The sequence below is a fragment of the Spirosoma validum genome, assembly GCF_014699035.1.
GTDB classification, from domain to species: domain Bacteria; phylum Bacteroidota; class Bacteroidia; order Cytophagales; family Spirosomataceae; genus Spirosoma; species Spirosoma validum.
In genome coordinates this window covers 1-45129 of record NZ_JACXAA010000027.1, presented here as the reverse complement: position 1 = coordinate 45129, position 45129 = coordinate 1, and the positions used below count along the sequence as shown (strand labels likewise).

At 49.6% G+C, this 45129-nt stretch carries 36 protein-coding genes; 15 read left to right on the top strand and 21 right to left on the bottom strand.

Annotation, left to right across the window (positions count from 1 at the left end; translation table 11 throughout):
- A partial coding sequence (locus IC230_RS32700; RefSeq protein ID WP_191043300.1) for a phosphoribosylanthranilate isomerase occupies positions 1-467 on the bottom strand: 467 nt, incomplete at its 3' end.
- Positions 468-526: 59 nt separating this feature from the next.
- On the opposite strand from IC230_RS32700, the gene IC230_RS32695 reads away from it, so the two are divergent.
- Positions 527-1777 (top strand): MFS transporter, encoded by a 1251-nt coding sequence (locus IC230_RS32695; protein WP_191043299.1) that lies wholly within the window; start codon positions 527-529, stop codon positions 1775-1777.
- 84 nt (positions 1778-1861) lie between these two features.
- Here the strand turns inward: IC230_RS32695 and IC230_RS32690 are convergent, their stop codons facing one another.
- Positions 1862-2071, bottom strand: a complete 210-nt coding sequence (locus tag IC230_RS32690; protein ID WP_191043298.1) for a hypothetical protein — start codon at positions 2069-2071, stop codon at positions 1862-1864.
- Positions 2072-2264: 193 nt separating this feature from the next.
- On the opposite strand from IC230_RS32690, the gene IC230_RS32685 reads away from it, so the two are divergent.
- On the top strand, positions 2265-3131 hold the full coding sequence (locus IC230_RS32685; RefSeq protein ID WP_191043297.1) for an SMP-30/gluconolactonase/LRE family protein: 867 nt from the start codon (positions 2265-2267) through the stop codon (positions 3129-3131).
- 55 nt (positions 3132-3186) lie between these two features.
- Here the strand turns inward: IC230_RS32685 and IC230_RS32680 are convergent, their stop codons facing one another.
- The 5 genes from IC230_RS32680 to IC230_RS32660 all read right to left on the bottom strand — a co-directional run bounded on the left by IC230_RS32680 (position 3187) and on the right by IC230_RS32660 (position 7816).
- Positions 3187-3792, bottom strand: coding sequence for a Uma2 family endonuclease (locus IC230_RS32680; RefSeq protein ID WP_191043296.1), 606 nt, complete (start codon positions 3790-3792; stop codon positions 3187-3189).
- A 36-nt stretch (positions 3793-3828) separates the two neighbouring features.
- The gene (argH, locus tag IC230_RS32675; protein ID WP_191043295.1) at positions 3829-5163 is read right to left on the bottom strand and encodes an argininosuccinate lyase; all 1335 of its coding nucleotides are present in this window, start codon (positions 5161-5163) and stop codon (positions 3829-3831) included.
- Between the two features lie 148 nt (positions 5164-5311).
- Positions 5312-6616, bottom strand: coding sequence for an MFS transporter (locus IC230_RS32670; RefSeq protein ID WP_191043301.1), 1305 nt, complete (start codon positions 6614-6616; stop codon positions 5312-5314).
- 84 nt (positions 6617-6700) lie between these two features.
- Positions 6701-7315 (bottom strand): hypothetical protein, encoded by a 615-nt coding sequence (locus IC230_RS32665; protein WP_191043294.1) that lies wholly within the window; start codon positions 7313-7315, stop codon positions 6701-6703.
- A 57-nt stretch (positions 7316-7372) separates the two neighbouring features.
- Positions 7373-7816, bottom strand: coding sequence for a DMT family transporter (locus IC230_RS32660; protein ID WP_191043293.1), 444 nt, complete (start codon positions 7814-7816; stop codon positions 7373-7375).
- A gap of 105 nt (positions 7817-7921) precedes the next feature.
- Here IC230_RS32660 and IC230_RS32655 point away from each other — a divergent pair, with 105 nt between their 5' ends.
- Entirely contained in the window at positions 7922-8914 is a 993-nt protein-coding gene (locus tag IC230_RS32655; RefSeq protein ID WP_191043292.1) for a multidrug DMT transporter permease, read from the top strand.
- Positions 8915-9103: 189 nt separating this feature from the next.
- Positions 9104-10969 (top strand): outer membrane protein assembly factor BamB family protein, encoded by a 1866-nt coding sequence (locus tag IC230_RS32650; protein ID WP_191043291.1) that lies wholly within the window; start codon positions 9104-9106, stop codon positions 10967-10969.
- 70 nt (positions 10970-11039) lie between these two features.
- Here the strand turns inward: IC230_RS32650 and IC230_RS32645 are convergent, their stop codons facing one another.
- Positions 11040-13157: an alpha-amylase family protein gene (locus tag IC230_RS32645; protein ID WP_191043290.1), complete on the bottom strand. Its 2118-nt coding sequence runs from the start codon at positions 13155-13157 to the stop codon at positions 11040-11042.
- A gap of 190 nt (positions 13158-13347) precedes the next feature.
- Here IC230_RS32645 and IC230_RS32640 point away from each other — a divergent pair, with 190 nt between their 5' ends.
- Positions 13348-13962, top strand: a complete 615-nt coding sequence (locus IC230_RS32640) for an outer membrane beta-barrel protein (protein WP_191043289.1) — start codon at positions 13348-13350, stop codon at positions 13960-13962.
- 94 nt (positions 13963-14056) lie between these two features.
- Here IC230_RS32640 and IC230_RS32635 read toward each other — a convergent pair whose 3' ends face one another.
- The 3 genes from IC230_RS32635 to rbsK form a co-directional block, all read right to left on the bottom strand.
- Positions 14057-15247 (bottom strand): hypothetical protein, encoded by a 1191-nt coding sequence (locus IC230_RS32635; protein ID WP_191043288.1) that lies wholly within the window; start codon positions 15245-15247, stop codon positions 14057-14059.
- 106 nt (positions 15248-15353) lie between these two features.
- On the bottom strand, positions 15354-16937 hold the full coding sequence (locus IC230_RS32630; RefSeq protein ID WP_191043287.1) for an ADP-ribosylglycohydrolase family protein: 1584 nt from the start codon (positions 16935-16937) through the stop codon (positions 15354-15356).
- 54 nt (positions 16938-16991) lie between these two features.
- Positions 16992-17894, bottom strand: coding sequence for a ribokinase (rbsK, locus tag IC230_RS32625; protein ID WP_191043286.1), 903 nt, complete (start codon positions 17892-17894; stop codon positions 16992-16994).
- 256 nt (positions 17895-18150) lie between these two features.
- On the opposite strand from rbsK, the gene IC230_RS32620 reads away from it, so the two are divergent.
- The 4 genes from IC230_RS32620 to IC230_RS32605 all read left to right on the top strand — a co-directional run bounded on the left by IC230_RS32620 (position 18151) and on the right by IC230_RS32605 (position 22310).
- Positions 18151-18867, top strand: a complete 717-nt coding sequence (locus IC230_RS32620) for a hypothetical protein (RefSeq protein WP_191043285.1) — start codon at positions 18151-18153, stop codon at positions 18865-18867.
- Positions 18868-19045: 178 nt separating this feature from the next.
- Positions 19046-21283 (top strand): ATP-binding protein, encoded by a 2238-nt coding sequence (locus IC230_RS32615; RefSeq protein ID WP_191043284.1) that lies wholly within the window; start codon positions 19046-19048, stop codon positions 21281-21283.
- A gap of 11 nt (positions 21284-21294) precedes the next feature.
- On the top strand, positions 21295-21726 hold the full coding sequence (locus tag IC230_RS32610) for a response regulator (RefSeq protein ID WP_191043283.1): 432 nt from the start codon (positions 21295-21297) through the stop codon (positions 21724-21726).
- Positions 21723-22310, top strand: a complete 588-nt coding sequence (locus tag IC230_RS32605; protein WP_191043282.1) for a biliverdin-producing heme oxygenase — start codon at positions 21723-21725, stop codon at positions 22308-22310. The genes IC230_RS32610 and IC230_RS32605 overlap by 4 nt, the downstream gene beginning before the upstream one ends.
- Before the next feature lie 16 nt (positions 22311-22326).
- On the opposite strand, the gene IC230_RS32600 is transcribed toward IC230_RS32605, so the two are convergent.
- The 4 genes from IC230_RS32600 to IC230_RS32585 form a co-directional block, all read right to left on the bottom strand.
- Complete coding sequence (locus IC230_RS32600; protein WP_191043281.1) at positions 22327-24351, bottom strand: PAS domain-containing sensor histidine kinase; 2025 nt, start codon at positions 24349-24351, stop codon at positions 22327-22329.
- 178 nt (positions 24352-24529) lie between these two features.
- Entirely contained in the window at positions 24530-25087 is a 558-nt protein-coding gene (locus IC230_RS32595; protein ID WP_191043280.1) for a low affinity iron permease family protein, read from the bottom strand.
- Positions 25088-25249: 162 nt separating this feature from the next.
- A complete protein-coding gene (locus tag IC230_RS32590) occupies positions 25250-26638 on the bottom strand; it encodes a thioredoxin family protein (RefSeq protein WP_191043279.1) in 1389 nt (462 codons plus the stop codon).
- A gap of 96 nt (positions 26639-26734) precedes the next feature.
- A complete protein-coding gene (locus tag IC230_RS32585; protein ID WP_191043278.1) occupies positions 26735-27259 on the bottom strand; it encodes a thioredoxin family protein in 525 nt (174 codons plus the stop codon).
- Between the two features lie 247 nt (positions 27260-27506).
- On the opposite strand from IC230_RS32585, the gene IC230_RS32580 reads away from it, so the two are divergent.
- From IC230_RS32580 to IC230_RS32555, 6 genes are all read left to right on the top strand, one after another.
- On the top strand, positions 27507-28631 hold the full coding sequence (locus IC230_RS32580) for an ATP-binding protein (protein ID WP_191043277.1): 1125 nt from the start codon (positions 27507-27509) through the stop codon (positions 28629-28631).
- 165 nt (positions 28632-28796) lie between these two features.
- Positions 28797-30650, top strand: coding sequence for an ABC transporter ATP-binding protein (locus tag IC230_RS32575; RefSeq protein ID WP_191043276.1), 1854 nt, complete (start codon positions 28797-28799; stop codon positions 30648-30650).
- Between the two features lie 47 nt (positions 30651-30697).
- Positions 30698-30952, top strand: a complete 255-nt coding sequence (locus IC230_RS32570; RefSeq protein WP_191043275.1) for a type II toxin-antitoxin system Phd/YefM family antitoxin — start codon at positions 30698-30700, stop codon at positions 30950-30952.
- A gap of 2 nt (positions 30953-30954) precedes the next feature.
- Positions 30955-31209 carry a Txe/YoeB family addiction module toxin gene (locus tag IC230_RS32565; protein WP_191043274.1) on the top strand — a complete coding sequence of 85 codons (255 nt, stop codon included), beginning with the start codon at positions 30955-30957 and terminating at the stop codon, positions 31207-31209.
- Between the two features lie 126 nt (positions 31210-31335).
- The gene (locus IC230_RS32560) at positions 31336-33204 is read left to right on the top strand and encodes a patatin-like phospholipase family protein (protein ID WP_191043273.1); all 1869 of its coding nucleotides are present in this window, start codon (positions 31336-31338) and stop codon (positions 33202-33204) included.
- Positions 33205-33293: 89 nt separating this feature from the next.
- Positions 33294-34094: a GntR family transcriptional regulator gene (locus IC230_RS32555; RefSeq protein WP_191043272.1), complete on the top strand. Its 801-nt coding sequence runs from the start codon at positions 33294-33296 to the stop codon at positions 34092-34094.
- On the opposite strand, the gene IC230_RS32550 is transcribed toward IC230_RS32555, so the two are convergent.
- The 6 genes from IC230_RS32550 to IC230_RS32525 form a co-directional block, all read right to left on the bottom strand.
- Positions 34084-34785 (bottom strand): SGNH/GDSL hydrolase family protein, encoded by a 702-nt coding sequence (locus IC230_RS32550; protein WP_191043271.1) that lies wholly within the window; start codon positions 34783-34785, stop codon positions 34084-34086. The two genes, IC230_RS32555 and IC230_RS32550, sit on opposite strands and share 11 nt — an antisense overlap.
- 93 nt (positions 34786-34878) lie before the next feature.
- Complete coding sequence (locus IC230_RS32545; RefSeq protein ID WP_191043270.1) at positions 34879-35841, bottom strand: alpha/beta hydrolase; 963 nt, start codon at positions 35839-35841, stop codon at positions 34879-34881.
- Positions 35842-35877: 36 nt separating this feature from the next.
- A complete protein-coding gene (locus tag IC230_RS32540) occupies positions 35878-38427 on the bottom strand; it encodes a hypothetical protein (protein ID WP_191043269.1) in 2550 nt (849 codons plus the stop codon).
- A gap of 170 nt (positions 38428-38597) precedes the next feature.
- Positions 38598-40061: a RagB/SusD family nutrient uptake outer membrane protein gene (locus tag IC230_RS32535; RefSeq protein ID WP_191043268.1), complete on the bottom strand. Its 1464-nt coding sequence runs from the start codon at positions 40059-40061 to the stop codon at positions 38598-38600.
- Positions 40062-40177: 116 nt separating this feature from the next.
- Positions 40178-43378: a SusC/RagA family TonB-linked outer membrane protein gene (locus IC230_RS32530; RefSeq protein WP_191043267.1), complete on the bottom strand. Its 3201-nt coding sequence runs from the start codon at positions 43376-43378 to the stop codon at positions 40178-40180.
- Positions 43379-43413: 35 nt separating this feature from the next.
- Positions 43414-44907: an L-fucose/L-arabinose isomerase family protein gene (locus IC230_RS32525; protein WP_191043266.1), complete on the bottom strand. Its 1494-nt coding sequence runs from the start codon at positions 44905-44907 to the stop codon at positions 43414-43416.
- Positions 44908-45129 lie beyond the last annotated feature (222 nt).

The following is a 45129-nucleotide window of genomic DNA, read 5'->3' as shown; positions in this document are numbered from 1 at the left end:
TGCACACGCCCCGTACCACCGAGTTCTTTTACGGCCAGCGTGGGATTCCCCGAATCGAGTAGGAGAGCGTCGGCTCCATCCTGAACGGCCTTTAGGGCTTCGTCAATATTTCGTTCGTCAATGATGTGAATGACCTGCACCAGTTTAACCGTCGGTAAAGCTTTATGAAGCTCTGCGTAGGTTTTCGGTAAAACGGCGTCTACTAACTGGATGGTGTTGGCACCGACGCGCTGCTGATGAGCCAAAATATCTTCTGTGCTGAGTTCGCTGGTGAGCATGAACGTAGCGATGGGCGGGGGCGTTACCCGAACGATCCGCGCAGCCAACTCATCGCCGACCACACCGGGACCGCTCGGCATTCGACCGACCAGCCCGAGTGCATCGGCACCAAACCGAATCGCCAGTTGTGCTTCGCCGATACTGCTGATGCAGCAAATTTTAACCCGGGTTCTGAACTGAGATTCCATTGTTTATGGTTGACTAAGTGAATAGCAAGGCGACAAAGTTACGATCCGCCGTTAAGAATATGGTTCAACAATATACCGACGACTCCTACGCATCCCTCCGCATTCCTGAATTCCGTTACTTCGTCATGAATAGTTTCCTGATCACCGTTACGTTGTTGATTCAGGAAGTTATTCTGGGTTATGAGCTTTACAAGATGACGCACGACCCACTAATGCTGGGGCTTGTAGGTCTGGCCGAAGCCATTCCATTCATTGCCTTATCGCTGTTCGGAGGGCACCTGGCCGACCGACGCGACAAGAAAAGTATTTTGCAGTGTAGTCTGCTGGTGATTATTCTCAGCTCTGTAATTCTTTATCTGGTCTTTCAACCTTCGATTGTTTCGGGTTTGTCCCGAACGGCACAACTGGCTACGATCTACGGCGTATTGATGTTAATTGGCACGGCCAAAGGCTTTTATTCACCGGCCAGTTCATCGCTGAAACCCTTTCTGGTTCCTCGCGAATTATACGCCAACTCCGCTACGTGGTATAGCTCATTCTGGCAGGCTGGCGCTATTGTCGGTCCGGGCGTTGCGGGTTTCTTGTACAACTGGGTTGGTTTTGATCATTCCCTGATTGTCGTGATCGGCTTTTTAGGGATTTGTTTTTTGCTGATTTCACTGATTAGCCGCAAGCCCGTACCCGTTACCAATGAACCTGCGTTGGGTCTTCGCGAGAGTTTAAAAGAAGGATTTCGATTTGTCTTTAAAACCCGAATCGTACTGTATGCCATTTCGCTCGATTTGTTCTCCGTGTTGTTCGGGGGTGTCGTAGCGATTCTGCCGGTTTTTGCCGAAGATATTCTGCGCGTTGGGGCGCAGGGATTGGGCTTTCTACGGGCTGCTCCGTCCATTGGTGCTTTGCTGACGATGGCTTATATGACGAAACATCCACCAACCCACAACGCCTGGCGAAATATGTTGCTGGCCGTAGCTGGATTCGGGGTAACCACCATCATTTTTTCCTTATCGACAAATTTCTATCTGTCGATTCTTATGCTGGCCTTAACGGGTGCTTTTGATAGTGTAAGCGTTATTATCCGACAAACGATTCTGCAAATTTTTCCGCCCGACCACATGCGGGGGCGTGTGGCAGCAGTGAATGGCATCTTTGTGAGTTCCTCGAACGAGATCGGCGCGTTTGAATCCGGGCTACTGGCCCGCTTGTTGGGCACAGTACCATCCGTAGTGCTGGGTGGCGTTGTTACGTTACTGGTGGTGAGCTACGTCTACACAAAGTCGAAAGAGTTATTTTCCGTACGGTTAAGCTAAAATAACATCATCGGTTTAGAGTCTGGCGCAATCGGTATAGTACATTGCGCTAGATTCAAGACCGATGATGTATGAACATTTCGGTTACGCACGGGCAACCGGAATGTTTAAATCATTCAGGAAGGCATCGACATCAAGGTGTTCATTAAGGAGAACACGCGCGTTAAAAATTTCCCAGAACATCTCATCCGAAATTTGGTAATCCCGTTGCAGTCGAATCATATCGCGAATGCTTTCTTTGAGCTGTCCAACGGGTGCCTGCACTGGATAATCTCGAAGCTGAATAGTTTCCATGAGCGTTGTTTTTTAGGATGCGTGTTTTTAAACACACTCATTTTAAGATTGTTTTACAATCAAAGACCTTCAGTAACATAGTCGTTAGAATAGTTATATTATGGCTTTTGTTATTACGCCAAAACGTGAAATGGTCCCGGCATCCTACAACTAAATTTTTTTGTATTTTTTATAATTGATTACTAATCAGACTATGAAGCATCCTCTTCTCTTGGCAACTGTAGTGTTTACAGGTATCAGCCTGCTCGCATTGACTCCTCCGTCAGATGCTCCGAAGCCTATTAAACTGGTAAAAGCCTGGGAAACGGATACTACCCTTCGTACGCCCGAATCAGTGCTTTACGATGGAAACAATACGCTGTACGTAGCGAACATCGATGGTAAATCCGATTCGCTCGACGGAAGCGGCTTCATCTCGAAGGTCTCACTGGACGGTAAAATCGAAAACCTGCGCTGGACATCGGGCCTGAATGCGCCAAAGGGTATGGGCTTGTATAAAGATAAGTTGTACGTAACCGATGTGTATCGTCTGGTATGTATCAACATCGCAAACGGTCAGGCCGAAAAAACCTGGGATGCCGTCGGCAAAAATGCGTTCCTGAACGACGTAACAGTCGCGAAAGACGGGACGGTGTACGTGTCCGATAGTCGGTTTGATAAAATTTATCAGCTAAAAGACGGCAAATGGGAGGTACTGATGGAAGGGGAGCAATTGAATAAGCCCAATGGCGTTCTGTCTGTCGGAAAGGACAAACTCATGATCGGCAGCACAAAAATTGGCGCTCTGCGCGAAGTGGATTTAAAAACAAAAGCCATGAAAACCCTGGCCGATGGGATGGCCAATACCGATGGAATTGTACCGCAAGGAAAAGGCAATTACTTTGTTTCAGACTGGAATGGGCAAATCTTTCACATCAGTGCCAACGGGACAAAAGAGCAACTGTTGGATACCCGTGGCGAAAAAATTAACTCAGCTGATATTGAATACATTGAGAAGAAAAAGCTACTAATTGTGCCGACTTTTTTCAAGAACAAACTGGTGGCCTATCGGGTAGAATAATTGCCCCGTGTCCTGCAAAACCAAACTGCCCGATCAAGATGGTCGGGCAGTTTGGTTAGTAAGAAATCTCTTCTTCTTCCAGTAGTTTCTTGATGTTGAGAACACAGCCTTCCATAACTGTAATGTCATTGCTCCAGTCGGTAAAAATCCAGTCCTGATTAGGCACAGCAATCATTACTCGACGATGCTTGCTCAAGACCCACAGTACTCGCTCAACCCCAAAATCGAATAGACGCTGATTTTTTTCGGCTACGTAATTAAATTCGATTCCATCGAAGTCGGCTAAGTCGATTTTAACGTCTACTTCAACAACAATTTTAGGTGCAACGTCGAAGTACTTCGTTGTAACAGCAAACGTTCCTTTTTCGAAAATTGCTACGTCGCAGGAAAGGTTATCGGTCAGGGCCATATGGACACCTGCTTCATTCGTGACGGGAATGTACTTTTTCTTGTCACGATTATTCAAAACATGGCCATAAATCAGCGATACTAGAATTGACTGTAAGGCACTGCTGCCCATAATACTTTCGGGGTTAAGATTTTTCTCCAGCACTTCTTTGTACCCCCGATAATAGAGCGGACGACCATTGAGCACTTCATATACTAAATATGACGGTATAGCCGGGATGGCTGTCTGTGTGGATTCCTGGGTTACTACCATCTCTACGTTGATTGTTTACAGCAATATAACGAATTTTCAGGAAAGTAGATGGGATATGGCAGACTGGGCTTTTTCATGCCCGAAACCTTTTACCGTCTGGTCCATCGATTTCACAATCAGATCATTCCCTAAGTTGCCAATGCTGCCTTCGTGCGTATGATGCAGTTCACGAGGGGGAACGTACGTATGCTCGGCGATTTCCTTGCCAACGGTTCGGTACGCTTCGCGGAACGGCACACCCTGCAACACCAATTCATTGACACGCTCGACGCTGAATAACAGATCATATTTGGCATCATCCAGCAGATTGGGCTTAACCTGCAGGTGTTCGAGCATGAAATCCGTAATGTCGAGGCAGTCCAGAATTTCGTCGAACGCAGGCATCAGGATTTCTTTCAGCAGTTGCATGTCGCGGTGGTAGCCCGACGGTAAATTGCTCATCACCAGCGTTACTTCCATGGGCAGCGCTTTCAATCGGTTCGTTTTTGCGCGCAGTAATTCTGCTACGTCGGGGTTTTTCTTGTGCGGCATGATACTGCTACCCGTTGTGAGCGCGTCGGGCAGAATCAGAAACCCAAAGTTCTGGCTGTTGTACAGACAGATGTCCATGGCCATCCGTGAAATGGTTGCCGCAACCGCTGCCAGGGCCGTCAGGGCCGTTTGTTCGGTTTTGCCCCGGCTCATCTGCGCGTACACTACGTTGACGTGCATGCCCTCAAACCCTAGCAACTCAGTCGTAAGGGTCCGGTTGAGCGGAAATGATGATCCATAGCCTGCCCCTGAACCCAATGGATTTCGATTGGCAAGACGATACGCTGTTTGTAAGGTCAGCATGTCGTCAGCCAGGGCTTCAGCGTAAGCGCCAAACCATAGGCCAAACGACGAGGGCATGGCAATTTGCAAATGGGTGTAACCCGGTAATAAATCATCTCTGTGTTGCTCCGATCGACCAATGAGTCTGTAGAATACACGTTGAACCGCTTCAGCCACGCGCCAGATTCGATCCCGCGTAAAGAGTTTCAAATCGACGAGCACCTGATCGTTACGTGACCGGCCAGAATGAATTTTCTTACCCACGTCGCCTAATACGCGCGTGAGCATAAGCTCTACCTGCGAGTGTACATCTTCAACCCCTTCTTCAATCTCAAACTGTCCTTGATGAATCTTCTGATAAATAGCTTTCAATTCATCAGTCATCATGCCTAATTCATCAGAAGAAATCAGGCCGATGGTTTCGAGCATTTGCGCATGGGCGAGATTGCCCAGTACGTCGAACGGAGCCAGATAGAGGTCCATTTCACGGTCGCGTCCGACGGTGAAGCGGTCAATTTTGTCGGCTGTAGTAACGCCTTCTTTTTGCCAGAGTTTCAAAATACAATGAGTGATTACGTGAATGAACGGTCCGTCATATCAGTGATTGACCGGGCTGGCGTTCCAGCGAATAAGCCGAACGCTCTGCACTTTCTACAAAGGTCGCAAAGAAAGTTGGGCAGGCAAGTTCAGAAAATCGTTGATGGATTTACGGTTCAGCAAAGACCATTGGCTCGGCGCTACGTTCCAGCCGCTTGCCCAGCCACCAGAATCCACTAGCTGTCATTATGCTAATTCCGGCTAGTACCAGCCAGTGCGTTGAAAAACCAACGCGGGCGATCATAAACGAACCAAAAGCGGGAGCCGCCGTTTGGGCCAGAGCACCCCCCATTGCATATAGGGCCAAGTATTGCCCCCGCGTGGCCGGGCTTGATCGCTCGACGGTAAACGACTGGAGAAAGGGCATCACCAGCATTTCGCTAAACGTAGCGAACAGAATATATAATAGTGCAATGCCTAGTCCGGGAAGCATTACTCCGACCGTATCAAGTCCCAACTGGGCTGGCCAGCTTGGTATCGTCAGCAGAATAAAGGCGACGGCGACCAACGTAACTCCTCGTGTAATCAGGCTTATTTTTGATCGATTCTGTTGTTCGAGACTATAGACCAGCGCCATTTCGACTGCGACGATCAAAAGACCGTTAAGCGACATCAATCCACCGATCAGGCGTTCGTTTAGTTGTAAAACTTTTTTGAAAAAGAGCGGTACGATGGTGAAAAAATGCATGAACACCATAAAATACAGGGCCGAACAGATCACAAAACCAACGAATAACGTATCCCGATAAGGTGATGTACCCGTCAAGTCCGGGTTTATGGGAGCATTTATAGACGACTGCGCTACGTTAGTTGATCGCTTACTTCTTTCGGGGACGGGTAAAAAGAACCAGAGTACGATACCCGCTACAATGCAGGTCAGCCCATCTGTCCAGAAAATGAGGCTGTAGTTGATGCTGGCTAACCAGCCACCTAAGCCGCCCCCAATGGCCCAGCCTAAATTGATCGCAAGCCGGTTAAGAGAAAACGCACGGGTTCGTGTTTCAGGATCGGAATAATGAGCAATGGCAACCTGATTCGCAGGCCGAAAAGCATCGCCAAACAGCGTAAAAATGAAGACGCTGCCACAGAGGGCGTAGAAATTGACAACGAGCTGTAGCGTAAGCAATGCTATTCCGCCAAACAAAAGGCTTAGTAGCTGAACGTAGTAGAAACTAAACCGGTCAACTAACCGACCGCCGAGAAACGTACCGACAAAAGCCCCCGCTCCAAAAGTGGCCATGACGATGCCGGTATCCGTAACGGAATAATGCAAATGTTGAGTGAGATAGAGCGTCATGAACGGCAAAACCATCGTACCGCAGCGGTTGATGAGCATAACACCCGCCAATAGCCATACCGATGGCGATAAGCCCCGGTAAGCCCGCTGATAGAGATGAAGTGTTTGCTGGATCATGCCCGTAAGGTACGACGAATGCCGCTCCGCTCGCGTTTGTAATTGAGCCAACGGAACGATAAGTTTACAGAAACAACAGGTGAGTTATGAAAGCGGTTGCCTGCGGGCATCAGCCTCTTCGCCGGGCGCCACAAAAATCTTTTTATCCGTAATTAACGGGCGGTGTTCTTCCAGAAATGCCTTCAACAAACGGATATCCTCCAACTGCCGGTCAATCGGGTGGGTTAGCGCGTAACTCTCTACATAGACTTCGCTGAAGTCAGTGATGACATATTCCATCAGCTTAATGCCTTTCTGTTTCAGCGCGTGGAGGTACAGATTCTGGTGATTATGGACGTAACGGCCGGGTTGGTAAGACCCGGTTGTCTTTAGGTCGACGGCTTTGAATTTGCCAATCAGATCCACGTACCCATAAAATAATACGTCGTCAATTTGCCACTGACAATAAACCTGCGTATCGACAATCGGGCGGGGGAGGAGCTTTCTGACTTTTTTAACGATCTCCGGGTCAAATCGGGCTTCGTCGGTGCCCTTCACGATGGCTTCTTCAAACGAAATGCCGCGTTCCTGAGCGGCTGTGGTTGGCGTCGGCACGCGATTAATCGAGTCGAGCAACTCCTGCGCGGAAAGATTACCTCCACGTACGTAGCGCGAAAAAACGTTCAGCAGTGAGGGATAGAAGCGGTAGTTGATGGACATGCGTTTGTCAGTTTCGGTCTGTATGGTCTTCTCCCTACGAACAACGAACTACTGCCCTTAGTTTTTCACCACCAGCAATACTCCGGCCATGATCAATACGCTGCCCAGCAATCGCCAACCGTTAGCCGGATGGATCGAAAAGCCCATAAATCCGTAATGGTCCAGGACAATGGCCGCCAGCAGTTGACCCGCTACACTCAGGCTCACTAAGTTAGCGGTTCCGATCTTCGGGACACTGACGATAACCGTTATCATATACACGGCGCCCATAACGCCACCCATCCACTTCCACCAGCTCACCTGCCGGATCGCATCGGTTGAAGGCGTTGATCCACCCGAAGCCAGAAAAAGCAGCACCAGTACGATAAAGCCTGACCCGAAGGAAATAGCTGCGGCCAGAATTGGGCTAGTCATTGCCTGACGGAGGTTAGCATTTACACCTGCCTGAACGGTAATCGCCAGGCCAACCAAAAAAGCAAGCAGAAGGTAGATATAATTCATAGTGACAAAGGTAGGAAACAGTAAGTTGCCGGTTTTAGCTTTCAAGCGTCTTTTCTGTCCATCAGAGACGTAAGATTTTCATCCACCTAATCACATCCTTCCGCCATGTTCACCATCTCAAATTACCCATTCGCGGTTGTTGTCTGCTTTCTTACGATGCTGTGCTGGGGCTCCTGGGCAAACACGCAAAAATTAATCACCCAATCGGTGCCGACAACCATTTTCTATCGGGATTATACGTACGGTATTCTGTTGTTAAGTTTGTTGCTGGCCTTCACGTTGGGTAGTTTCGGAAGCTCGGGCCGGTCATTTCTGGCTGATTTCGGTCAGGCTAATCGCCAGAACATGCTCTATGCGATGATTGGCGGGTTTGTCTTCAACATTGCGAATATCCTGATCGTCGTCGGTATCGAACTGGCAGGTTTGTCGGTCGCTATGCCGGTTGGGATCGGACTAGCCTTGATCCTGGGCGTGGTGGTGAACTACATTCTGTCGCCAGTGGGAGCGGCCGGACTGTTAGCAGCGGGTGTTTTTAGTATTTTTCTGGCCGTTGTGTTCAGTGCCCTGGCTTATCGGGCCAAAGCGAGCATCGACCAGTCGGTTAGCACACGCGGCCTTGTCATTTCGCTGTTGGGTGGGTTCCTGATGAGTTTCTTCTTCTATTTCGTAGCCAAAGCAATGGCCACCGATTTCGCCAATCCAGCCCCCGGCTTACTGACACCGTATACTGCCCTGGTGCTGTTCGGGTTAGGCGTAGTCGTGAGCACACCGCTATTCCTGCCGATTCTGCGTCGGTTTACAGGTAAGCCTGCCGATGACGAAATTACTTATGGCGACGTAAGCGGACGTAGCCACCGAATCGGAATGCTGGGCGGAATGATCTGGTGCCTGGGTATGGCGTCGAGCCTATTGGCATCAGGTGCGGCTGGCTATGCCATCAGTTATGGTTTGGGGCAGGGGGCCACCATTATTGCTGTGCTATGGGGTGTGTTTATCTGGCACGAATTTCGGAATGCCCCGGCCATATCCAGTCGGTACCTCATCATCATGGGTATTTGCTACGTACTGGGATTGGTTTTGATTATTTCGGCAAAGTGACAGACTGTCGCATTAATGGTTTGCTAAGCCCGCATCAGGACATAGCCATTCTAATTCATCCGATAAAAAGAGGGTTTTAGCTTTGGTAATCAGCCGTTTATCTGAAAATGTGTTGGTGCGAAACGCAATGTGTCGATCTTTAACCACGTCGATAGGATACGTTTCCTAAGCTAAACCAGTCAGTGTCTTATGAAAAGCTATTGTCAAGTTTATCGATCCGAGGTATTTAGCCGCTCTACGTGGCTCACCAGCCTCATTCTCTTTCTGACAGTTCGTTTGTTCGCCCAGCAACCGGATGCGGTTGCTCTGGCAGAAGGGCAAAAAGTATATATGGCTACCTGCAATACCTGTCATAAAGCGGATGCAGGTGTTGGTGCGCCGGCGCACTTGGTACTCGCGCAGATGCCTCCCCGCGCTATTCTCGCAGCCTTGGAAACGGGTAAAATGCGTGTACAGGCCAACGGGTTAACGTCAGAGCAGCGGAAAGCTGTGGCTCAATGGTTGACGGGAAAAGTAATAACAGAAACCGCAATTCCCAAAGAAGCCTACGCTATATTTAAACTTACCGCCAGTGAGAAGCCGACGGTGCATCATTCCGGATGGGGTGGTGATCTGGAAGGAACGGGCTATCGGTCGGCGCAACAGGCAGGTATGTCGGCCGAGAATGTTGGTAAACTTAAACTGAAATGGGCCTTTGCCTTTCCCGAAGCCAATCAGGTACGTAGTAAACCGGCTATCGTCGGCGATTGGCTCATTGTGGGAAGTCAGTTTGGGGAAGTGTATTGCCTTAACAAACAGACGGGTAAAATTGGCTGGCGTTTTCTGGCGAAGTCGGCGATCCGGGGGGCGATTTCAGTGGTTCAGACGGGTAAGACTATTCATGCCTTCTTTGCTGATAATAATACCAATGTCTACGCGCTGGACGTAACGACAGGCAAGTTGCTCTGGGAAAATAAAACGGGCAAGCACCCGCAATCGGGCAATACGGGCTCGGTAGCGGTGCACGACAACAGGATTTACGTACCGTTAACCTCTATCGAAGTAGCTTCCGTCTTAGACCCGGCCTATCCCTGTTGCTCATCGTCGGGCGAGATTGTCGCTTTAGATGCTCGTTCAGGTACGGAAATCTGGCGGCATCGGGTCATTACCGACGAAGCTAAAGAAGTCGGAAAAAAGAAAAACGGCTCGCCATTTTACGGTCCGTCAGGAGCTATCATCTGGAGCAGCCCGACAGTCGATACGAAACGGGGTTTGCTTTACTACGGAACGGGTGAGAACTACACGACTCCAGCCACAACGACCAGCGACGCCATTCAGGCAGTAGACCTCAAAACCGGAAAACTGGCCTGGTCGTTTCAGGCGACTAAAGACGATACGTGGAATCTGGCATGTCCGGGTAATCCGAATTGTCCCGAAAAAGTAGGGCCTGATTACGATTTTGGCATGGCGCCTATTTTAGCGAAGCAGCCCAATGGGTATGATTTATTGGTAGTGGGACAAAAAGCAGGAATCGTTTACGGCTTATCGCCTGATGATGGTAACGTGATCTGGCAAACTCGTATTGGTCACGGCGGGGCGCTGGGTGGAATCCACTGGGGCATGGCAACCGATGGAAAACTGGTCTATGCCGCCAATGCCGATAACAAATACGGCATTAATCCTAAAGTTGATTCCTTGATTAAACCCGCTCCTGGCCTGTTTGCGATCGACATAATGACGGGTAACGTAGTATGGAACACGCCCGCACCATCCTGCGAAGGAAAGAAAGGCTGTATTGAAGCCAATTCAGCCGCGCCAACCGTTATTCCGGGCGTCGTTTTTGCCGGAACACTGGATGGGCATTTGCGGGCTTACTCAACCAAAGACGGCAAAATTCTGTGGGATTATGATACCGACAAACCGTATCAGACTGTCAATGGTATTGAGGGAAAAGGCGGATCAATCGATGGTCCATCGCCCGTGGTGTCAGACGGTATGCTGTTCGTCAATTCGGGTTATGGCATGTTTGGGGAAATACCCGGTAACGTACTGCTGGCGTTCGAACTGGAGAAATAAACAATCTCTTTGTGCAAAATTGACTTTTTAAGAACGTCACTTCTGCTACCTTCCGGAACAGCTTGATTGCTTATCGAATTTTCTGTTCGGAGCGCTCAGGCGATTGCTTATTGATCTGATAAATTCTTGCATCAGGTTCGTCAAAAGTTATCTTCATAGAATCCTGGGCGGCCAACGTAGTGTTGCTGTATAGTTCTTTCGCTACGTAACGTCCAGCCCGCAAACCGATTCGAGAGAAATCGATGCTTACTGTTTTATTGTCTTCGTAGTTAAAAACCGCCAGATAAACGTAACGGTCCGTTTCGCGGACGAACAAATTAGTCGCTGACTCGCCGGTATTACCCTCAACGGGACGAAAAGCAATGCCGGCTCTAGCAATGGCCAGAAGCGCCGGGTTTTGCAACAGGCTTTGTGCTCGACTTAGCCACTGCCCCGACGTAGCGTAGTTATCGCCAGTAATGAGCGTACCCGTTACAAGGGCCGACGCCAGCCGGGCGCGGTTCACGCCTTCTGATTCTGTACCAAAAACGGTATGATCGGCGTCAATGAAGTCGTACAGATGCGTTTGCCACCAGCCGTAATTCGTACTGTTGAGCGTATAACGCGTGTCGGCCATTGAGTGAAAGGCATCGCAGGCAATCCGGCGCATGTGAGCGTAACGACCCGTTGCTAAACTGGGCGAGATGGCTACGTAGATCAGCATCTTATCCGCGAGTTGATCATTCAAAAATTCCATGCCCTTTCGGAACGCCTGCATCCCCGTCGTTACCGTTGAATCGTAGAAATGATCAGCTTCAATAGCGGCATGACCGATAAAGTCAATCTTGATCATTTCGAAACCGCAGTCCTTAAACTTGTTGATGACATACGCCAACCGTTGCTGCGTGCCCGGATGAGTTGGGTCCAACGCGCGGGCACCATCCAGTTCATGGTATTTCCCATTCACTTTGGTCCATATTTCGCTGTATGGATACGTACTGCCCTCAACCGTTCGGTCGCGTTTGCGCCAGTCGACAAAGGGTGCCCAGTAAATTCCTGGCTTCAGATGCTGTGCTTTGCAATAGTCGGCAAACTGCTTCAGCTGACTAAAATCACCGGTCAACCCGCCCGACGACAGATTATCCCAGTAAGAATCCAGGTCGATATACGCAGTGCTATCATTGCGAAACCCTTTCAGTTCATTAGCGAAAAAATCAACGACGCTTTTAGCGTTTGCCAGTGAGAGTTTCGTCTGAATAGCACCCCAACTATTCCAGCCAACCGGCGTGGGCTTTTTCCAGTCGAATACGTAACGCGGTTCGGCGAGCCGGTTTGCTTTTCCGTAAGCTTCCAAACCCAGCCGCCAATCATTGAAATACCCGACAAATAGTTTTGCTGATTTTACGTGATTGCCTGACAACGTACCGTGCGGCTTTTTATCGCGGGTAATGGTTGAGTCAGCGTAACCGCTCCAGACAACGAGTTCTGACAATCGCTGGCCAATTCCGGTTGTCTTTACGCCGGTTTTCCAGACCATATGCTCAACGGAACCAATCACAAGTCCGTTTCGGCTGGTATTTTCATAAAATGCCGTTACCTCCGAACTGGTATTTGTGAGACTAGTGCTCATGGATTTAGCATTGTAGCGGATGAACGTATCGTTATCGAACGGAACGAACAATACCCGATTATCACCCGTACTGCCATTGTTGACCTGATTGGCTACCAACGGCGCCAAATAATTACTGCTGATGGACTGACCACGTAAACTGATTTCGGTAAAGAAATACGATTTGTCGGGATACGTATCAAACACCTGTTGCATGGCGGGTAAACCCTTGCCCGTTAATGTAATGACGTATCGGGTTCCGGTTCCCAATGCGTCCCGTAGCGTGATTTTTCTGGCCTGACGAGTCGTGTATACCTTGCTGTTCACCTCGAATGTCCCGTTTCGAGCTGCGGCAAAAGCGCCCGTTATGATGGGACTCCGACCATACGTTACGTCGGCTGTTCCTGACGTAAGGTTATAAGTAATCTGGTTTGTTCGCCCAAAAGGCATAGCCAATACATCCGCTGAACGTATCTTTGTCGCCTGAGCTATCAGCATAGTCGATGGCCAACTCAATAGCAACAGAAAACAGCGACGATTCAGCAGGTAAAGAACCAATGACTTCGTTAGAGTAATCAAATGAATGTGCGTTTTAGCCATACAGTTTGCAACGGAAACGGAAAATTGGTTGTACTGAACGTAATGGCTGGTTATTGCAAGTAGTCGTGAATGCGAACGAAACAAACAATTTTAGTGACTCTGTGCCAACCGTAATCGTTTTCTGTGAATCTTATGCGGTAACAGGCTGTCCGAATCGTTAAACCAAGTACGTAGTAAATCTTAATTCTTTATGCGAAAGCTGTTCTTCAGTGTATTGTTACTGATCCCCTTCCTTGCGAGTGCCCAGACTACCAAGCCGTTTAAAGTGAACGTTGCTGTGGGTTATGCGGCAACCGCCGATTATTCGAACAGTAATTCGATTAAAAAGGCTGGTTTTGTCTTTAATCTGGAGCCTCAATACCGGGTTATTTCGAATCTGGATATTGGTCTGCGTTTAGAGCAGGCGTTTGTACAACGTCCCGAATTCATCGATGAAAGTACTGTCTTTCAAACGAAGACAAAGTCTATTATGTCGGCAGTTGTAACAGCTAATTATTCGATCAATATTGGCGGTTCGATCCAGCCTTTTGTCGGGATCGGGGGCGGACTTTACCACACGGAGCCTAGTGCCCAATCGGACACACGATTTGGCATAACAACGCAGTATCCGTTGCCAGCTACCAACGTAGCGGGCGGCATGGCTAGAGTAGGGGTCAGATGGGGGCGCCTTAACCTGCTAGCCGATTATAATCTGGTTAGTGATACACAGGTAACCGTTAGCGCCACCAGCCGGGCGCTGGCCGCCAAAAATTCCTATTTCAGTGTTAAAGCCGGATTTATTATTGGCGGAGGAAGCGACAAGTAATTCGTCAAAAGCGTCGTAAAAAAGTCAGGGGTAGTCAACCGTTGAGAAACAGTATCTGAAACGGTTGACTACCCCTGACTTTTTTACGAGAACTCTATTTCTCATTTAGCAGCAGGAACATTTCGGCCGCGTGCCAGGCGTGTGGGAAAGCGATTTTCTGCTTGACTAATTCCCGATCAAGCACCGTCAAACCGGGGTAATGCGCGTCGATGTCCCGTTGTTGCCAGCTGAGCGGATAGTCAATGTTGCCGACCATGCCCCGTTTTTCCGATACGTTCGCCTGGTCATAAAAATGATCTTCTGCCCAGCCAAAAAAAGGATTGTTACTAAAATTATCATCGACTCGCTTTTCATCGACATGCTCCGTTTTGTAGTCGAGCCAGAACACCGATGAGTAGCTATCCGCTTGTTTCGGAATAAGGTACGTATCAGATAAGTCGAGCGATTTGAGCCCGTACTTAAGCCATTTGGTTTGATAAACCGGATGCGCGACATTATCCGTCTTACCCACAATGTGCTTTTCTGTCTGGAACCGCCGAGCCGAATCCAGCACGACCGGTACGACCGGATGGGTTTTGTTGGACACTAACGAAACCAAAAACAGCACCTGCCCCAGATTATCCGTCTCGCGTTGGTTGTTCCGGTCGAACGGGTCTCGGATGGCCAGAATCCAGTCGCGGATCAGATGCAGATTATCCGTCGCACGCAGGACCATAGCCATCTGCGCAGCGTCGCGATACCACGGTTTGAAATAGACCAGGAAATTCGGTACCGGCCGACCGTTGATGACGTTGATAAGTACTTCCTGGTGCAACACCCGCAACACCGGGCCGAAAGTTTTGTTGGCAAAGCGTGGTAGACTCAACCGGCTACGTGTACCGGGAATCAATCGAGGGCGTTTGGCCGTCTGGAGTAACCATACGCCCGACTCATCCTCCCGAATCTGAACAGTTTGGCCATCGGCCAATGCCAGATGCACCAGATACTCTGATGGTAAAATGACCTCCTGCTTTACATTCCACTGCTCCTCAATATTCCCCGTCATGGCGTTCAGCAATCGGCCGTTGCGGTAGATAAGCTTGAGTCGATCGCCCATGCCGAACATGAAAAACTTCAGATCGGGTAACTCCTGCTGATTTTTATGTTCCTGCCGGAGTTGAGCCAGATTTTCGTGATAAGTCTGCAAAGCGCTCACCGGATCGGAATAGATCGCTGGAGGAGCTGGTTTTTGTCCATACACGGACGCTGTCAGCAGCAGAAAAAAGAGATAGTATTTAACTTGCATGCGTAGCGTCATTTACCGCAAAATTTTAATAACCACGGAGGCACAGAGTACACGAAGCATGACACCCTAAAGTACTCTGTGTATTCTGTGCCTCCGTGGTCAATCGTTACAACTTCGACTTGACTGGCTGATCGTTATAGACGAGTACTTCGTTTAATCGCACGACGTGTTCCGAATCCGGATTCAGCAATTTGATACGTACCGTATGTTTGCCCTTTGGTAACTGATACTTCCAGAACAGATCGTACCGACGATGCGTAAAATTTACGGGCAGTTTGGCCGTCTCAATTTTCTTACCGTCGATATATAGTTCGGCGTTGAAGGCAAAACTGCTTTCAGAACCCACCGGGTTTGAGTTTGACGAACCTCGGTTTTTGGGTTGAGCTGCGCCTTTTACAACAAAGCCAATTCCCTCAAAATTAAAGCTGTATTCATTCTCCAGGTCTTTACGGATGCCCGTGACCAATACGGGATGATGACCCGGAAAACTCTGTTCAAGACGTACGGTTTTAGGCGTTTGTCGCGCAATCGTTACCTGATCGCCATTGATTTTGCCGCCGTTCCGTTCGATGACCTGCAACGCGTGTTTCATCCCCATCGAATACACATCGTTCAGTGACATGGTCGTGTATTTGAAGTCAATGTCTTCGGCATCCTGCAAGCCCTGTTTCCAGTAGGCCGGAATTTTGTCGTATCCAAGCAAGGTACCCAGAACACCGCCCGCCGACGATGGATTGCAATCCGAATCCTGCCCGGCGCGCGTGCTGATTTCCATCGTTTTCGTGAAATCCCCACCGCCATACAGCAAGCCCAGCACAATGTAAGCGGAATTGATTTTGGCGTCGATATCGAATGGATAAAATACTCCTTCCGGACAACCCACTTCGTCGGCCCATTTCCGCTGAATTTCGAACCAGTTTCGTTTCCAGTCATTCGGAAACTGCTTGTGCCAGTTGATTACGTCGGCAATGCACTGGTAAAATGTACTCTGCGTCGGAATGGTCTTGAGCGCTTCGTTCACTACGTAATTGATGTCGTTCGAGACAAACGCCAGTGAGTATAAAGCCCCCACGTAAGCGCCACCGTACCAACCGTCGCCGTAATTCATGATGTGGCCGATGGGGTCGCCAATCTGTACAGCCGTATTGGGCATTCCGGGCGACATGAGCCCCGAAAAATCGGCTTCGATCTGAAAATCAATATCGTCGGCATGCGGGTTGTTGAGCCAGTGTCCTGATTCGGGCGCTTTCATACCGTTCAGCAGGTTATAGCGTCCGGCCTGGTTCGCGTGCCACAGCATATAACCGGCGTTGGCATAAGCATTGGCGTGTTCGGAAACGGGGGCGTCGAGACCTTTCTTCTCAAACACATCCACGAACGTCAGGTCCATATACAGATCGTCGTACAGACCCGGATTATCGATCATCGTTTTTTTGACGTAGCCTTCATACCACGGAATGGGCTGATAGTCATTCATCATTGTGCCATTGAACCGAAATTCGGTCGGTCCGCCAAACGTACAGCCGATAACCTGTCCGGCCCAGCCGCCTTTGATTTTGTCCTGAAGCGTCTTTTTTGAAAGTGTTACGGCAGCTGGCGCTCCGGCGGCCGGCGTTCCGGTTTTGGCCGGTTTAGCTGGAGGTGCTACCACCGATAGCAAAGCGAAAAGTAAGAGAAGAGGAATTTTCATGGAAGGGATTGGTTTAGTAAGTCGGCGTAACGGTCAGCGGATACACAAACGAGTCTACGAGAGTTCACTACGTTTCGGCATAGAGGCCTGCGCACCCATGCGTGTGACCGAAATCGAAGCGGCTTTGCAGGCAAACGCGACGGCCTCGGGCAGAGGCTGATCTTCGGCTAAGGCAACGGCCAGTGCGCCATTGAAACAGTCGCCAGCCGCGGTTGAATCGACAGCTGTCACGCGCGGAACCGAAATGAGTTGACCCTGGCTGCCCGTATGCAAATACGCCCCTTTCGAACCGAGCGTAATCACTACGTTGGTAACGCCCATATCGTGCAGTTTTTTTGCGGCCTGTTCAGCGGTCGCTACGTCGGTTACGTGAATTCCCGTCAGAATTTTGGCTTCGGTTTCGTTTGGGGTGATCAAAAACAGGTGTGGGAATAACGTATCCGGCAACGACTGCGCCGGGGCCGGATTCAAGATAACGCGTAAACCTTGCGTGGCTGCCTGCTTAACTACGTATTCAACCGTGGGCAACGGAATTTCTAATTGAACTAACGCGAACGTATCGGACGTAGCGGCCTGCAAAGCGGCTTCGGTTTCAATGGGTTGAAGATGCGCGTTGGCGCCGGGTGCGACGGTAATACAATTTTCCCCCTGGGCATCGACGTTGATAAGCGCCACGCCCGAGGGATGATCAGCATCCGTCAGTACGTAGGTCGTGTTGATGCCTTCCTGCCGAAAACCCGTAATAGCCTGTTGACCAAATATATCGTCCCCCACTTTGGCTACGAACGTTACCTGACCATTGAGTCGGGCGGCAGCAACGGCCTGATTAGCGCCTTTCCCGCCGGGATTCATCAGGAACGTACCACCCAGAACGGTTTCGCCCGGCGCGGGTAATCTGTCGGACTTAACAACCATATCGGTGTTGGAGCTACCGATTACCAGAATCTGATTTGGCATGAATTAAGGATTTAATAGTATATTTTTTGTATAAATGCATGGGCTACACTTCATTTACTGTTGATAAAGACACATAACGCAATCAGTGCGTTACGTTACACCGGGTTGAAACCCGGCGCAACGTACTAATTTTAACCATTTGCGCCGGGTTGAAACCCGGTGTAACGTAACATCAAGCAGCGATTTAATAATTCGTTAAATTAAGGCAGGAATGTTAAGCTGATCATTGTCAGCTAAGGTTATTTTGTCAACTGCTATGGTTTTTCGCTCAGCTTTACTTATCGGTTTACTCGCTACGTTACGCTTTGCCAGTTATGGTCAGTGTGTCGTTTCGCAGGATGATCAGACGCGCGTGATTACTACCTGCACGTTTTACGAAGCGAATGATGGACTGTTGATGAATCGACCCGATCGTATACAGGGCGCGTCGCACGTGGTTTATCTGGGTAGTCAGTATTTCGGCTATCCGATCTGGCAGGCCGGTTCGCTTGAGATGAGTGATCCGAAGAAAAGCATACCCTGTAGAATTGCTTTCAATCTGGTCACGAATGAAATCCGGTGTCAGTTTGCGGGCGATTCGAGTGCATATGCGATTCTGCCAGACGCGTTCACCATCAATGGCCTTCGTTTTGTGAGTCGGGTAAATACGCAGACTGGCAAAGCGGAACGCGCCTATTATATGGTTTTATATGCCGGAAAAACAAGGCTGCTCAAGCAATTCAAATGCAGTTTGCGCATGCGAGACAAAGACGTGTATACGCTGGATGAAGCCTTTAATGGTGAATTCGTTCAGCAACAGACGTATTACATTCAGCGGAATAACGGATCGCTTGAGCCTGTGACGTTATCCCGTAAGTCGGTACTTGACGTATTGGCCGATCAGGCAACTATACTAAAACGGATTCTGACAAAAAAGAAACTAACGGATCATGAGCTGGCCGGTGCTGTCGCCTATTATGATGGGTTTCGATGAGGCTCGTAAGAATCCCTTTTTCGCTAAGCCAACGTGGAGTCAACAGGTGTCGTTAGTAAGTTTCCGATCATCAAATTTATGGAATGCGTATATTGCGTATTAGTATGACAGATACCGGTGTCTAACGAGCGAATATCGTTAATATAGGATTCTGGCTTTCAACCACCCACTTTACTCAATGAGTTTATTGACTGTTGATCTGACGAACTGCGATCGGGAACCTATTCATATTCTCGGTCACATTCAGTCACACGGCTACCTGATTGCTATTCAGCCCGATACGTACTCAATCGTTCACGCCAGCGAGAATATCGTCGATCTGGTAAATACACCCGCTTCTCAATTAGTAGGACAGTCTGTCAATGCGTTGCTGGCGAACACCGATCTGGCTGAAAATGTCCTGGTCGAACTTCTGAATGTTGGCAAACGGAATGATTCGTGGGAAACCATGAATCCGCACCGGTTCACGCTCAATGGGAAGGTCTGGAATCTGATCATTCACCAGCATCAGGAGCTTCTGCTGCTCGAATGGGAACCCACCGGCGACGATCGGAACGCGGTTATGAATCAGCAACTAATTGCTCAGGCACTTACCGAAGTGCAGGCGAGCCGGACGCTTTCCGATTTACTACAAAACACCGCCCAGCGGATAAAAACCATTATCGGCTACGACCGGGTGATGGTCTATCGCTTTAGTGCAGACTGGCATGGACACGTAGTGGCCGAAGCCAAAGACGACCACCTGGAGCCATTTCTGGGGTTGCACTATCCGGCGTCAGATATTCCGCGTCAGGCCCGTGAACTGTATAAAATTAATCTGGTTCGTCTGATTGCCAATGTCGATAGTACACCGTCACCCATTCTGTCTGATCCCGATTGGTCCGAAGATCAACCGCTCGACTTAACGCATTCGGTTTTGCGGGCCGTTTCGCCCGTTCACATCGAATACCTCAAAAATATGGGTGTGCAGGCATCCATGAGTATTTCGCTGCTGTACCGGGGTGAACTCTGGGGACTGATATCCTGCCATAATACAACCCCCCGGTTCGTGGATTTCCAGGCCCGGCAAACCGCTAAATTTGTCAGTCAGCTGCTGTCGGCGGCTCTGGAGTTCCGCAAAGACGAGGAAGATAAGACCAATCTCCTGCAATACACGCAAATCGGCCAACGGTTACACGAACAGCTATTGCTGGGCGATGACGTAGCACGGGCACTGACAAAATCTTCGGTGACAGCGCTCGACGTAACCGAAGCAACTGGTGCTGCGCTGTTGTTCAATGATAAAGTATACCGATTGGGCGAAACGCCCGACGAATCGGCACTTCGGTCTTTGGCCGTTTGGCTTGGTACGACGGATATCGAAACGTTTTTGCAAACCAATCAACTTCCGGCTCGCTATTCACCTGCCGAACATTTCCGCGAGGTAGGGGCGGGGATTCTGGCCATCGCCTTGTCGAAGGAATTAAACGAGTACCTGATCTGGTTTAAACCCGAACAGGTTCAGCAGGTTACCTGGGCGGGTAATCCCAATAAACCCGTAACGGTTGACAACGACGGGCAGCAGCGACTAACCCCCCGGAAAAGTTTTGATGCCTGGACCGAAATCGTCCGGAATACATCGGAGTCCTGGAATGAAGCCGAAATAGGGTCAGTCGTCAAGCTACGGGAAGATATTCTACAGGTCATTACGAAACAGGCCAACGAGGTTCGTTTGCTGAATCAGCGGTTGCAGGTTGCCTACGAAGAACTGGATGCATTCAGTTATACCGTTTCGCATGACTTGCGTACGCCCTTGTCGTCCATTCGGTGCTATTCTGAAATTATACAGGAAGAGTACGGGCAGGAGTTTAACGAGGATGCGCGGGAGCTTTTTCAGAAAATTACGGAATCGACCGAACGGATGCAGCGCCTGATTCGGCACATTTTGTACTATTCGCGCATGGGCCGTACGGATTATAGTATACAACCCATTGAGATGAAGCCGTTGTTGCAGAATATAAGGGAGGAACTACTGATCGCCAACAAAGATCGGTCGGTACGGATTGACATTGGGGATACGCCTTCGATAACCGGCGATCCAACGATGATTCATCAAGTGTTTTCGAACTTACTCAGCAATTCGGCAAAGTATACCCAACGAGCGCCCGAGGCTGTTATTCAGGTAAATGGCCAACAAACGGACGACGAAGTGGTTTACTCTGTTGTCGATAACGGAATTGGGTTCGATATGAAACATGCGGGTAAGATGTTCGACCTGTTCAAACGTCTGGAAAATGCCCGCGAATTTGAAGGTACTGGTGTCGGTTTAGCCATTGTTAAGCGGATCATCAACCGGCATCAGGGGAAAATCTGGTTCCACAGCGAACCTAACCGAGGTACCACATTTACGCTTTCATTTCCAGTAACGACTCACTGACAACTTGACTCATGTTAGATATTTTATATGTTGAAGATAATCCGAATGATGCGGATATTTTCAGCCGCCTGATACGAAAAATGGACCGCCCTATTACCTACACCGTAATTAACAGCGGGTCCGAAGCCGTTGATTACTTGGCAGGTCAGGGGCGTTACAGTACTCAATCCAATGAACTGCCAAAGCTTGTGTTGATGGATCTGAATCTGAATGGATTAAGTGGATTCGAAGTGATCCAACAGGCGCGCTCGATTGATCGCACGAGGTTTGTTCCTATCGTAGCATTCAGTACGTCCGATAGCCCGCACGATATTCAGTCGGCCTATAAAGCTGGTGTCAATGCTTACGTAGTGAAGCCCGGTAGTTATCAGGCAACGGGTAGTGTGATAGGCAAACTATGTGATTTTTGGCTGGAGAATAACGCTCGAATTGACCATAGATGACAGTACTGGAACGACTTCGGTCTGAGACCCGATTGCTGCATGAGCAGACTGAGCAACTTTTTTATACAGAAGCGCTGCAAAATGGTACGCTCACGGTTGATGAATACAAACGTTTACTCCGCACACACGTAACGTTCCATCGGGCGCTCGAATCCGCTATCGATCGCTACCTTGATTTTTTTCGGGCGTACGACCCAGACATGCGCCGGAAAACGACCTGGTTGCAACAAGACCTGGTTTCCCTGAACGAATCGTTGCCACAATCCCAGCCCAATTTATTTGCCGACTGGTCGCCGGTAAGGTTGTTGGGGGCTGCTTACGTAGCTGAAGGATCCATGCTGGGCGGTACGGTTATCTGGCGAATGCTACAGAAAAATTCGGCGATTCAGCCACTTCTGAACAATGCCCGTTTTTATCAGGGGTATGGAGCAGAAACGGGTAGCAACTGGAAACGTTTTGGTGTTTTCGCCCTGCAGCAGGGTGAGCCACAGGCCGACGACGTAGTGGCTGGCGCTAAACAAGCTTTCGAGGAATACATGGCTGTTTTTCTGAGTCTGCAGGCACCGGTTTCTCAGGATGCCTAGCCAGTTTCCGAAATATCTACTCCTTAGGTAAAAAGACTTTGAAGACAGAGCCAGCGCCAGGTTGGCTGCTAACATCCATCGTGCCGCCGTGGCTCTCCGCCACCCGCTGACAAATAGCCAGCCCGATCCCCGTTCCTCCGTACGAAGCAGCATCGTGGAGTCGTTGGAAAGGCGTAAAAATCCGGTCTTTGTAGCGTTCATCGAAACCAATGCCATTATCGGCTACGGTAATTAACCAGAAAGGGCGCGAAGAATGCTCCTGCAAAGCTGACGGAAGTTCGTCGGGCGGAGCCGTTCTGCAGTGAATTTTAACGACTGGTGCCACCCCCGACGGATTGAATTTGAGCGCATTGGCGATCAGATTCTGGAAAAGCTGCCGCAATCGCGACGCACTTCCCGAAACTTCCGGCAAGGCACCTACCTCGACAGTCGCATTTTTCTCCTGAATGCTGACTTCCAGATCATTGACAACATCATCGAGAACTTCGGCAAGTACAACGGGTTTAAATGGCTCCCGCTGTGTGCTGAGTTTTGAATACATCAATAAGTCTTTGATAAGCATCTGCATCCGGTGAGCTGACCGCTGAATCCGCCGGATCATGTCTGTTTCGCCGTCCGAGATGTTATCAGCAAACTGCGTTTTTAGTAAGTCGCTGAATGCCTGAATCCGCCGAAGGGGTTCCTGCAAATCGTGGGAAGCAATGTGGGCAAACTGCTGCAAGCTCTCATTGGATCGTTTGAGCTCAGCATTGGCCTCTTTAAGCTCAGCGGCCTGCTGTTGCGCCGTTAGTTCACCCTGTTTTCGATCCGTGATATTATTATACGTAACAACAACACCATCATCGGCTTGCTTTACAGCCGATACCTCAAACCAGCCTTCCAGTCCGAATTCATCCCGGTAATGTTGAGTACTTTGCTCCGCTACGCCCGTAGTAACTACCCGAATGTATAAATCAAAAAAACCGTTGTCCTTGTTTCCCGGAAATACGGTAAGCAGTGTCCGGCCAATGATCTCGTCCGGGGTCATGAAATTGCTTCTAATGACAGCTTGGTTGGCCATGTCCATCATAAAATCAACAATAGTACCCTGATCGTCGCGTATAGCCGTCATGGCAATAATACTGTTGATGGACGCGTCCAATGTAATGCGTAGCTGATGCGTTTGCCGTTCCAGATTCTGGGTTTGTTCAGCAACGCGCTGATGTAAAATAGCTTCGGTACGTTTGTTATCGGTTATGTCGATCACTGTCCCGATAAACTGTTCAGCGACCCCCTCTTCGTTAAAAAATGCCTGGCCTGTTGCCCGTACCCAGCGAAGTTGACCATCTTCAGATCCAACGGTTCGGTATTCGATATCATAACGGCCACCACTCTCGGGCTGTAAGGCTCGTTGAACGACCTGATCGGTTTGCTCCCGATCGTCGGGATGCAATCCGTTCAAGAAGACGTTATAATCAATAAATGCAGTAGGAGGAAGGCCAAATAATTCTTTACAACGGTCTGACCAAATGAGCTCGCCTGTCGTAGGATTAAAATCCCAGGTCCCCATTTTAGCGGATTCTGTAGCCAGTTTCAGACGGTTTTCAACAGCCTGCGAATGGATCTCTGCCAGCTTCCGTTCTGTTACGTCGATCAATACACCCGAAAACGAAAAGGGCTGCTGCTCGTGATAGGCCACCTGACCACGCGCCAATACCCATTGAGTTTCATTGGTATTGCTGATAATGCGATACTCCGCTTCATAGATGTGGCCTAACTGAATAGCTTCCTCAATTAGACGAACGACGTGGGTCTGGTCATCCGGATGAATATTATCGGTAAAGGTGTTCAAAGGAAGTCCGGTCGTGCTTTCCGCTGCGGGCACGCCAAACAAACGTAGCAGATTCTGATCGCCGTAAACTTTGTCGGTGTTAATTTCCCAGTACCAGGTAGCAACTAAGCCAATGCTCAAAGCCGCTTGTAATTGATCGTATGAACGCCTTAGTAAGGCTTCTTCAGCAGGCAATAATGGAGTAGATTGAGCCGGGGCTGGCTGATTCATGCGTTACAAAAGAGCTGAAACAAGAAATAAGCAACAACGCTGTATAAACATAAACTACCTGAACCGATGGTTGTTAACCAGAGCCGGACAAGATTAGGTGTGTTTTGACAAAATTAAGCATAAATCCACCCAAAACGAGTTCGGGCAGACAACGAAATACGGATACCGCCGGAGTCTCTTAACCAGCCTTGCGGTTCGTTGACTTCGTTTTTTCTGTAGTCTTCTGAGTGGACGATGCCGGGTGTTGCTCAACGGGTCGATCTTTATGCCGGGCCGACAATCGTTGCTTGAGCACTTCTACTTTTTCGTCGTGAATATCTTCGGCTTCCTCTACAGAATGTGATTCAGACAGGGTGGCTTCGGTTTTGGCGGCTTCGGCCAGTTTTCCAAAAAACCGGTGCAGAGCACGGAGTTCATCTTCGGTTAGATCTTCTACGTTCAGGAGACGATTGCTGGCTTTATTATTTACCGCAATCAACTCATTGAGCTTGATCTGCATCGCCAGGGAGTCTTTGTTCTGCGATTTCTGGATCAGAAAGACCATCAGGAACGTAATGATCGTGGTACCCGTATTGATGACTAGCTGCCAGGTATCGGAATAATGAAAAATAGGTCCTGTGATAACCCAGATAATAACCGTTAAAAGAGCTAACAGAAAAGCTGTTGACGAACCCGTAGCCTTTGTAGCTCGGGAAGCAAATCGCTCAAAGAAATTGGCGGATGGGTTAAGTTCCATGTATTGGGAGTTGATTTTGTCCTAACGTAAATGAATACGTTTTCTTAACCCTATCCAACTCAGTTTGTGAGATTAAATCATTTTAATGCATCAATATGTGTACTAACCAAAACGGGCTGACCTCCCAGTCAGCCCGTTTTGGTTAGAAATGATACGTATCATTTATTTCTGTTTCATAATGTTTAGTTCACTTTCGTAATTAGCAACGTCGCCACCAGCGGCTTTCTCCGTGGCAATGGCTTCCTGCTGGGTTTTTATGGCTTCGGCTTTTCGACCTAATTTGCTTAGCAGGTGTGCATACGTATCTAAATGCATACCCGTTCGGTCATACTCCAGCGATTTCGCTGACCAGGCCAGCGCCTGAGTAAGGTCTTTTTTGTCGGTCATGTTTTCGTAATAAGACCAGGCGAGGTTGTTCAGTTTCATCGCCGTTTGTTTAGGCTCGGCTTTTTTCATACCAGCCGCATACTGTTTAAAATTATCGCTCTGCTTTACCGAATCAGGTAAAGCGCGTGTTTCTGCTTCGAAATGCTGATAAGCTTCTTCGTTTAACCTGTCCATATCGGCAGCGCTTAGTTTCATAAGCTTACCTGCCCGTACCGTTGCCAGTGCGCCATAGTTGACCCAATCTTTGGTTTGCTGATAAAAATCAATTTGATAATTAGTCGCTATCTCATCCGTCTGATTTTGGGTCAATGCTATCTCACTGCCTGCCTGCCGATAGGCTTTTTCTGTATCAATGACATCAGCCAGTATCTGCTTATTTTTTTTGGCAACAGCGTCTTTGAAATGAATTTGATTTAGTCGGTAAATGCTCTCAGTCAGTTTATCTCGTAATAGTGCGGGCGTTTCTCCCGTCGCACTCTTCAGGGCAGTAAGTTTTTGTAGGAGTATGTCCATCACATCAGGGCTGTAGGTTGTCGCATTACCGGCAATCAGCGTAATAGTTTCATCCGACGACCATTCAGCCCTAGGAAGATCTTTTAGGTAAACAGTGAGAGCCTCGCCGTTGGGCATGCCAACCGCGGTTCGTTTTTGCAGATAGGCTTTCATGAACCTGGATTCCCGCTTACCCTGCTCATATTGTTTTTCCATCGCCGACAGCGGATTGGGGTCTTTGGCCGCTTCAATCGCTTTATCGGCTTGCTCGAGCATACCGCTGATGCCACCGTACCCAATAGTCCGTTGAATCAGGCTGCCATCCGATGATACGTAGAGCGAAGTCGGATAAGCGGCTACGGCGTATTTTTTGGCAATATCTTTACCTTCCCCTTTCTCCGCGTCGATCTGGTAACTGACAAAATGAGCATTGAATTTCTCGCCCACTTTCGCATCCGGAAACGCTTCTCTTGCCATCCGTTTACACGGGCCGCACCAGGTTGTATAAATGTCTACGAAGACGGGCTTGTTCTGGCGTTTAGCCTCGGCCAGTACGTCTTTCCACGAACCGGTAAAGAATTTAATGCCCGAAGGTTCATCGGCTCGGGCAACCGTGCAGACGATGATCCATAATTCTATAAATAAGTAAAAGCCATGCGCGCGCGTTTTCATATAAAAGAAGTTTAGGATTGCTGACAGGTCAATAACAGTATGATGCGAAATTTAGTATAATTTCATAAATATCAGCTAGTTAACGGAGTTTGTGTCTTAGTCGCGTATGCTATCTGTCTGTATAGAGTCAATCTGTTTCGGAATGGCTGAGCTGACCGGGTTATCCGTAGAAATTCGTTTTCGCCGGGACCGGCGCACCTCGCGCATGGATAGTACCATATTTGCCTGTTGCAGCATGGCCTTGACACCAGCATATCCAACTGCCCGATGCACTAACTCACCGGTAGGAATGATGTATAACGCGGTTGGATAGCTCTGAACAGCGTACCGTTTAGCCAGATCAGTCCCTTCGCCAATCTCAGCATTTACCTGATAGCTGATAAAATGCTCATTGAATTTTGCGCCTATCGTTACGTTAGGAAAGGCTTCCCGCGCCATACGCCGACAGGGCGGACACCAGTTCGTGTAGAAGTCGACAAAAATGGGTTTGTTCTGGCGTCTGGATTCAGTTAATACGTCCTGCCACGATCCCGTAAAGAATTTTATACCTGTTGGTTCGTCGGCTCGGACATCTATAAAGATCAGACAACTAAATAGAAGCAATAAAGTGGTGCTTTTCATAAATCAAATGTAGGCAGCGATTTACATATCACATCCACGGTGTACGGACCTGAGTAGGCCAATGACCAAATTTCCGTTTGAACGCAGCCGAAAAATGATGAGTTTAGCTATAACCAATAGGCTGTTAGTTTCTGGGTTGACTACACTCACAGGCTAAAATTCACTACGCTACATTTAGAAATCATCTCTTTGCTCACAATAATTACCTTATTTTTACGAGTATATTCCAAAAAATAAGCTAATTATTGTGATTACACGTAAGATTCTGTCGTCTATAGTGTCGGATTTAGATAAGGGAAAGGTATTGATTGTAACAGGCCCAAGGCAAGTTGGCAAGACTACAATTCTGCGTGAACTGGCACAGCAAATGCAACGCCCCACGCTCTGGCTTAACTGCGATGAGCCCGACGACCGCGCCAACCTGGAAAAGGTAAGTAGTACACAGCTAAGGGCATTGGTAGGCGCTAATCAACTGCTTTTCATTGACGAAGCGCAACGCGTGCCTGATATCGGCCTGACTCTGAAATTACTGGTCGATCAACTGCCTGATGTGCAGACGATCGTAACAGGATCTTCGGCGCTGGAACTGGCCGGAGGCATTCATGAACCTCTAACCGGACGTAAATTCGAATATCGGCTGTTGCCGTTTTCAACGGCAGAATTAGTAGCCGAAACATCGCAGCGGGAAGAACGGCGACTCCTTGAACAACGGCTCATTTATGGCTTTTATCCAGAAGTGGTACTGCATCCGGCAGAGGCTGAGCGAAGGCTGGCTGAGCTAGCCGATAGCTACCTATACAAAGACATACTACGTTTGCAGGACATTCGGAAACCGGCTGTTTTGCAGAAATTACTCGTAGCGCTGGCGTTGCAGGTGGGTAGCGAGGTGTCGTTCTATGAGCTAAGTCAGACCGTAGGAACCGACCCGGCCACCGTTGAGCGATATATTGGTTTACTCGAACAGGCATTTGTTGTGTTTCAGGTCGGCGCGTTAAGCCGAAACCTGCGGAATGAGTTAAAGAAAAGCAAAAAAATATTTTTCTACGATACGGGTATCCGAAATGCGATTATCAAAAACTTTAATCCCCTGTCGCTTCGGGCAGATGCAGGTGCACTTTGGGAAAACTTTATGATTACCGAACGTATCAAAGCAAATCTGTATGCTGGTAAACGATCCGCCTATTATTTCTGGCGAACTACCCAACAGCAGGAGATCGATTGGCTTGAAGAAGAAAGGGGACAACTTCGGGCGTTTGAATTCAAATGGAATCCGAAAGCGAAAGCCCGGTTTCCGGCTTCATTTCAGGAGGCTTATCCTAACACCGAAATGGCCGTAGTTTCCCCAGATAATTATATGAACTGGCTTATCTAAATATATCTTGAACTCTTAACGTTTAATCTATTAAGCGACGATTAATCATACAGCGTAGTTTGTGAAGTCCCCCCAAAATTAGTTTCCGAATTGACAACTTTATAAAGCCTGTCAGGAAGACAGGCCTGGTGAACTAATCCCTTATCAGGCTTGTCTTTTTTGTATATGGCAAAAAAGGAAAAATCATCTGCTAACTCTACTGATGCAAAGGAACAGGTAAGCTGGCGCGAACGCTTCGCGGCACTGGGTAATTTACCCGCATTTTTTAAATTGGTCTGGGAAGTTTCGCCGGGCTTATTTCTCGGCAATGCAGCCCTGCGCCTGATTCGGGCGGCTATTCCGGCGGCTACGCTCTACGTTGGCAAACTCATTATTGATCAGGTCGTTGCGCTCACCAAACATACAGATACTGGTCACGATACGAATTATCTCTGGTGGCTCGTTGCCGCCGAGTTTGGATTGGCAATTCTCTCTACGTCGTTAGGTCGGGCGGTGTCGCTGATGGATAGTTTACTGGGTGATTTATTCGCCAATCGGATATCCATACGGCTCATGGAACACGCGGCAACGCTGGATCTGGAACAGTTTGAAGACGCTACGTTTTACGATAAACTCGAACGCGCCCGACGACAGACATCGGGTCGAACGGTGCTGCTTTCCGGGGTGTTTGGGCAGGTGCAGGAACTGATTTCGATCGGCTTTCTGGCAGCTGGTCTGGCGGTTTATAATCCCTGGCTATTGCTACTGATTCTGGTGGCCGTTACGCCCTCGTTTATCGGCGATAATTATTTCAATCAACGGAGTTACTCACTCTCGCGCTCCTGGACACCCGAACGACGCGAACTTGATTATCTACGCTACGTAGGTGCCAGCGACGAAACGGCCAAGGAGGTCAAAATTTTCGGTTTGTCGAACTTTCTGATCGATCGGTTCCGGTCGTTGTCGTGGGAATATTATTTGAAAAATCGGTCGCTGGCTATTAGCCGGGCTGGTTGGGGAACGCTGCTCACAGGCCTTGGTACAGCAGGCTATTATGGTGCTTATGTCTGGATTGTGATGCGGGCGGTCAGTGGGCAGATTTCGCTGGGTGATCTAACGTTTCTGGCGGGTTCGTTCCGTCAGGTGCGCGGATCGCTGGAAGGGATTCTGCTTCAGTTCAGCAGCCTGACGCAGGAGGCTATCTATTTACAGGACCTCTTCGATTATTTCGCCATCGAACCGCTGATTCATTCCCCCAAAACGGTACGTCCGTTTCCCAACCCAATTCGGGAGGGGTTTGTATTCGAGAATGTTGGCTTCAAATATACCAACTCCGACCGCTGGGCGCTGCGTAATCTGTCGTTCACACTTCAGGCGGGCGAAAAACTGGCGCTGGTCGGTGAAAATGGCGCGGGGAAGACCACACTCGTCAAACTATTGGCCCGACTTTACGATCCGGCTGAGGGACGCATTCTGCTCGATGGCTACGATTTGCGCGAATATGATCTGATGGAGCTTCGACGGAACATCGGCGTCATTTTTCAGGATTACACCCGCTTTAAAATGTCGGCGGGGATTAACATCGCAGTGGGCGACATTGACGAACGTACCAATCAACCCCGTATCGAAACGTCGGCGCAGCGGAGTCTGGCCGATACGGTGATTGCCAAACTCGCCGGAGGGTACGATCAGCAACTGGGTCGTTCGTTTGGGAAAGGCGTTGAACTATCGGGGGGCGAGTGGCAGAAAGTCGCACTGGGACGGGCTTATATGCGCGACGCCCAGCTAATTATTCTGGACGAACCAACCGCTGCGCTCGATGCTCGTGCTGAGTACGAAGTTTTCCAGCGATTCGGCAAACTAACCGAAGGTAAATCGTCGGTCATTATTTCACACCGGTTTAGTACGGTACGTATGGCCGACCGGATTCTGGTACTGGAAAATGGTACGCTGTTGGAAATCGGTTCGCATTATGAACTGCTGGAGAAAGACGGCCGTTACGCTGAGTTATTTGGATTACAGGCAAGGGGGTATCAGTAAATTTGCACCATTAAGTACGTATATTTGTACGTAAATAGATTTTACTTATGCAGGTCCTCAACTACACAGAGTTTCGGCGGTCAATGAAAGCTAAACTTGATCAGGTTAGCGACGATGGTGATACTGTTATTATTAATCGTAGTGAAAACAAAAACGTAGTCGTGATTTCACTACGGGAATACAACTCGCTCAAAGAAACGCTCCATTTATTGAGTTCGGAGAAGAACCGCAATCGATTAACGGAAGCTGTGGAACGAGCCAATCGGGGCGAATACGAAAGTCATACGTTATTGGACGAATAAGCATGGACTTATCGTGGGATAAAGATGCCTGGGAAGATTATTTATACTGGCAGAAAACCGACAAAGCCGTTCTTCGACGGATCAATGAACTTATAAAAGAATCACTTCGGACGCCGTTCGATGGAAAAGGAAAACCAGAACCGTTGAAAGAAAACTTGTCAGGTTTCTGGTCACGCCGAATTACCGATGAACATCGCCTTGTCTATCGGGTTGAAGACAATCGCTTGCATGTTATTCAGTGTCGCTATCACTACTAAGTAGTTACGCAAAAAACCTTGCTGATACCTTTTACTAAATTCTTAGTGCCGTCTGGTCAGGGCGGCTTTTTTTATGCTCTGAAAAAACGTAGCGTTGTAGGCCAACTTCCTCTTCCCTCGCTTCTAATGACATCCGCTAGTCAACCCAATCCGCCCTCGATTGAACCGTTACGTCAGATTGGTCTGGCTATTTCGGGTGGCGGTTTTCGGGCCTCAGCTTTCGGGCTGGGGTGCCTGTCTTACCTCGATCATTGTTTACTTACCGATTCAACGGGACATGGACGATCGCTCCGCGAATCCGTTACGTTTATGTCGACCACCTCGGGAGGTTCCTTCGTTAGTTTGCTGTACGCCGAAAATCTGTATCAGTCTAAAACCTTTGCCGATACGTATCGTCAACTCAGGGAACTCATGGATGGCGAAAGGCTGCTGAACGACGCAATGCGTATTCTTGAGGATCCTGATGCCTGGAAAAATACGCCCACCAAACAACGAAATCTGATCAATGCCTACGCCCTGGCCTTAACCGACAGTCAGCGGCTGGGTACTACTACGTTCGATCCGCTCTGCCAGCCCCAGCCGGATACGTTACTGCCTCATCTGCGTCAGATCTGCGTTAATTCGACGGAGTTTAAAAATGGTCTTTCGTTTCGCTTTCAGAACGTCGATGGCCGACTTCGGAAAGGGTTCGTTGGTAATTTCGATCTGCACTTTCGGCGAGATGCGCTGACTACGATTCGGAAACTTCGATTGGCAGATATGATGGCGGCTTCGTCCTGTTTTCCATCCGGTTTTGAGCCACTTATGTTTCCGGGTGATTTTGCCTACGGGGAATCAGGCGCTGAAGCGGGCCTGACAACCGACGAACTTCAGCAGGCTATGTTCTGCCGGGATGCTGCTGAGCAAACGGCGCGGCTGGCGACCCACTTTGACTCATTACCGCCCACTTTATCGGAAGTAGAGTTAACACTCAAGGCCGAAGAAACAGATGATCCACCGGCAGCGTCCCAGGCCGAAAGACCGCCTGTTCCTCCCTGTAAAAAGCCTGTTGAGTTCGGGTTGATGGATGGTGGGATTGACGATAACCAGGGAATTCAGGGGCTCATGCTGGGCGATAGCCGGGCAAAAACCATCGGAAAAGGGTTCGATACGTTGATTGCCTGCGACGTATCCAGTCCCTACATCGACGACTACGAGCCACCCGCTATCGATACCCAGGGATGGCGGCAGTTATCCGTACTCAAGCTGACGTTCTGGGCGGCTGTTCTATTGATTGGATTACCCGTACTGACTGGAACGCTGTATGCCGGACCAGAGTGGCGGATTGCCCTGGTAACCTTTGGCCTGACGATGGGGCTGTTGCTCGGCGGAGGATTGCTGGGTCTGTGGTATTGGTTGCGCGCAGCGGGTGGCAGCAGCACGTGGGGGCAGATCCTACAGGAGTATGGCGGTTACTTTTTCCGGATTCCGTTTGGCACGTTGTGGCAGATGATTGCCGCCCGGCTCAGTTCGGTCGTTTTACTGGCTGGTGACGTATTCATGAAACAGATACGTCGGTTGATTTACCAGCAGTTCTATGCGAATAAAGCCTACCAGAATCGCCGGGTTACGGTGTTGATCTACGAATTAAGCACGAAATACTACCCGGTTACGGAAGCCCGTAACAAAAAGTGGAGACCAAATCCTGAACCATCTGCTGCCCTGATGGCCGTGGCTGAAGAAGCGCGAACTATGGCTACGACGCTCTGGTTCGACCCGATTCAGGTAAAACGTGACATGCGCGACAAGATCATTGCAACCGGACAGTTTACGATGTGTTATAACTTGCTGGCCTATCTTGACGACGTGAAAAACGTTACGGTGTCTCCCGAGTACAGGTTGGCGTTGGATACGTTGACCGCGCAACTTGAAGCCGACTGGAAAGCGTTTCAGGATAAGCCATTAGGGATGGTGAACCGCCTGGGAGCCCGGCAAGCTTTTAGCAACAACGTCTAATCCTGAACAGGAACCTGTATATTTACAAACCTTGTCAATGGGCCACATACGCGTAACGGCCCAAACATCGGGCGGGTTTATTGAACTGGATGGAAAAGAAACGGGCAACAGCTCAGTTAACTACGGGTAAGGCGAAATTCATTGCGCTCAGTGAGAGCATTATTGAAAAAATAAAAACGGGCGAACTACAGCCCGGCGATCAGATTCCGTCTGAAAATGAGTTGATTAAAACGTTCAAAATAAGCAATACCACAGCCCGTAAAACCCTCCTCGAAATTGAATCCAAAGGCTGGGCCCGGCGCATTAAAGGCAAGGGAACTTACGTACTGAATCGCACCGAAGACCACCATCTGTTACGTACGCTCGGGTCAATTTACGCTACCCGACGCGGTTTTCACGACAGCCTGATTGCCGAAGGGTTTACGCCCAGGAACATCGTTCTGGAAAAGACAATCCTGCCTGATGGGATCTCGTCAGAAATCAACAATCGACATTTTATCATTGAAGGACCTGTTCTGAAACTTCACCAACTCCGGTACGCCGACGAACTGCTCATCAAAGACGAAGTGAAGTATATCTCATTGACGCTGTGCCCGAAGATCAATAAAATACCGACGGAGGTCTCGTATTTTAAAGTCTACGAAAACAGTTATCACTTAAAAATCAACGAGGTGCAGCAGACGTTGGGCGTGAAAATTCTGGAGCCTAACACCACGAATTTTGAGCTCAGTAAACCAACGCCCGTCTTTGTGCTGGATAGCGCCGTCGTTTGTACGGGCGATAAAGTCGTTGAAATTGAGCAATCGTACTATCACGGCGATAAATACAAATTTGCGGTGATCGCCAATCCCGAACACGACCATCGCCCGCCCAAACCGGTTACTTCCTGAACCACTTTACCAGTTCATTCGCAATTATTTCGTGGCCCGCTTTATTTGGGTGATTCACGTGCGACATGTATTCAGTCAACTTGCCCCGGCTGGCTACCTCCTTAAATTTTGTGTACGGATCGGCTAAGCCAATGTGGTATTGCTCGGCCAGTTGATGAATCTGTCGTACGTGCGGTTCCAGTGGATTGGCAGCATCCAGAATGTTTAATCGCTGGTCGGGTGAAGGTGTTAGCAGAATAACGGGTACGTTCCGGTCCAGGGCTGACCGAATCATTTTTGACCAGGCGTCTTTCACCTTACCAAGCTCTGAAAACCGGTCGTTCAGGGCGTAGTCGATAAACAGTACGTCCGGTTTGTGAATCAGTACGTCCTGCTCAAGCCGGGTTTGGCCTTTTATCGCATTTTCCCCGCCAATGGCCGTCACGATCACATTGATCACGGCATACGGATACTGCTTTTTAAGCGCTGCCAGCACCAGATTTGGGTACGATTCCAGTGTATGCACTTCATGGTCATGCCAGAAACCCGCCGGTACGGAGTGCCCATGAAACACCAGATTGATCGTTCGATTTTTGGGCCAGACGGTAGTCAGTTCTTTTGTAACAGGAGCCAGATACGTAGCGGAATCCGCTTGTTGGGCTGCGCTGGGCAACGACAGGCTCAGTAAAAAAACGAGTAACGCATATTTCATAATTACTGTGGCTTAAATGACGGTACCACGGGCTTCAGCCCGTATTAGTCCGAGAAGCTACAAAATACAGGCTGAAGCCCGTGGTACCGAAGATCATTCGCGTTTGACGACAAGATATTTCTCAAACCAATCGGCCAGCACACCCAGATCCGATTCCCAGGTTTCGTCCCAGCCGTGAGCCCCGCCCTGATGGATAATCAGTTGAGCCGGTACGCCGGTTTCCTTCAATTTAGCAATGAATCGCTCCGATTGTTCAAGCGGTACAATTGGGTCAACAGTGCCATGCAATAACAACGTCGGAGGAGTGTCTTTCGAAACGGCGTTGATCGGCGATAGAGCCTGCATTAGCTTCAGTTTTTCGGCTCTCGTTTTGCCATCAACGCCAAACTGTGGCCAGTAGCGACGTACCGTGTCGCACTCGACAAATAACCGCCCCGGGTTTCCATAATTGACCAGATCGGCAGGCGGAAAAAAGCAGGCTACGGCCTGAACTCGACTGGACACTTTATCGACCGGATCAATTGGAACACTCGCTTGTAACGTATCGGGAGGGACCGGGCGCCCGACCCCCGTACCGATGGAAATGGACAGATGCCCGCCCGAACTCATGCCCGATATGCCCAACCGATTCGGGTCGACGCCATAGTCGGCTGCGTGGTATCGGATAAAACGCACCGCCCGGTGAATGTCCTGCACGATTTCAGCCACCTGGTAGCGGGGTGCTGAACTATGCAGAATTAGGAAAACCGTCTGGCCTCGATCCGTAAAATAGTGGAAGTGTTTCAGCCGCTTTTCGATCATACTGAAATCAGAATGCCAGCCACCACTCATCATGTAAACCACCCCAATACCGTTTGGTCTGGCGGGTTTCAATACGTCCATGGTCAGCGCCGTACCGAACTTGCGTCCGTAAACTACATCGCGAATCCGAACGGGATCATCAGCCACCAACTGCTGTGTCTGTTGCTGTAGAATCGGTGGGTGGCTCGCCAAACTTAGGGGCTTATGAAACCCGCTCAGTAGCCAAAGAAGAAGTACGTAAGGAGTCTGTTTCATAAAAAACAGGTTGTTGAAGATTTGGGTAAGAAACCTTTACCAGAAGGCTACTAAATCACCCGTTACGTTTTCCACGACGTAATGTTTGCCGTATTTCTGATCGCCGGGTTTGAAGGCCGTTGCGCCTTTTTTCCACGGATAACCCGCGTTCGTATATACGTGTAGTCCCTGCTCCGTTACGTTATCATCGGGATAGATACGTACCGTCGCGTTCTTCAATCCCGTCAGTCGGACGCATCGTTTCATTCGCGCTACGCCCGACGTCATTTCCTGACAGGAAACAATACCGTCGGCCTGATCGATGAAAAAACGGCTCTCCCGGTGCCAGGCTTTGGGCATAGTATACACGGAATAACCATTCGCTAATTCCGTTTCGTAACCCGTTAAAATAGGGGTACCCTGTGGTAATTTGAACCGATGCGTAATGGTCGTGTTGGGGCAATACCCCGAAAAGAAAAAGCCATTGCTGCCTCTGGAAATGGTCAATACCGGATTTTTCACCGACGGATTTCGCTTGTCGATCCGGTAATCAAGACCAAATTCCTTCAATACGTAGCGCATCAGTAACGGCCCCGTAAAGAGTTGCTCAGGATCATCGGGTGTCAGGAGTTTTCCACCCGTAAACTTGCTCGAATTGGTGCCGCGTACGTAAGCCACTTTACCGCCTTTCCACTCTGGTTTCTCGCGTACCCACACGACGTCGCGGCTGTTTCCGGCCTGCGTCATTTTCGCCAGTACGTTCGTGCCGACATCCGCTTTGTTCTTCACCTGCGTAGCAATACCACCTCCCGAAAACAAGGCATTATGAATGATCTTGTCGGGATATTTTTTCGTCAGCTCGTCAAATAGTATGGTTGAACTTACCTGAAAGTCACCGTCAATGGCCGATGTATTCTGAAGATTCAGCAGATTCTGGAATGTAGCGCTGGTATGATCGGCAGGACCGTAAACGAGAAGCTTACCACCATTCTGTACAAAATCAATCAGCGTTTTTTCGAGCGGAGAATTTGCTTCTGGCACGATACTGACCAGAATCGATTCTTTGAAATAAGTCGGTTTGCTTGCCAAAACTTTCAGAAGCGAACCGGTTGACGTAATGGTGTTCAGCGGAAAGCCGTTGTTGATGGCCTGACGGATAAGCCAGTCACCGTAATAGATTTCGGGGAGACGGTCGGGTTGCTTGTAGGCCCAGTTGTGATATTCATCGAACGGATAGACCCAAACCAGCGGTCCCGGTGCGGTTGGCGAATCGTAGCGGGCTTTCAGAATATGGGGCGTTACTTCGTCTGGTACCTGCGCAGGCATTTCGCCGTATGTATTGTCCGCTGTCAGGAAATTCAGATGGGTTGGGAGCCGGATTTCACCTTTGGCGTTGATACGGGCTACGGCCATTGGCAGGTAAATATCATGCGGCTCCTGACCGTAACGGTCCAGCCAGGGGCTGTTCACCCACCACGGATCGTGCGTGTAGTAGCGAAACAAATAGCGTTCGTCGGGCAATTCCGCCATCCGCGACATATACCCCACCAGCTCCAGACCAAAATCGCCGTCCAAAGCCGCCCAGGGTGAGTTGGGCGGAGGGAGCATGTTGTATTTGCCACTATAAATCTGCTTTAAATCCACGCCGTCGCGTGCTAAATCGGCTCCTGTCGATAGGTTGGTTCCCCGCGTTTGAATCTGGAAGCCAGGACATTCTTTTCGGAACAGATTCCAGAAGTTCGCAATCAACGCCCGGGTATTCGCTAGTTTTTCAGGGGCAAACGCTTTCCCATTAAAAATAGCCCCGGTCGATGACCAGCCTTCCACGCCAAACCCAAACCCATTGCTGAACCAGATGAAATCGTACCCCAAATCGGTCAGAAAATGCTGGCTCTGTCGTCCGAAAAAAGTGCCGAAGGGTGTGTTGGCTGGTATGCCTTTCGGGAAGCCCGCATACGCCTGATTGTCGACATTGATCGTTGAATAGCAACTCACAAACGACTTGTGTCCCATGGCATTACCCCCGAGAATTTCCGGATGTTTTTTGTACTTGAACTCCGACTTGGCAAACTCCGGTCCCGGATCGAACGTAGCACCGATGCGGATGGGCTTCCCGGTAATGCGCTTACCCGCTTCTTTCAACGCCTGAATGATCGCTTTTAGATCGCCGTACGAGAACGTGGGCGGATTGTCCATGTACAGATAGGCGCGTTCGTGCAGCGACAATTCTTTCGGCCCCGAACCGACTTCGTGGTCGGTATTTGGATTGCCCATGTACCTGGCCCATTCGAGCGGTTGGCTCATTTCGCCTTTATAATCCAGAATTTCCGAGCCATCGGATGTCCAGAGCATCACCGACACCGTATCGGTATGCCGTAACAGCGACGACCATTGCGTAAACAGCTCAGTCGCTACCTGCTGAATGTACACTTTATCATTCTTCTTAAACGGCTTAAGCGACATCTCCAGCGTAACGTTGTTGAACGGTTTGCCACGTAGTGTCGAATTATCCAGATTAGGCGTATCGGTGCTAGATAAGTCCGAGTACGTAAAGCTAAAAATGGCTAGACTAAGTACGCAGAGTAGGGTTAAGAGTTGAGTACGCATGAGTTGGAAAGTGTGCTATTGTTGTATCAACTATCGTGAAGTCGGGTTCTTAAACCCGACTTAGGGCGGTTTCTCAAAACCGTCTAAGCCGGAATAGATACATATAGTTTTAAGAAGCCGCTCTGGTCAGGTTTAAGAACCTGACCTCACAAAGCCAGTGTCTAATACCATCAATACCCCGGATTTTGCTTTACCAGCGTCGGATTTAGGTCGACTTCGTTCTGGGGAATGGGGAAAATTAACTCAAAATCATCGACTTTGAAGGTGAGTTTCAGGCTGGCGTAGTGTGCATTCATAACCGCCTGCACGCGACCGGTACGTACCAGATCGAACCACCGCTGACCTTCGTAGAGCAACTCGACCCGGCGCTCTTTTTCAATGGCTAGCCGTAGCGCAGCCTGCGTAAGCCCGGTTAAGTTGGCAAGTTTCGCCCGTTGACGTACCTGGTTGATGTAAGATAGCGCATCGGCTGCTTTGCCCTGTTCGTTCAGTACTTCCGCATACATAAGCAGTACGTCGGCATACCGCAGGGTCGTGAACGTAATGCTACCGTCCGACAGATCGATGGCTTTGAAATCCACGAATTTCAGTCCGTAACGGCTGTACGATTTTTTACCGCCAATCAGGGCAACGGAGTCGTTGACCGACACGGCCTTACGGGCATCCCCGGCTTCGTAGGCGTTAAGCAAATCCAGCGTCGGCGTAATGCGGCCCGAACCCTGAAGATTACTCGGGAAGATGGCCATGCTCGTGATGGCTGGCGTGAAAATAGCCGAGTAGTTATTGCCCATGCTACGTCCCGACACAAATTCAACCTCAAAAATGGACTCGGCCAGGTTGTTGTTCCCGTTTGTAAACAGCGTCTGATAATTGGCCACCAGCGAATAGGATTTGCCGTCGATGACTTCTTTCAGTTTCGTAGCCGCCAGATCGTAGTTCTTCATTGTCAGGTGAACTTTGCCCAGTAAGGCTTTCACCGTTATTCGGGAAGCTCTGGTTTTATCGGTGTTGAGCGTAGCGGGCAGCAGCGTTTCGGCTTCGGTCAAATCGGCCAGAATGACTTTGTACACCTCGTCCCGTGATTTCAGCGCCAGATCCGCGCCCGACACCTGAGCCGGACTGCTGAATGTCTGCGTGATAATCGGTACGTTGCCGAACATCTGAACCAGATAGAAATACGCATACGCCCGTAGGAACTTCGCTTCCCCTTTGATCTGATCTTTGGCGGCCTGGTCGAAACTTACTCCGTCGATGCGGTTCAGGATGGCGTTACTACGCGAGATGGTATACAGGCACGTATTCCAGGCACTCTGCACAAACGCATTCGTCGACGTAACGGCATTCTGGTCCATCTGCATTTCATCCGTCGAAGGTGACGACCACTGAATTTCGGTATTGTCCGTTGTCAGTTCACCCATGTATAGAAGAGCACTGCTGCTAAATGGCACCCCGGCACTACTGCTGAATAAGCCGCGGAACGTACTGTAAACGCCCGTCAGCGCCGTCGTAAAATCGTTTTGACTTTTATAGAACGTTTGATCGCTGATCTGATACTCAGGCGCCAGGGCCAGAAAATCCTTACAGGAGAACGTAGTAGTCGCGAAAAACAGGAGTAGGAATAGTTTCTTTTTCATGACAATATGGACTGATTATGTATTTGCTATTGGTATCCACGGGCTTCAGCCCGTGACTCATACTATGCCAAACACGGGCTGAAGCCGAACGCGGCCCGGCCCGTGGATACCAATGGCTACAGCGTTACACGAAGGCCGAGTGTGTAGGTACGTGGGTTAGGATACGCGAAAAAATCTATACCGCTCCGGGCTACGTTATCGCCGGTGGTGCTTCCTTCGGGGTCATAGCCGGGATATTTTGTAAAGGTGTACAGATTCGTTGCGTCGGCATAAATCGAAAGCGCCTGCAATTTGAGCTTGCTGATCAGTGCCTGCGGGAATGCATACGATAAATTGACGTTCCGAATCCGAACGAACGAGCCATCGAACAGATATTTGGACGTAACGGAACTGAACCCGAATGCATAATCATTCCGGATCGCCCGCGAATACTGACCGGCACCGGGGTTCTCCAGCGACCGCCAACGGTCTGCCATGATCGAGAGTTGGTTTTGCACGCCCGCCCCGTTCAGATTGACCTCTCCGCCCTGAAAATAGATTTCGTTACCCTGCGAGCCATTGACGCTGATGTTCAGACTCAGGTTTTTGTAGGAAAACCGGTTGCCAAACCCCCACGTATAATCAGGCCACGGATTGCCCACAATGGTTCGGTCGGCGGCCGTAATGGTGCCGTCGCCGTTGGCATCCTGATAGCGATAATCGCCGGGCTGCACGCGTGGGTGTTGTTTCGGGCTGCTGTTCACTTCTTCCTGGCTCTGGAATACGCCCAGAATATTGAGCAGCCGGAAGCTGGAAATCGGGTAACCTACCTGTGCCACCTGAAAATCAGACGTTTGAATACGGGCCGTTTCTGAATTGAGTGCCAGTACTTTGTTCCGGTTCCAGCTGATGTTAAAATCGGTACTCCACTGGAACGGACCTTTGGCGATGTTCTGCGAGTTGATGGTCAGCTCAAGCCCTTTGTTTTCTACTTCGCCGATGTTTTGTACCGAACTGCTGAAACCCGATGCGGCTGGTAAAATCACGTTCAACAACAGGTTCTTTTTGTGAGCGCGGTAGGCATCGATAACAAACGATAAGCGGTTTTGGAACAGCGACAGATCGAGGCCAATGTTGGTCTGCACCGATTGTTCCCAGGTCAGTACGTCGTTTGCCAGGCTCGTTGGCACAACCCCCGAGACCACTTGCCCATTCTGCACATTTCGCTGGATGCCCAACAGGCCCTGACTGGCGTAGTTCGGAATGAGGTTGTTGCCGGAAATGCCGTAACTCGCCCGCAACTTCAAATCGCTGATAAACGTAGCCGACTTCATAAACGACTCGTCCGACAACCGATACGCGAACGAAAACGAAGGGAACGTGCCCCAGCGGTTTTGCGCGCCAAATCGCGAACTACCATCCCCGCGCACCGTTGCCGTGAACAGGCACTTTCCGGCGAGCGTATAATTTACCCGCGCCAGCCACGACATCATCGACCACTCACTTTTGTAGTTGGTACCCGACGTAACGGCGCCAGCGGCTAAATACGGCACATCGTCCGTCGGAAAGTCCGTTCCGCCAGCCTGCAAGATTTCGTCGGTATTTTTCTGGACGGTGAAACCGACCAGGGCATCGAGATCGTGTTTGTCGCCGTATTTGTGGCGGTAATTCAACGTGTTCTCGTTCAGCCAGTTCAGGCTTTTGATTTCGGTTACGCCAGCCGTAGCGGCCCCCGTTCGGCTGGTAGCCAGCCCTACTTTCGAGGATTTCCACAGACGGGTAATGTTGTTCGAGTAATTCACGCCAACCGACGTTTTGAATACCAGGCCGGGCGCAAATTCATATTGCAGATAGTTATTCGTGAAGACGTTGGTATTATTCCGTTTATCTGAAAATTCAGCCGCAATGACCACCGGGTTCTCGACCGGAATGCCCGTTGGGCTGGAAAACTCGGAGTAGGGTGTACCGTCGGGATTGTAAACCGGAATCGTCGGGTCGCTGGCCAGCGCGGCTGAAATCAGTCCCCGAAATTGCAGGTGGCCTTCGGCGCGGGCAAAATCACCGTAGGAGTGGGCGCCCGAAAACGAAGCGCCCAGTTTTAGCCGTTCGGTTAGGTGCGCGTCGATGTTGGTACGTAGCGTGAATTTTTTGAAGTTCGAGCCAATGATGATTCCTTTCTGATCGAAGAAACCACCCGAAACGTAGTAGCCGACATCGCGGCTGGTGCCACTGGTCGATAACTGGTAATTCTGAACCATTCCCTGCTGAAAAATAACATCCTGCCAGTCGGTTCCATAGCCTTCATTGGCAAACTGATTCAGGTTTCGAAATTCGGGTTTTACCTGCGTAGCTGTACTGCGAACACTGTTTGGATCGGTGGCTTTCCCCCCCGCAAAGACCCAGGCATTATCGCGGCCATCGGCCACAAACTCGGCGTACTGGCGGGGTGTCAGGAGTTTGATTTTCTTGGCCAGTTCCTGAATACCCGTCGAATGCTCGAAGCTGATGGTCGGCTTTCCTAATTTGCCGCGCTTCGTTGTAATAATCACAACGCCATTGGAACCGCGCGAGCCGTAAATAGCCGTTGCCGAGGCATCTTTCAGCACCTGAATCGACTCAATATCAGCCGGATTGATGGTGCTAAGCGGGTTGATCCGGTTGGTGCCACTGCTGCTGGCAATGCCGCTGGCTGAATACGAATTAGAACTAAACGTGCTCAGGTCAGAACCACCCCCGCCCGTACCGATAGCGTATCCATCCACGACGTAGAGGGGCGAATTGCCACCCGTAATGGAGCTAATTCCGCGAATCACTACGTTGACATTACCGCCCGGTGCGCCCGAGGTTTGGGTAATCTGCACGCCCGCGACTTTACCCTGCATCATCTGATCGACGCTTGTTGCCGAAGGGACCGGCACCAGATCTTTACTAGTAAGGTTGACAATGGAACCCGTCAGGTCTTTTTTGCGCTGCGTACCGTAACCGACAACCACTACGTCCTGTAATTGCTGCTGATCGGTTTTGAGCGCTACGTTCAGCGTGGTTCGGTTATTGACCGGCATTTCCTGGGGTGAGTAGCCAATGAAGCTGACGACCAGCGTGGCATTGGACGCTACGTTCAGTTTGAAGTTTCCGCTGGCATCCGACGTAGTACCGTTGGTCGTTCCTTTTTCGGTAACGGTTGCGCCGACCAGCGCTTCACCGTCTTCCGTCGCGGTTATCTTACCGCTTACTGGCACTTTGGACGATTGCGCAAAAACAATCGTTACGGTAGCCAGCACACTCAACATGCTGCCAATCACCAGGAGTCGCAGCCGATGGAATAAAAATTGGTCCATGGGTAAAGGATTAAGGGTTAATGCATTACGGGGTTCTACTCAGCAATGATGACAGATTCGATTTTCAGGTAATCGGCGATTTTCTGAATCGTTTGGGCGTGATGGCCTATGCCTAATGCAAAGTGATGCGTTGGTCCTGCACTGATCCAGCGTTTCAGGAAAGTGCGGACATCGGGTTTGAAAAAGCCGCGTGTGTTGGTGTTGCCCGTTGGCGGAATGGGGCCCGCAATCGACTCGCCTTCCGCAATAACAAATTTCATTTTGCCGTCGAAGGTCGAGCTGATACTCAGCATTGTAATGGGACCTTCTTTGATTTTGAATTCGACACCCGCCCCGAAACCCGGTTTGCCATGATATTTTTTTAGACTACGTAACACCGGCTGGCCTTCGGCGATAGCGATGTTATGAGGACCGTCATGCCCTACTAGTACGAAACCTTCCTTAAAGTCGACCGGATGAAATTCCGCGAAGCTTCCGCCGATACCCAACCGTTCCATGATGAGCATAGCGAGGCAGGTTTTGAGGTCCGATTCGCCACACATCGGAAAGCCCGCCCCCTGGAGCAACGAATTTCCGACAATCAGATTCGACATGACTACGCGCGTATCGCTGCCGTCTGGTCCGTCGTAGTAATAGGCTAAGCCGTCCAGTTTTTTGGCTTTAATAAACTTCTCGAGGGCAACTGCTGCCTGGGCGGCGATGTGTAGGTCGGAATCCCGCAGTTTCTCGGAAATTGGATCAGAAACGGGGTCGGGCGTATCGAAAAAATCCAGAATACGCTCTTTCACGACATTGATTTCGTCGTCGGTAGCCTGTTGGTATTGGGAGACAATCTCGTGAGCTTCGCACTGAACGATGTGGGCTCCGAAATGCGCTGTCAGCATGGTCGAATCGGAGTGCATGTCGAGCATGGCTTCAATAGGGTGCCCAATATGACCGATTCTGGCGGTTTTCAGGTCGTGCAGCACAGCCGCAATCCGGCAATATTCCTCGATTTCAGCGTCGGCAGCCGAATCGTCGTGCAACGTACCAATGATCATGTGCGGTACGTTCTTGCCCATGCGAACGGCCACACCGGCGAATTCGGGCAGGGAGCAGATATCGTCGTTGTACAGTTGCATGTACGTGGATGCGCGGCTGTAATCCATCGCCTTATCGGGCTGAAGCGCAACCAGGACAATCGGAATATCCAGGCTTTTGATGATGACGCCGAACGTGCTCGACGTGGCATACGTCAGCATGTCGCAGAAAATCAGGTCCAGATTGGCCGCATTGAGTTTCGGAACGATCTCGTAGGCTTTCGTTACGTCATCGACCATGCCAAAATCGACAATGTCTACGGCGTCCAAGGCTTCGAGTTTCTGGATGAAAACGGCCTGTTTTGCCATCATATCGTCCAGCAAACCGTCGAACTGCCCCCAGTATTTAAAATAGCCAACCCCAAATACACCGATGCGCGGTCGTGTTTTCTTTCGTTTTACAATGCCAGCCTGATGGACTGCTACGTTATTCAGCGAGTTGTTTTCCATACTTTTCGTCTTATAGCTTTTTTGTCGTTAGGTTAGTGCACTAAGTTGATCTTGTCAACGATAGGACACGGATCATTATGACGCTTATGATTTTTTTTCTTGTCTAATCATGATTAGAACCTATTTAAACTTTTGCTTTGATAGCGTTTTTGTCATTCTATGTTTGTGCGCGTTCCTTTTTGAGTGCCTCCGTCGGTAGACTACCTTTTGTCAAAGGTCATC

Coding starts and splice junctions, on each gene's coding strand:
- IC230_RS32695 (WP_191043299.1), top strand. CDS start 527: ATGGTTCAACAATATACCGACGACTCCTACGCATCCCTCCGCATTCCT.
- IC230_RS32690 (WP_191043298.1), bottom strand. CDS start 2,071: ATGGAAACTATTCAGCTTCGAGATTATCCAGTGCAGGCACCCGTTGGA.
- IC230_RS32685 (WP_191043297.1), top strand. CDS start 2,265: ATGAAGCATCCTCTTCTCTTGGCAACTGTAGTGTTTACAGGTATCAGC.
- IC230_RS32680 (WP_191043296.1), bottom strand. CDS start 3,792: ATGGTAGTAACCCAGGAATCCACACAGACAGCCATCCCGGCTATACCG.
- IC230_RS32670 (WP_191043301.1), bottom strand. CDS start 6,616: ATGATCCAGCAAACACTTCATCTCTATCAGCGGGCTTACCGGGGCTTA.
- IC230_RS32665 (WP_191043294.1), bottom strand. CDS start 7,315: ATGTCCATCAACTACCGCTTCTATCCCTCACTGCTGAACGTTTTTTCG.
- IC230_RS32660 (WP_191043293.1), bottom strand. CDS start 7,816: ATGAATTATATCTACCTTCTGCTTGCTTTTTTGGTTGGCCTGGCGATT.
- IC230_RS32655 (WP_191043292.1), top strand. CDS start 7,922: ATGTTCACCATCTCAAATTACCCATTCGCGGTTGTTGTCTGCTTTCTT.
- IC230_RS32650 (WP_191043291.1), top strand. CDS start 9,104: ATGAAAAGCTATTGTCAAGTTTATCGATCCGAGGTATTTAGCCGCTCT.
- IC230_RS32645 (WP_191043290.1), bottom strand. CDS start 13,157: ATGGCTAAAACGCACATTCATTTGATTACTCTAACGAAGTCATTGGTT.
- IC230_RS32640 (WP_191043289.1), top strand. CDS start 13,348: ATGCGAAAGCTGTTCTTCAGTGTATTGTTACTGATCCCCTTCCTTGCG.
- IC230_RS32635 (WP_191043288.1), bottom strand. CDS start 15,247: ATGCAAGTTAAATACTATCTCTTTTTTCTGCTGCTGACAGCGTCCGTG.
- IC230_RS32630 (WP_191043287.1), bottom strand. CDS start 16,937: ATGAAAATTCCTCTTCTCTTACTTTTCGCTTTGCTATCGGTGGTAGCA.
- rbsK (WP_191043286.1), bottom strand. CDS start 17,894: ATGCCAAATCAGATTCTGGTAATCGGTAGCTCCAACACCGATATGGTT.
- IC230_RS32620 (WP_191043285.1), top strand. CDS start 18,151: ATGGTTTTTCGCTCAGCTTTACTTATCGGTTTACTCGCTACGTTACGC.
- IC230_RS32615 (WP_191043284.1), top strand. CDS start 19,046: ATGAGTTTATTGACTGTTGATCTGACGAACTGCGATCGGGAACCTATT.
- IC230_RS32610 (WP_191043283.1), top strand. CDS start 21,295: ATGTTAGATATTTTATATGTTGAAGATAATCCGAATGATGCGGATATT.
- IC230_RS32605 (WP_191043282.1), top strand. CDS start 21,723: ATGACAGTACTGGAACGACTTCGGTCTGAGACCCGATTGCTGCATGAG.
- IC230_RS32600 (WP_191043281.1), bottom strand. CDS start 24,351: ATGAATCAGCCAGCCCCGGCTCAATCTACTCCATTATTGCCTGCTGAA.
- IC230_RS32595 (WP_191043280.1), bottom strand. CDS start 25,087: ATGGAACTTAACCCATCCGCCAATTTCTTTGAGCGATTTGCTTCCCGA.
- IC230_RS32590 (WP_191043279.1), bottom strand. CDS start 26,638: ATGAAAACGCGCGCGCATGGCTTTTACTTATTTATAGAATTATGGATC.
- IC230_RS32585 (WP_191043278.1), bottom strand. CDS start 27,259: ATGAAAAGCACCACTTTATTGCTTCTATTTAGTTGTCTGATCTTTATA.
- IC230_RS32575 (WP_191043276.1), top strand. CDS start 28,797: ATGGCAAAAAAGGAAAAATCATCTGCTAACTCTACTGATGCAAAGGAA.
- IC230_RS32570 (WP_191043275.1), top strand. CDS start 30,698: ATGCAGGTCCTCAACTACACAGAGTTTCGGCGGTCAATGAAAGCTAAA.
- IC230_RS32565 (WP_191043274.1), top strand. CDS start 30,955: ATGGACTTATCGTGGGATAAAGATGCCTGGGAAGATTATTTATACTGG.
- IC230_RS32560 (WP_191043273.1), top strand. CDS start 31,336: ATGACATCCGCTAGTCAACCCAATCCGCCCTCGATTGAACCGTTACGT.
- IC230_RS32555 (WP_191043272.1), top strand. CDS start 33,294: ATGGAAAAGAAACGGGCAACAGCTCAGTTAACTACGGGTAAGGCGAAA.
- IC230_RS32550 (WP_191043271.1), bottom strand. CDS start 34,785: ATGAAATATGCGTTACTCGTTTTTTTACTGAGCCTGTCGTTGCCCAGC.
- IC230_RS32545 (WP_191043270.1), bottom strand. CDS start 35,841: ATGAAACAGACTCCTTACGTACTTCTTCTTTGGCTACTGAGCGGGTTT.
- IC230_RS32540 (WP_191043269.1), bottom strand. CDS start 38,427: ATGCGTACTCAACTCTTAACCCTACTCTGCGTACTTAGTCTAGCCATT.
- IC230_RS32535 (WP_191043268.1), bottom strand. CDS start 40,061: ATGAAAAAGAAACTATTCCTACTCCTGTTTTTCGCGACTACTACGTTC.
- IC230_RS32530 (WP_191043267.1), bottom strand. CDS start 43,378: ATGGACCAATTTTTATTCCATCGGCTGCGACTCCTGGTGATTGGCAGC.
- IC230_RS32525 (WP_191043266.1), bottom strand. CDS start 44,907: ATGGAAAACAACTCGCTGAATAACGTAGCAGTCCATCAGGCTGGCATT.